Source organism: Rhizobium leucaenae USDA 9039, assembly GCF_000426285.1.
Taxonomy (GTDB): domain Bacteria; phylum Pseudomonadota; class Alphaproteobacteria; order Rhizobiales; family Rhizobiaceae; genus Rhizobium; species Rhizobium leucaenae.
The window spans coordinates 112,668-169,543 of sequence record NZ_AUFB01000005.1; the positions used below are offsets into that span (position 1 = coordinate 112,668).

The following is a 56,876-nucleotide window of genomic DNA, read 5'->3' on the forward strand; positions in this document are numbered from 1 at the left end:
AAGCCGCCTCCTTTCGGATGGCGGCTTTTTCAATTTCAGCCACGTCCGCGATAAGGCTGGACGCCCTGGTCCGGCAGCCACACGCCCTCCGGCGGCTTGCCCGTCTGCCAGAACACATCGATCGGAATACCGCCTCGGGGATACCAATAGGCACCGATGCGCAGCCATTTCGGCTCCAGCAGTTCGACCAGCCGCTTGGCGATGTAGATCGAGCAATCCTCGTGGAAAGCGCCGTGATTGCGGAAGGAATGCAGGAAAAGCTTCAGCGACTTCGATTCCACCAGCCATTCGTTCGGCACATAATCGATGACGATATGGGCAAAATCCGGCTGACCGGTCATCGGGCAGAGCGAGGTGAATTCCGGGGCGGTGAAGCGCACGACATAGTCCGTGCCGGCATGGCCGGACGGCACTTTTTCGAGGACAGCGGCTTCGGGGTTCGCAGCCGTTTCGGTCTGATTGCCGAGCATCGACAGACCGGAAACATCGGTTGTGGGCATCTTAGGTCTCCTTGATCACTTTGACGCGGATGCCATGGGCCTTCTCGCCCTCGGGCTCCACGTGAATGGTTATTTCCGCGCCCGCATGGATCGCCCGTATGGCGTCTTCAAGGCGGTCGCAGATGCGATGCGCCTCGCGGACCGGCATCGCCGCCGGCACGACGAGGTGGAAATCGACGAAAGTGACGGCGCCTGCCCGGCGCGTCTTGAGATCGTGCACGCCGAGAGAGCCGTTGGCATGCGTCGCGATCGCCTCCTTGATCACCACTTCCTCTTCCGGCAGGACAGCCTTGTCCATCAGCCCGTCGATGGAATTGGAGATGACTTTCCAGCCCTGATACAGAATGTTGACGGCTACGAGAATGGCTAGCACCGGGTCGAATATCGGGTAGCCGGTGCCAAGCGCCAGCAGCAGGCCGAGCAACACGCCGACCGAGGTATAGACATCGGACATGATGTGCTGCCCGTCCGCGGTCAGCGCCGGCGAGCGATGCTCGCGCCCGGCACGGATCAAGGTCAGCGCCCATAGCCCATTGACGATACCGGCGGCAAAGTTGATGGCAAGGCCAAGGACGGGCGCTTGCAACGGCTGCGGATTGCCCAAATGCCCCACCGCCTCCTGAACGATCATCAACGCAGCGACGATGATCATCGCCCCTTCAGTGACGGCCGAAAGATACTCCGCCTTGTGGTGACCGAAGGGATGATCGTGATCCGCCGGCTTCTGCGCATAGCGGATGACAAAGAAAGCGATGAAAGCAGCCACGACATTGACGAGGGATTCCAGGGCGTCCGACAACAGCGCCACGGAGCCCGTCACCCACCAGGCGAGCATCTTCAGCGCCAAGACGCCGAGCGACAGGGGAACGCCCCAGAGGGCCAGTTGCCGTATCGTCTGGTTGCCCTGTCCGTTCATGCGTTTCTCCAATGCGGATGCGCGCCCTGCATATGCGAACGAATTGCAAAAACCGCGCCATTCAAATGCAAAACCGCCCGCGCGAAATTCGCGCAGGCGGCTCATTGCCGTTCATATGATGCAGAACGCATCGTTTGTCAAAGGACGGCTTGGGTCGCGCGCATCACAATTTATCCCAAATAACCCGGTTAAACAAAGTCGGTGCGCAAAGCTGCCGCTGAAAGACGATGATGCGACAAAATGATGGCTGGCAGATCGTATGCTTGCCTGTGAAAATCATGATGGCACCTTCCCGTGCGCGCATGCACTAAGCTATAGGTCGACCAACAACGCTCCAGCGAACGGCATTCCGCCACGAAACGTCGCCGCTACCTCCAATCCACGGTGGAACATGCCCTGTCTTGATCCCTCTCATTCGCACAACGCAGCTTCCGTCGCCGATGTGCCGCCGAAAGAAGCGGATCATCTGATAGCGGCAGGCGCCTTTTCCGAAACGGAGCGCGCCGCCGTCTACCGCGCCATCGAAACCCGCCGCGACGTGCGCGATCAGTTCCGGTCCGATCCCCTGCCCGAAGATCTCGTCAGGCGGCTGCTCGAAGCGGCCCATCGCGCGCCGTCTGTCGGTTTCATGCAGCCGTGGAACTTCCTCCTGATCCGTCAGCAGGAGACGCGAGAACGCGTCTGGAAGGCATTTCACCAGGCCAATGAGGAAGCCTGCCAGATGTTCGAAGGCGATCGCCGCGCACAATATCAACGGCTGAAACTCGAAGGCATTCGCAAGGCGCCGCTTAGCATCTGCATCACCTGCGATACCAGGCGTGGCGGCCCTGTCGTGCTTGGGCGGACGCACAATCCCGCGACGGACGTCTATTCGACGGTCTGCGCCATTCAGAATCTCTGGCTCGCGGCCCGCGCCGAGGGTGTCGGCGTCGGTTGGGTGAGCATTTTTCACGAGGACGCGATCAAGAGCATCCTGAACATACCCGAGCACGTCAAAATCGTCGCATGGCTCTGTGTCGGCTACGTCGATGAACTCTATGACATGCCCGAGCTTGCGGTAAAGGGATGGCGCGACCGCCTGCCGCTCGACAAGCTGATTTTCGAGGAATGTTGGCGGGATGATCAGGAGGCTTTCTAAGCAGCCCTGATCCGCACTAATTTATCTGAGTGGATGCAAAACGATCGCGGTCGTTGTGCAGGCTGAGCGACAGCCGCAGCATCCATGGCAGCGCCGTCCATAAGCCTGAGGTCAATCCCGCCTGCCTCAACCCGGCGGCCGTCCAGGTATTGCATCCCATGAGCGCGTTGAAATATCCCCGTCCCTCGAAGAACGCATCATTCGGTCCGTAGTTGCTGCCGATCAATGGGCTCGGCTGGTTATTCGTTTGCTCGAAACTGCCGAGAATGAACCGCTTGAGCCGCTCCAACCCCTCGGTATCGATGCTGATCGCCATGACACCAGGCGCATTCGCGGGAATCTCACCCGCCAGCTCGGCATGGATGACAGCACGATCGAGAGTGAAGCTTTTCAGGACAGGGCCGGCCTTCAAATCGGCCCATGTCCGCGTCTCCGTATAGAAGCTCCGGCCGCCCCAGCCGAAAACGAGATAGCGCACATTCGTATTATCGAGATCAAGCCCGGCTGTCCGCAGGAATGCGAAACGGGAGATGAGATCGCCATCGACGGGTATGGCGATATCCGTGTGGATGGGATTGCTGAGCACGAGGACATGTTGCGACCGCTCGGCTCTTTCCGCTCGTCCGTCAGGCCAAAGCGGCCGCGGAGCGACAATGCCGAGAGCGGCGATCGCCACGATCGCAAGCACGGCGAAGAATACGCCCTTGAATATACTTGAGATCACCGACCGAAAGACCCCGCCAACAGCGGATGTCTTCAGTGGTTTGTTGGCTCTTTCAAGGCAAAAAACATCCCTATGCACTTTTCCGAGTGCATAGGGATGTTCGAACTGTACACCGAGCGGCTCTCGCGTCAGGCCGCCTTCGTCTTCGCCCGCCGCGCCAGATGCGCCACCACATTCTCGATCATCCGCATACCCGCGTCGCCACCGAGCGTCATGATCGATTCCGGGTGGAACTGCACGGCCGCAATCGGCTCCTTGACGTGCTCGATGCCCATAATCGTGCCGTCTTCGCTTTCGGCCGTGATCATGAAGTCACGCGGCAGGCTCGACGGATCAGCGAAAATCGAATGATAGCGACCGACCGTAACCTCGCGGCCAAGACCCGAGAAGACGAGACCCGGCTCCAGCACCCGGATGCGCGAGGGCTTGCCGTGCATCGGAACCGCCAGATGGCGCAACTCGCCGCCATAGGCTTCCGCAAGCGCCTGCAAGCCCAGGCAAACGCCAAAGATCGGAAGGCTGCGCGCTCTCGCCTTTTTGATGGTCGCCTTGCAATCGAAATCCTTAGGATTGCCGGGGCCGGGTGAAAGCACGACCAGATCCGGATCAAGCCGATCGAAGACCTCTTCGGGCACCGGCGTACGCACGGTCGAAACCGTGGCGCCCGTCTGGCGGAAATAATTGGCAAGCGTGTGCACGAAGCTGTCTTCGTGGTCGACGAGCAGTATCTTCACGCCCTTACCGACGGAAGCGACATCACGCTGCTGTTTGCCGGAGTTTGCAGTCTTGGCATCACGGATGGCGGAAAGCATGGCAGAGGCCTTCAGTTCGGTTTCGGCTTCTTCTTCCTCGGGAATCGAGTCGTTCAGCAGAGTTGCGCCCGCACGCACTTCGGCAATGCCGTCCTTGATACGGACGGTGCGCAGTGTCAGGCCGGTGTTCATGTCGCCATTGAAGCCGACCATGCCGATCGCCCCACCATACCATGCACGCGGGCTCTTCTCGTGACTCTCGATGAAGCGCATGGCCCACAGCTTAGGCGCGCCGGTGACGGTGACGGCCCAGGCGTGGCTGAGGAAGCCGTCGAAAGCATCCATATCATCGCGCAGGCGTCCCTCGATATGGTCGACCGTGTGGATCAAGCGCGAATACATCTCGATCTGACGGCGGCCGATGACCTTGACCGAGCCCGGCTCGCAAACGCGGCTCTTGTCGTTGCGGTCGACGTCGGAGCACATGGTCAGCTCGGACTCGTCCTTCTTGGAGTTCAGGAGCTTCAGGATCTGCTCGCTGTCGGCGATCGGATCGTCGCCGCGCTTGATCGTACCCGAAATCGGGCAGGTCTCGATGCGACGGCCGGACACACGCACGAACATCTCCGGCGAAGCGCCGACGAGATATTCCTGATTGCCGAGATTGATGAAGAAGGAATAGGGCGACGGATTGATCGCCTTCAGGCGCTTCGAAATATCGGACGGCTTGCTCTCGCAGCGCTCCATGAACTTCTGGCCGGGCACGACTTCGAAAAGATCGCCCTTGCGGAAGCTTTCCTTCGCCTTGACCACCAGCTCGGCATATTCGCCAAGGCGATGATCGCTCTTCGGCGGAATGGCATCGGTGTGGCGGAAGGGCTCGGGAGCGATCTCGCCGGACTTGCCTTCGGTAGTGACGCCGCCCTTGGCGAAATCGTAACGATCGATCCAGGCCTTGGCGGAATAATTGTCCACCACCAGAATTTCGTCGGGCAGATAGAGCACCATGTCGCGCTGGTCGTCAGGACGCTCGAGCTTGAGGCTGATCGCGTCGAACTGGAATGCGAGGTCGTAGCCGAAAGCACCATAGAAGCCGATGCTGGCATCGGCCTGCGAATAGAAGAGATCGGTGACGGCGCGCAACACCGTGAACACTGTCGGGGTCTTCGAGCGCTCTTCCTCGGTAAAGACGCGATCCGGCGTCTTCACCGTCAGGTCAAGCCGGCGCTCTGTCGAAGCGCCAAGCACCAGTTCGGAAACCGTCTTCAGCTTTTCGGCAATGAAACCGAGAATGACCTTGCCGCGCTCATTATAGGCGTCGATCCAGACATTGCGTCCATTGCAGGACAGACCGACCGGCGGATCGACGATGGCGGTATCCCAACGGGTGTAGCGGCCGGGATATTCATAGTTCGACGAGAAGACCGCGCCGCGGCGCTCGTCGAGCTTGTCGATGTAGGACGACACCGCATCCGCATAGGGAGTCGGCCGGCGCTGCCGGGTGACGGTGATGCCGCCCTTCGTCTCGTAGATTTCCGCACCATCATCCCGAAGGATCGTTACCATTGTTCCTCACTCCGTTGTCGGGCCCGGATGACAGGCGGCCTTTATAACAAAAAAGCCGCCTCGAAATCTCGGGCGGCTCACTCGTCGTCTTTGAACACGATTGGTCGAGGCCGCCTCAGCGTGCCCACCACCAAACTGCAATGTTGTTCAAGGACATGTTCATCGCGGGAATTGTTAGCGTGAGATGAGCTGATGCGCAAGCCGCAATCTCAGGGAATGGGCAGAAACGATTTTCGTCCCTGCCCTCCCCATTTTAGTTCCGCCGCCCTGCCTCCGCGAAAAATTCCTCCGGTCCATCCACTTCGACCAATCGCTTCTTCTCAATCAGCCAGAAGCGATTGCCGATGGCGCGGACGAAGCTGCGATCGTGAGAAACAAGCAGGCAACTTGCCTCCTGCGCCATCAACTCACCCTCCAGCGCCTCCTGCCCATCGATATCGAGATGGTTGGTCGGCTCGTCGAGCAGGTAAAAGTTCGGATTGGTGAGCCTGAGCACCAGCATGGACAATCGCGCCTTCTGACCGCCCGAAAGCCTGCCAATGGCACGCCCCTGCATGTCGATGCCCATGCCGGCACCCGCGAGCAGCGTGCGCGCCCGCTGTTCGCCGAGTTCGAACAACCGCGTGATCAGGCCCAGCGGGGTATCGTCATGACCGAGATGGGAGAGCGCCTGATCGCTGTAGCCCAGCGCCAGCGATGGCGTTGCCCGGATTGCTCCCGATACGCTTTGATCGGCAATGGCATGGCGGATCATCTCGACAAGCCGGGTCTTGCCCGCCCCATTATGGCCAAGCAGTACGATGCGATCGCCTTGGCATATCCAGCGTTTGCCGGTCTTGAACAGCAATGTACCATCCGGCGTCTCGACGCCGGCATCATCAAGCGTCACCAATATCTTCGCCTGAATGCCGCGATTGGCGAGCTTGATCGCGCCGGACGAACGCTCCTGGTGACCCGGCCGTGCCATATCCTCCAGGCGTTCGGCACGCGCCTTGAGCTGCTTCGTCTTCACCGTCAGCAGGTCGCTGCCGGAATTGATACCGAGGTTGTTGAGCTTGGCCGCCTGCTTTCGCAATTGTTGCGCCGTCTTCATGTCCTTCTGGTAGCGCCGCTCATCCGAAACGTCGGCCTCCTCCAGCGCTGCCCGTGCCCGGCCATAGGGCAAGGCGTAGGTCGTCGATTGCTCCTGACGCAGGAACAGGGTGCGGTGGGTGACGGCATCGAGAAAGGCGCGGTCGTGGCTCGCGATCAGCACCGGCACATCGCTCGGCAGAGCGTTCAACCAATCTTCGAGCAGCGATATCTTAGCGAGATCGAGATGGTTGGTCGGCTCGTCCAGCAGCAGGACGTCCGGCTCGGTCACCCAAATACGGGCGAGCATGGCAAGCCGCTGCCAACCGCCACTGAGATCAGCAAGTGCCCTCTCCCGCAACACCTGCGGCACGTCAAGCGAATCCAGCGTGACATCGACGCGCCAGCCCTCGCTCTCGGCTTGTTCGTCCGGCAGGGCACAGAGAACCGCGTGGTAGAAGGACATGGCAGCCAGATCGGCGGGCACATTCTGTTCGACATATCCCACCCGAAGGCCGCGTGAGCGGGTGATGTCGCCCACCGACGGCTCCAGCCGGCCGGCGATACAATTCAGTAGAGTGGATTTCCCTCTGCCATTTGCGGCAACGATACCGATCCGGTCACGGGCACTGACGGTGAAATTCAGATTGGAAATAAGCGGCACACCCAGGGTGATGCCGAAATTGCGGAGATTGATCAGAGTCATGGTTCTCTTCCGGTCTGACCCAAGCACAGCCGTGACGCTCCATCGGCGCGGTTATCGGCAGAAACTCGGTTGAATGTCATCACGCAGCCGCGCGAACACGAACGTTCGGCGCTGCGTTACCCACAGGGGCAGACCAGAAAGACGGTGAGTGAGAAGCGGTCTCTGATCAGCCCTGCAAACGCATTTGCAGGGCTTGGTTCGGGCCGAACTGGCGATTGCGCCAGACAAACGTCATCATCTTCGACCCTCCTTTCTCAATAGGTTGCGCAACCTTGATAGCATTGAACGTTGCGATAAACAATCGAGCGGGCCTTCACAGGCCGCCGACGCTCAGAGGCGAAGCCAGCTTGTCGATGCGCCCGGCTTCATCAAGGATTCTCAGGCCGCGAAATATTCGTCGCGATCAATATCCTGAATGAGACCGGGCTGCTCCGGGCGCCATCCCAGCAACTCCCGTGTCCGCTGGCTGGAGGCAGGGCAATCCAGTCCGGCAAAATGCGCGAACCAGCCGAAATGCTCTGCCGCCTCCTGCGGCGTCTTACTGACGATCGGCAGGTTCAGACGGCGGCCGATCAGGCCGGCGATATCGCGGAACGGCACGCCCTCTTCGGCAATGCCGTGATACCGGACCGCCCCGGACTTCGTCTCGATCGCGAGCCGGTAAAGACGAGCGGCGTCGAGCCGGTGCACGGCCGGCCAAAGGTTCTGCCCATCGCCGATATAGGCGGAAACGCCCTTCTCCCGTGCGATACGGATGAGGATCGGAACGAAACCATGATCGCCAATGCCATGGACGGATGGAGGAAGCCGCATCACCGATGCGCGCACGCCTTTCGCGGCAACCGACAACATCGCCTGTTCGGAAGCGACGCGGGGAAACGAAGCGGGACCGAAATCCGGAACCATATCTTCGGTCGCGAGACGGCCCGGCGAAAGAAGCCCAGTCCCGGAGGTAACGATCAACGGGCGGTCGGACCCTGTCAGCGCCGAACCGAGTGCCTCGATGACGCGCCTGTCCATCTCGCAATTTTCCGCGAATTTCGAGAAGTCGTGGTTGAATGCCGTATGGATCACACCATCCGATGCGGCCGCGCCGTTACGCAGGCTTTCCAGATCCTCAAGGTCGCCCCGATGCACCTCGGCACCTGCGGCAGCGAGAGATTTGGCACCCGCCTCCGAGCGAGCGAGACCGAGCACCTGATGGCCGGCGCCGATCAATTCAGCAACGACGGCGGACCCCACGAAACCGGTCGCACCGGTAACAAAAACACGCATAAGAAATTCTCCAGTTCAAGAGCTGGATCACTATCGGCGAGCCAATTATCAGGGTAAAGTAGTGAGCTTATAGGAGTATAATCACTAACAGGACGAACATGCCGGCGACGAACGACAAAGCGCTTGGAACCTACCTCCGGGATCGCCGCACCAAGCTCGATCCCGCGGCATTTGGCCTTCCGCCGGGACGCAGGCGAACGGCCGGACTACGGCGCGAGGAAGTGGCGCAGCGCGCCAATATCAGCGCGACCTGGTACACATGGCTCGAGCAGGGCCGCGGCGGCGCGCCCTCGGCCGATGTGCTCGACCGGATCACCCGCGCTCTGATGCTGACGGACGTCGAACGTGAGCACCTCTTCCTGCTTGCCTTGGGCCGGCCGCCCGAAGTCCGTTACCAGCCGGCCGAGGGTGTGACGCCACGGCTGCAACGGGTGCTCGATTCGCTGGAACTCAGCCCGGCGCTTGTGAAGAATTCGGCATGGGACATCATCGCCTGGAACTACGCCGCCTCGGTCGTGCTTGCCAACTATGGCGATATTCCGCCGGAAGAACGCAACATCCTGCGTCTCGTCTTTTCCAGTACCCGCGTGCGCAACGCCATGCCGGAATGGGAAGCCGATGCCCGCTTCGTGGTGGCGGCATTCCGCACCGAAGTGGCCCGGGCCGGAGCTGCCGAAAACGTCAAGGGATTGGTCGAAGATCTCAGCCGCCGAAGCCCGGAATTCGAGGCAATGTGGCGCAGCAACGACGTGCGCAGCTATGGCGAGGGCACCAAGCATCTGCAACACCCGATCGTTGGCCTGATCGCCCTCGAATATTCGAGCTTTTCCGTCGACGGCAGGCCCGATCTCGGCATGGTGGTCTACAATCCCGCAACATTGGCAGACATGGACAAGGTCAGATCGCTGCTTCAAGGTCAGGCCTGATCAGCCGACGCGCGAGAGGCCCGAGAATAGGAAAAGGACGATGCCGAAGCACCGCCCTCTCTCATCCATCACGATGAGATCGCTCAGAACTTCTGCGTCAGCGTCAGCTTGAAGGTCCGGCCAGGCTCCGAATAGAACTCGTGCGGTTGCGTCAGGCTGGTCGAGGCGACGTTGAGTGCGTCGTAATAGGTCTTGTTGAAGATATTGTAGACGCCTGCCCGTACCGTCAGCCCTTTCACCTGCTCCGGCTCCCACCATCCCGTCAGGTCGAAGATGCCGTAGCCTGGCGTGCGGAAGCTGTCGCCATCCTTCTTCGGCTCGCTTGTCGCGGTGATGAAGGTCAGGTCGGTTCCCCAGATCTCGGTGGCATAGCCGACGGTGAAGGCCGCTTTTGCCGGAGCGACGGAATCGAGCCATTCGCCGGAATCGGAGTCCTTGCCATTGGCATAGGCAAGCGCGCCTTTGATATGCATGCCATTGTCGAACTTCTTATGCGCATTGACCTCAACGCCGAAGATGCGGACGTTGTCGCGATTGAAGTATTCTGTGATCCCCAACGGGTAAGTACGCGTTGGATCGACGGAAGTCTCGCTGTCGATGAAGTTCTTATACTTGTTGTAGAAGCCGCCGATATGGCCGCCGAAATCGTCATCGCCGAGGTTCGCGCCGATTTCGACGCCATTGCTGGTTTCCGGCTTCAGATCGGGATTGCCGTAGCTGACATAGCCGCCGGGCACGCCGTAGTTCAGGTAAAGTTCGCTGACATTCGGCGCGCGGAAGCCCATTGCCCATTGAGCATAAAGCTCGACATTGTTCTGCGGTTGGTAGGCCGCGCGCAGCTTCGGCGAGAAGCGGGTGTCGGACTGTCCGGACGGCATGCCGGCATAGTTGGCGCTGTCGCTATAGGCGTCGGTATTCTTTGGCGAGTAGTCATACCAATCGAAGCGCAGGCCCGGCGTCAGCGAGAAGCCGCTGGGGCCGATCTCGATCTTGTCGTCGATGAAGGCGCCGGCGCGCTTGCCGTCGACATCGGGCATATCGGACTGGTTGGTGTGCAGGAATGCGCAAGACGCGGCCCAACGAGGAAGATTGCAGCTATCGCCGCCGGCCGAATATTGATGCGTCTTGGTGAAGGCGACGTCGAGGCCGAAGGTGACGTTGTGATGCAGGCTGCCGGTGTCGAAGGACTTCGAGGCATTGCCGTTGAAGCCGATGCTGCGATCCTCGACCTCGTTGCGGCGCCAATAATCGCCGATGACGGAGGTATAGCGATAACCCTCGGCGCCGTTCTCGCGCATCAGGTTCTGCCAGTAGAAGACCGAATTGGCGGTGTCGACCAACGAGTCGGCGCTGTCGGCCTCGTATTTATAGTCGAGCGAAACGCGGTTGCGCTCGATATTGTCGGTCGTATCGTAGTTGCCCGGCCGGAAGTTTCCGGTCGGGCTCTGCAGATGCATGGCATCGATATCTGTATCTTTATTGTAGTGTTCGGCCGTAATGCCAAAAGTTCCGACATCGGTGTATTGGCGGATCTTGAAGAGGCCATTGCGCTGGTTGTAGTTGGCCGGATCGGCCTTGGTGCGCTTGATGGAGTAGCCGCCGACGTCGCCGTTGTTTTCCAGCTCATGTCCGTGCGTATATCCGCCCTCGAAAAGAACAGCGGTATTGTCGATGCGCTTGGCAACTGCGGCCGAGCCGCCGACGCTGCGGTCATCGCCGTTGTAGCCGAGTTTGAAGACGCCGCCCCAGGTCGAACCAGGCGTGATCAGATCTTCCGGCTCCAGCGTGCGCAACACGAAAGCGCCGCCAAGAGCACCGGAACCAGCGCGGCTGGAATCTGCGCCGCGCACGACGTCGACCGTCGAAAGCGTGTTGAAATCGAAGCTGTTGACGCCGCCGTCCGCAGCGCGAGCGCCGTCGAGCAGGAACGGAACCTCGATACCGTCGATCGTCGTCAGCACGCGGTCGTCTTCGAGGCCGCGAATATTGACGCTGCCGCTGGTGCGGTCGAAGCCAACACCGACTTCGGTGCTGCGGCCAAGATCCTCGATACGGCTGATCTGATTGTCGTCGATCTCCTTGGCCGTCGTCTCGGTGGTCGTCGGCGAGTCGGCCAGCACGTCCTTCGACGCCTTCCCCTTGACCACGATTGGTTTCAGCTCCGTTGCGCGGCCGCTCTTCGCCGCCGCTCCGTCTGCGGTCGCATCATTCTGATTTGCCGTCTGCGCATAAGAGGCCGTGCCGAGCCCAAGGGCCAGAAACGCCGTGCACGCCAAGAGAACCGAGCGAGATCGCCGAACAACCATAACCATTCCTTTCGAATTGATTCACCGGGCTGGCTGGTTGGTGCCTTCTGACGCACGCAAGGGGCTGGCTGGGTTCTTTTCGTTGAACGAAGCGGAGCAATTTCCGCCTTCTTTCTGCCGCATAAAAAACATGACTACTATTGTCAATATATTGAGGCATGATAAATATGAATAGATTTATCATGTTTAAAAGCTGATCGATAAAGTTGCTGAATTGCAACGAAATCGCTGCATCGAGCGTTCTCCCGGCATTGCCACTAGAGATGGGTGAAATACTTGATGCTGCTCCGGATCATCTCCGTCACGACCGCCGTCGCCATGTTGACGGCAGCCTCCCTTCCCGAAACCGGCCCCATGCCGCAGCCCAAGCCGGACAGCGAACAAACCCAATCGCCCAATGAACTGCCGATACCGGCACAAAAGCCGGAGGAATCCGGGACCGGTCCGCTGCTACAGTCCAAGCCCGATAGCGGACAAACCGAAGAGCCTAGTGCGGCGCCGATACCCGCACAAAAACCCGAGACTTCCGAGACCGAACCGACCGAGAGGGAAATGCAGGGGCCGCCCAAACCGCCCCCGACGGTCGCGGCGGAGTCGGATGATGAGCATCAAGCCTGCCTCAAGGAATTGAGCGCCATAGGGGCGGTATTCAAAGACACTCCCCGCATTGATGACGGCAACGGCTGCGGCATCGACAAGCCGATTGCCCTCTCCGAACCATTGCCGGATATCAAGATGAAACCGGAAGGCACGATGCGCTGCGAGGCCGCCCTGGCGCTCGCCCACTGGATGAAGGAGAGCGTAATCCCCGCCGCCGCAGCCGCCCTCAAGGACAACGGCCGGATTACCACGATCAACCAGGCTTCGACCTATATCTGCCGCCTGCGCAACAACGCGACCACTGGCAAGATTTCGGAACATGCCCGCGGCAATGCCATCGACATCGCCAGCTTCACCTTCGAAAATGGCGAGACCGTCGGCATCGAGCCGCGCCAGGAAGATCCGACGTTAACCGGCGCATTCCAGCGCAGCGCCAGCGCCTCCGCCTGCCTCTATTTCACAACCGTCCTCGACCCGAACAGCGACGCCGCACACGAGACGCATTTCCATCTGGACGTGCTGAAGAGGAACGGCGAGTTCAGATATTGCCACTAAATCCAACTGCACCGGATTCAGAACTTAAAACAATCCCTCGATATATCCCTGATCATTGAGGAAAATCCGTTCTGCCGCCGGCGATTTCGGCAGGCCCGGCATAGTCATGATCTCGCCGGTAATGACGACGACGAAGCCGGCGCCGGCGGAGAGGCGCACTTCGCGGACAGGCACGATATGACCCTCCGGCGCGCCGCGAACGTTCGGGTCCGTCGAAAAGGAATATTGCGTCTTCGCCATGCAGACCGGCAAATGGCCGTAGCCTTGATCCTCCCAGGAGCGTAATTGATCGCGCACGGCCTTGTCGGCGGTCACCTCGCCGGCGTGGTAGATCTTCGAAGCGACGATTTCGATCTTTTCGAGCAGGGAGAGATTATCGGGATAAAGCGGCTGGAACCTCGCCTGACCGGATTCGGCAAGCTCGACCACCTTATAGGCAAGCTCTTCGATGCCCGCCGATCCCTCGGCCCAATGGCGGCAAAGGATCGCCTCGGCACCGAGCCGTGCCACGTAATTCTTCAGCGCCTCGACTTCCGCATCCGTATCCGAGATGAAGTGATTGATGGCAACGACGACCGGCACGCCGAATTTGCGGACATTGGCGACGTGCCGCCCGAGGTTGGCGCAGCCTTTCAGGAGAGCTCCGACATTCTCCTGGCCGAGATCTTCCCTCCTGACACCGCCATTCATCTTGAGGGCCCGCACCGTCGCGACGATAACGGCCGCATCGGGTGAAAGACCGGCCTTGCGGCACTTGATATCGAAGAATTTTTCCGCGCCAAGGTCGGCGCCGAAGCCCGCTTCGGTCACGACATAGTCGCCGAGCTTCAGCGCCGTGCGCGTGGCAATCACCGAATTGCAGCCATGCGCAATGTTGGCGAAGGGGCCGCCATGCACCAAAGCCGGATTGTTCTCCAGCGTCTGTACCAGGTTCGGCTGCATCGCGTCCTTGAGCAGCACCGCCATTGCCCCGTCCGCCTTAAGATCACGGGCATAGACCGGCATGCGGTCGCGGCGATAACCGATGATGATGTTGCCGAGCCGCTTTTCCAGATCCTTCAGATCGGCAGCCAAGCAGAGGATGGCCATGACCTCGGACGCGACGGTGATGTCGAAACCGCCCTCGCGTGGGAAACCGTTGGCCACGCCGCCGAGCGAGGTGACGATATCGCGCAGCGCCCGGTCGTTCATATCCATGGCGCGCCGCCATGTGATGCGGCGGACATCGATATTCTGCTCGTTGCCCCAATAGATATGATTGTCGATCAGCGCCGCCAGAAGATTGTGGGCCGAGGTGACAGCATGGAAATCCCCGGTGAAATGCAGGTTGATGTCTTCCATGGGGATGACCTGCGCATAACCGCCGCCCGCCGCACCGCCCTTCACGCCGAAGCAGGGTCCGAGCGAGGCCTCCCGCACGCAGACAATCGCCTTTTTGCCGATGCGGTTCAGCCCATCGCCAAGGCCGACGGTCGTCGTCGTCTTTCCCTCGCCTGCCGGCGTCGGATTGATGGCGGTGACGAGGATCAGCTTGCCGTCCTTGTTGCCCGCTTTCGAAGCGATGAACTTTGCCCCAATCTTCGCCTTGTCATTCCCGTAGGGCGCAAGGTCTTCCACAGGAATGCCGAGCTTGGCGCCGATCTCGGCGATCGGCAATTTCTTTGCGGCGCGCGCGATTTCTATATCGGATTTTACCGCTGTCATGGAACCCGTTCCCGCCCTGAACATGGAGGCATTCACCCTGCCGGGATAGCCCAATAAATATCCACTGTGAATAGCTGCACTTTGCGGTCCTTCCTGAAACCATGCTGCCTTGCAGCAAAGCGCGGACGACCCTATTTTCCCAGGCGGGCTGCAGGACGAACGGAAAAGGATAAGGCATGAAGTCCCTGGAACTACTGGTCGAGCGCATCATCCTCTCCAGCCGTTGGATTCTGGTGGTCTTCTATCTCGGCCTTGCGGCCGCGCTTGCGATCTATGCCGTCTCGTTCGGCTACAAATTCCTAAAGGTCGCCGCCGGCGTTTTTGAGTATGACGAGGCGGACATGATCCTCGCCATTCTCGGCCTTATCGATGCTGCACTGGTGGCCAGCCTCATCGTCATGGTGATGATTTCCGGCTACGAAAATTTCGTCAGCCGCTTCGACGAGGCCGATGACGAAGTCTCCTTCCTCGGCAAGCTCGATTCCGGCAGCCTCAAGATCAAGGTTGCTTCTTCCATCGTCGCCATTTCGTCGATCCACCTGCTGCAGATCTTCCTCAACGCCACTCAATACGAAAACGGCAAGCTGATGTGGCTGACCATCATGCACCTCGCCTTCGTCGTCTCGGCGCTTCTGCTCGGCTATCTGGAAAAGATCATGGCGAAGGCCAAAGCCAAGGACGCCTGAACCGAAAGCGTCGTTATTCGCCGACAGCCACCGGCGCAGCCGAGACGGGCGTCGGTGCAGCGCACTCCGCAATCGGTTGCTTGTCCTTGCAGCCCTTCGCGGCAACAAGCTGATCGGCGGCTGCAAGCTCAGTCGTCAATTTCAGCTTCAGCGCATCCATCTGCGCGATGAGATGGATCGACGTCGGCGCGGTGCCGAGCATCAGACCGACCAGCGATTTGTCGATGCCCATTTCTTTGAGGAAATCGACGAGCCTCGCCGTCTGCCGCTTGTCGAGCTTGGTCGTATCATGCTTGCCGACGAACTTGCGCCCCACCTCCTGTTTGGAGAGAATCTTACGCCTGCCATTCACCATTTCGTATTCGGTGCGGTATTGGACGCGCACTTCGCTATAGGTCGTGGTGATCTGATGAACGCCGAGGAGCGCGAAGGGGCTAGAGACGCGCTGGACGCCGCCGGCAAAAAACAGCGGGCAGGCCGAAAAACAGATGGCACCGAGGGAAAATGTCTCGCCTTTGATGGAACCATCCTTGGCGCGGGCAGCCGAACAGATCGGCTCGGAATAGGGGCAATCGCGCGAGCGCGTCCTTCCGACCGCGATCGCGAGTTTCTGCTTGCGGATGGCATAGGCCATCTCCATGGCCGCCCGTACGTCGCCGCCCGGCGAACTGACGACGATCGGCAGTTTCCTGCCACCGAGGCGTTTCAGCAGCCTTTGCAACTTCTTCGGCGAATCCGCCATGATCTGCCCTTCGGCGGAGATCCAGTCCGTGCAGTTGTTGTCGGCGCGGCACCAGGCCATGTCACCGTGCACCAAAATGAAGTCCATGGACTGACCGGCGGCAGAGCCCGCAGCCTCAGCGGAGGTGAAGGAAAGCAACAGAAGAAAAACTGTTGTCAGGAAACACAAGGCCCCTTGGCAACACCGAGCGAGACGCTGCGGGAACAAATGTAAGATCATGAAATAGAAGCCTGGAAGCGATTGCTATGAAAGACCGATAGCAATCGCTTTTGACCTTCGCAAGGCAAGCCTCGATAGTCTGCCCTCAACCCTCGCCAAGGCGATCGGTTGGCATTTCCGCCGGCCATCGCATGGTTTCGCGAGCCCCGCACAAGTGTCTTGATGGGGAAAACGAGGACGCATAATTTTTGCCCAAAAAAACCAGTTTTCGGAAAAGTAATACAAATCAGAACTTTACCATATTAAGACATATGAAAATGGGACTATTTCTGATTGGTGTCGCAAATTTGTCTCTAGCATTCGCCCGGAAATCCGGTATTTGATACCGATAACACGCTGTGGGCGCTTACATCCAAATGTCCTATTTCATAACCGCCGAGAGACAATTATTGCTTTCCGCCGAGTTGGCCGCAGCCCGGAGTCAGACAGCTTTTGCGCAGGCTTTGGAGCGGACGAGTTCCGCTTTCGGCTTCAGTCACGCAGCGCTCATGAACGCTCCTGTTTCCGAAGATTCCATGCTGACGCCGCTGGTCATCGAAGGCTCTATGCCGCCGCAGTTCCTGCGGGATTTCGATCGCCATCAGTTGCTTCGCCGCTGCTCCATGCTGATGCGTGTGCGGGAGTCGGTGATGCCGCGTCCGTGGCACCTGCTGGAAAAAAGCACCGCCCACGATTTGGACCTGCCGCGCGAGCTGCGCACGCTCTTCACCAACAACAATTGCACGATGGGCGTCGTCATTCCCATCAATTCCTCTGACGGACAGCGTCTTGTCTTCTGGTTCATGGGCAATCGCAACAGTCTCGGACAAAGCGAGCTCAACGAGCTCACAATGATCATGCTGCAGGGACTGGACACCTACAACTGCATCAGGCGCAACGACGGTTCCGTGCCGCATATGCTCTCCGCCCGCGAGCTGGAAGTGGTTCGCTGGACGGCGCAGGGCAAAACGTCCGTCGAAATCGGCCAGATTCTTTCGCTCTCCGATCACACGGTCAACGCCTATATGACCAACGCGATCCGGAAGCTCGATTGCGTCAATCGCACACAGTTGGTCGCCAAGGCCATCCGTTTGAAACTGATCAGTTAATCGTTTCAGCCTATTCCCTAAGAACCCCTTTGCCCTTTAACGGCCGCCGAGAACGGTGCGCATTTCGACCAGATTCGAGCGCACACGCAGGATGTAGAATCCCATCGTCGCGAGATGACTCGGCATGATCCAGCCGTCTTCGCGCCCGTTCGAAATGATAGCGGGCTGGATCCGCAAAGCGGCTTGCAACTGTTTCATCGTACCGGTCCAGAGCGTACCAAGATTACGCTCGGCGATGACCTGCTGGAAATCGGCGCCAACGGCGCTGAGGATGCCGTAGTAGCCATAGAGCTGACCATAGGCGAACCAGAAGCGGTCGTCGGCGCGCATGTCGAACCAGCCGTAATTGTGGTTTTCCGAGCGCTCCGCCAGGATATCAGACGTACTGCCGAGGTCGTTGGCGACACGATCGATGAATTGCAGGAGATTGTCGGCGCGGCTGTCGAAAACAGCGTTGCAAGTGCCGAGATCGGTATTGAATTTGCGCAGACTGCCGATTGCAGCACGATAATAGCTCGGCGTCGGCGTCTTCGGACCAAAGGGGCGCATGCCGAAATACCAGCTCGTTTCGTCGAATTGCAGATTGCCCCGGGCGCTCTGCAGATCGCTGTTGATACCGGATGTGCCGCGCACGCGGCCAAGCGTATCGACCAATTCCACCGACGTGCGCCGCACCGCCTGGTTCACACCGCGCTGAAAAGCCGCCTTATTGTCAAGGAAAGGCGTATCGTCCCAGTTTATGCCGAAGAACCCCAGCTTGTAGAGCAGCATCGAGGATATCCAGGCATTCTGGTTGACGTTGAAATCGGTGAGATCGGCGGTGACGTCGACGATCGCGGAGGTCTGGCAGCTCTTCGGCGCATTCGCGACGGCCTGCTGTCCATTCACTGCCGGAAGTTCCTGCCCTGCCCCGACCTTGCGGTCTGAAAACTTGTAGACATCGGGATAGTTGGCATCGAAGCCGCTCCAGGCCTGCGTCTGCCAGATAAAATAGATATAGAGCGTCCCGATCAGCGCCAGGAAAACGGCAATCGGCAGCTTGATCAGCAAATTGCGCTGCCGGTACCAGCCGTGAGCGGCAAGAAAGGGCCAGAGTAGCCAAACGACGAGAAGCCCCAGGCCGCGAGCAATGGCGCGGCCGATCCGCTTGAAGAACGCAGCGATCGAATCAAGCATGAACTTCTCCTTTGCTGCGCCGCGCGTCCCTTGGACGAGCAATGAACGCAGGACATCTCACGCCTGCGCATAAGCCGAAAAACACTGCGGATTTTCGCGCATACGGAGGCATATAGCTATTCTCGTTCAAGCAGATATGTGTTCCCGAAGAAGACAGCAACCGGCTGTTGTCGTTTTTCAATCAAAGATCAGGTCTCCGGCTCGGTTTCTGCCGACGGCTCGACGACCGCCGCCTGCGCTGCCAGCAGGTGCGGCTCCAGCCGCCGCGTAAAGACGTCATCGGCACGAGCCTTGCGAGCTGCGAGATCGTGCCCCGCAAGCACGTTCGCCTCGAAAGCCGCAATCAGAGCGGCAACTGCCGTTGGCCTTTCGGCGGCCGGAAGCGGTGGCACCGCTTCCGATATCACCGCCTTGAGCAAGGCAATCCGCTGCTCGATGTCGACGGCAAGCTTGCCCGCCATCGCATTGACGGCGGCAATTTGCACGTTCAGGACGTTCGCCAATTCCTCGTAGATATCGATCAGCCGCTGCAACGCCGCCCGCCCCGGCTGCAGTGCCCGTTCCTGCTCATGGAGATCATCTCGGTCGGCAACCAGCCTGCTATATTCCGCCTCCAATTCGGATCGCGAACCTGCATCGCGAGCAGAGGAAATGCTGCTGCGCCGGTCGAAAATTCCGGGAATTAACGCATCTGCCTTGCGCTGCACTTCCTCTATCTCGACCTCGATGTGTTGCCGCCGATCGATGACCCGCACCAGATGCGCCTCGCAATCGCGAAAGGTGCGAACAAGCACCTGCCGGACGGTCTTGAACTGCGCATCGAGCAAAGCCGAAGCTGCCAGCGCCGCCTCGATATCGGCCGCAATCGACGCCGGCTTGGCATGACCCTGCCCGATCCGACGCCCGAGCAGCCCCGACGTGTCGATCCCAGCCTTCTCATCGAACAGCCGTCGGTGCTGCAAGTCCGCAGTCGCCGTAAGAAGATCGAGTTGCTTCACCAGCGACAGCGCCAGGATTTTCCAGCGACCGAGCAGTTCGATCGTCTCGCGCACCAACGCCTCTTCCACCGGGAAATTGATGGCATCGAGACGGCCGTTGCTTTTGGCGTTACCGCCGAGTGCGGCATTCGCCGCATCCATGCCCTTGATCGCGTCGTCGAGCGTCGCACGAGCCTTGTCGATCTCGCCGTCGAGGGGATGGACCTTGACCATGAAAGCGTCTCTCAATTGCCGTTGCCTGCGAGACTAACCGCTTCAATGCGCAAAGAAAATGCCTTAGCGTCCAACTTGCCTCAATGTGCGGCAGCCGGGCTCTTCAGATAGGCGATCAGATTTTCCAAATCCTTGTCGCTCTTCAAACCGGGGAAAGTCATCTTCGTGCCTTTCACCAGGAATTGCGGACTGGGCAGGTATTTTCGCAGCAGCGCCTCGTCCCAGACCTTGCCGTCGGCACCGAACGCTTTCATTGCCGGCGAATAGTTGTAGTCCGGCACGGTGGCGACGGGACGACCGATCACGCCCATCAGCGACGGCCCCACATGATTCTCATGTTCGGTCGCTGTGTGACAGACGGCACACTTCTTGAAGACAGCCGCACCGGCAACGGCGTCTCCGTCGGCTAGCGCTGACGAAGCGGAAAAAAGAACGGCGGCTGAGGCCGTCAGACGGCGCAATTTCATGTTTCCTCCACCATCGAATGCCTGGCGAATGCCTGGACACGGTCCCGATCGCCACGACCATAGAGCAGTTCGCCGCTACCTGCCGGATGACGCAATGCCGCGGGCGCTTCATTCCCCGGCCATGGCCTCCTCCCAGTGACGGCGGCAGAGGGAAACATATTTGTCGCTGCCGCCGATCTCGATCTGCGCCCCCTCATGCACCACCCTGCCCTGTCCGTCCAGGCGCACCAGCATCGTCGCCTTGCGGCCGCAATGGCAGATTGTCCGCACCTCGCGCATCTCGTCGGCAATCGTCAGAAGTTCCTGCGAGCCTGGAAACAGCTTGCCCTGGAAATCGGTGCGCAGCCCATAGGCCATGACCGGCACGCCGAGCCGATCGACGATGTGGGCAAGCTGCCAGACCTGGTCGCGCGACAGAAACTGCGCCTCGTCGACGAAGACGCAGGCCAGCGCTTCCTCGGCGTGCAAATTGTCCACCATCGCGAAGAGATCGTCCGTTTCACCGAAGGGCGTAGCGGCCATCTCGAGACCGATGCGCGAGGCGATCTTGCCACGACCGGCGCGATCGTCGAGCGCGGCGATGAAGGCACCGTCCGCATGCCGCGCTCCTGGTAGTTGTAGGCCGCCTGCAGCAGCATGGTCGATTTGCCCGCATTCATCGTCGAATAGTGGAAGTAGAGCTTGGCCATGATATTCTCCTTGAGCGCTTCATGGGTTCTCCATTGCGGGAAGGAAAGACGCCTTCGGCAAAAACCACAGGAATTACGGAGCCCGGACGGAGCCAGATCGGCCCGGCAGCGCATGGGTGAAAAAACATCGCGGAGTCGCAATCAGCCCCTGCAAACCGACGCAAATACAATGAGGTCGCTTGAAAATGTCAGTTATTGGTGGTTGCTTGGGAACGTTACACTGGGAGTCACACAATGATAAAAATGACTTTTACCGCATTTGCCTTCGCCTCAGCTCTCTCCACCTTGATGCTGGGAGCAACCACCGCGTCGGCCGCTGAGCCGGCAAGCTGTGGCACCGTGCATTTCGCCGATGTCGGCTGGACCGACATCACCTCCACTACGGCCACGGCCTCCGTCCTCCTGAAGGCCCTTGGCTACGACACCGACGTCAAAGTGCTCGCCGTGCCGGTGACCTATCAGTCGTTGAAGAACAAGGACATCGACGTCTTCCTCGGCAACTGGATGCCCTCGATGGCCGAGAACATCAAACCGTTTGCCGCCGACAAGTCGGTCGAAACCGTTCGCCCCAATCTCGAAGGTGCGAAATACACGCTGGCGACAAATGAAAAGGGCGCGGCACTCGGTATCAAGGACTTCAAGGATATCGCCACGCACAAGGATGATCTCGACGGCAAGATCTACGGCATCGAGCCGGGCAATGACGGCAACCGCCTGGTCATTGACATGGTCGACAAGAACACCTTCGGCCTCAAGGGCTTCGAAGTGGTCGAGTCCTCCGAGCAGGGCATGCTGGCCCAGGTTTCGCGGGCCGACAAGGAAGGCAAGCCGATCGTCTTCCTCGGCTGGGCTCCCCATCCGATGAACACCACCTACAAAATGACCTATCTCACCGGCGGTGACGACATCTTCGGACCGAACTTCGGCGGCGCGACCGTCTATACCAACGTCCGCGCAGGCTACCTGCAGGAATGCCCCAATGTCGGCACCTTCGTCAAAAACCTCGTCTTTTCGCTGCCGATGGAAAACGAGATCATGGGTAAAATCCTGAACGACGGTAAGGAGCCGGAAGCGGCCGCCACAGAATGGCTGAAGGCGAATCCGACCGCCGTCACCCCCTGGCTCGCTGGTGTCACCACCAAGGACGGCGGCGACGGGCTTGCGGCAGTCAAGTCCAAACTCGGCCTGTAACATCCGGGGATAAGGGGCGGCTCAACCGCCCCTTTCTCTTCCGGTGAACGGAAGACTGTTTCCCTCCTATTGCGCCATATATCGGGCAGCGACCCGCGCGGCGCCATAGGCCGTTATTCTCCGGCGGCCGCATCCGGACCCACATGAGACATCCGGAATCGCCGCCCCAATGGTGGGCAAAGACGTGAACTGGTTAACCGATTATCGCATCCCCATCGGTCCATGGGCCAAGGCCGTCGTGGATTGGCTGACGAGCAACGTCACATGGTTCTTCGACGGACTTTCCTATGTCGTCGCCCATGTGATCAATGCGCTGCTGTTTGTCCTGCAGGCGCCGCATCCGCTGGTCGTCGTCGTCGTTTTCACGGCCATTGCCTACTGGCTGCGCCGGAGCATTCCGGTCACTGCCCTGACCTTGATCGGTCTGCTGATCACCATCAACCAGGGCTATTGGAAGGAAACGACGGAGACGCTGGCGCTGGTGCTGGCCTCGACCTTCGTCAGCATGCTCGTCGGTGTTCCGCTCGGCATCGCTGCCGCCCGCCGCCCCTGGCTCTATGCCTTCATGCGGCCGGTTCTCGACCTGATGCAGACCATCCCGACCTTTGTCTATCTGGTGCCGGCGATGATCCTGCTCGGCCTCGGCATGGTCCCTGGTCTCGTCGCAACCGTCGTCTTCGCGATTCCCGCGCCGATCCGCATGACCCGCCTCGGCATCATCTCGACGCCGCCGTCTCTCGTCGAAGCTGCCGAGTCCTTTGGCGCAACGCAGCGGCAGGTGCTGCGCAAGGTCGAGCTTCCCTTCGCGACACCGCAGATCATGGCCGGCTTGACCCAGACGATCATGCTCTCGCTCTCCATGGTGTCCATCGCCGCCCTCGTCGGTGCGCCTGGCCTCGGCGTGCCGGTGTTGCGTGCCCTGAATAGCGTCAATGTCGCCAAGAGCTTCGATTCCGGCGCCTGCATCGTCATCCTGGCGATCATTCTCGACCGCATGTTCCGTGTCCCCGGCGAAGGAGAACAGTCATGACCACCGCCGTCGGCTTCAAAAACGTCAGCATCATTTTCGGTGATCGTCCCGAGACAGCGCTCAAGCTTGCCGATGCTGGCAAAACGCGCGACGAGATCGGCAAGGCGACCGGCCTGGTGCTCGGCGTCGCCAACGCCACGCTCGAGATCGAAGAGGGCGAAATTCTTGTCCTTATGGGCCTGTCCGGCTCCGGCAAGTCGACGCTACTGCGTGCCGTCAATGGCCTGGCGCCGGTCGTGCGCGGCGATGTCGTCGTCAACAGCAAGAGCGGACCGGTCAACCCCTATAGCTGTAATCCCAAGGCGCTGCGCGACCTGCGCATGCATACCGTTTCCATGGTGTTCCAGCAGTTCGCGCTGCTGCCCTGGCGCACCGTCGCCGACAATGTCGGCTTCGGATTGGAGCTGGCCGGCGTGCCCGAGACCGAGCGCAAGAAACGTGTCGATGAACAGTTGCAGCTCGTCAACCTGACGCAGTGGGCAAACCGTAAGGTCAACGAACTTTCCGGCGGCATGCAACAGCGCGTCGGCCTCGCCCGCGCTTTTGCGACCGGCGCGCCGATCCTATTGATGGACGAGCCGTTCTCGGCCCTCGATCCGTTGATCCGCACACGCCTGCAGGACGAACTTTTGGAATTCCAGCGCCGCCTGAAGCGAACGATCCTCTTCGTCAGCCACGATCTCGACGAGGCTTTTCGCATCGGCAACCGCATCGCGATCATGGAGAGCGGGCGGATCATCCAGTGCGGCACGCCGCAGGAAATCGTCAAGAACCCCGCCGACCAATATGTTGCCGACTTCGTGCAGCACATGAACCCGATCAGCATGTTGACCGCCCGCGATGTCATGCAACAGGGGCTTGGCCACTCCGCGGCAGGCGGCTCGGTCACCGCGACGGCAACGGCAACGACCCCGCTCGTCGATATCCTCGACGCTCTGACACATCAGCCCGGCAGCATCGGCGTCGTTGACAACGGCGTGATTATCGGGACGATTTCCGCCCAGGATGTCGTGGCTGGCCTCACCAGCCACCGGCGGCGAGAGTAGTTTATCATAGGCTCTCTCCCGCCCTGCGGGAGAGAGCCTATGAACGATAAACCATCCGTGCTCCGGGAAACCGATGATGAGGCGCGCAAGCAGGCACGTATCCTGCTGCGCTCTGCCCGCTATGGGTCTCTAGCCGTCATCGATCCGCAAACAGGCTTCCCTTCCGTGAGCCGCGTGCTGACCGGCACGGATATCGACGGCGTGCCTGTCATTCTTGTCTCGGGCCTTTCAGCCCATACCAAGGCGCTGTCGAAAGATCAGCGCGCCTCTGTCCTCTTCGGCGAACCTGGCAAAGGCGACCCGCTTGCCTATCCGCGCCTCAGCGTCCAGTGCAGTGCTGAGCGCGTCGATCGCGAAAACCGTCTATATGGACGCATTCGCATGCGCTTTCTTGCCCGGCATCCCAAAGCAAAACTCTATGCCGACTTTGCCGATTTCTGCTTCTTCCGTCTCATACCGATTGCCGCCAGCCTGAATGGCGGCTTCGGAAAAGCATATACTCTGACGGGCAACGATCTGATGATTCTTTCGCCGGCCAATGAGATGCTTGCTGAACAGGCCGATGCGATAGTGCGAGAATTACTAGCCTGCTATCCTTGTATCATTACAATTATAGTGAGTAGCCTAAGAGGGTCGGCCGGTAAAAATTGGCGTATTTATGGCCTAGATATGGCAGGAATCGACCTAATTCGGGGAGATGAGGCGTTAAGATGGGAATTTGACCCACCCTTGGGGGAGTTGCAGGACACTCATACATACATATCTAAAATAGCATACTCGATACCTTAAATTTAGGTATATACAATCTTTGGCCTATATTGGTATTGTTACTTATCGGATTAATTCCCCGATTAAAAAATACCCCGCAATTTCTGATGTACGCTCCGCATTAGGAAGATTAAAAGATGAAGACAAGAAATTTGGCCGAACACTCCAACGTGGCGGCAGCATTATTATCTGCTATGGCGAACCCGAAGCGCCTTATGATTCTTTGCAGCCTGGTCAAGGGTGAAGTTCCGGTTGGTGTATTGGCCAATCAGGTGGGGCTCAGCCAATCTGCGCTCTCTCAGCATCTTTCGAAGCTCCGCGCCCAGAAGCTGGTGAAGACCCGTCGTGATGCTCAAACGATTTACTACTCCAGCACTTCAGACTCGGTGATCCGTGTTCTCGAAACGCTGGAAGACATTTATTGTGAACCGGAAAAAAGTAGATCGGCTGCTTAATAGCCAAAACTGGCTCTAAGTATGTCGGGGCGGGATCTACAAGGAAGCGATTGCTTCCAGCCTTAAGATCAGGCCTCTTTCATCACCACTTATATAAATGATTTGGCTGGCAAATTTCCAATTTGCCAGCCTTTTCGCGTCTTGTCCTTAGACAAGCACCTTGCAGGCCACGGCTGTCAGCCAAATCCAACGGCGCAATGGCCGAGACAGGCCTGACTAATGCATGTCGCGCAAAAGTGTGCGGCGGTTTTGCGGAAACGACATGCACAAACAAGGCGATAAAGCGGGGGGCGAATCTGAAAGATCGCGACGAGCTTTAGATCCGCACGCTGTCCCACAGCCACCTTTGTCTTGACGCCAAGGGGCCGACTGATAATTTGACCGGGCAGTAAATAATCACGCGGCCCATGGCCGCGATCGGGAAATGGCCCCCGAATGGCCATGGAGAACAGCATGTCCGACCGTCTGAATGCCACCCCCAACGATCTGCGCGCCTTTTGGATGCCGTTTACGGCCAATCGCCAGTTCAAGAAGGAACCACGTCTCTTCGTCGGCGCCAAGGATATGTACTATACCACCCATGATGGGCGACAAGTGCTGGACGGAACGGCCGGCCTTTGGTGCGTCAATGCCGGCCACTGCCGGCCGAAGATCACTGAGGCCATTCGCGAGCAGGCGGGCGAACTCGATTATGCGCCGGCCTTCCAGCTCGGCCATCCCAAGGCTTTCGAGCTGGCCAACCGGCTGGTGGACATCGCGCCACAGGGCATGAACCACGTTCTCTATACCAATTCGGGGTCTGAATCCGTCGAAACCGCGCTTAAGGTGGCGCTCGCCTACCATCGCGTGAAAGGCAACGGCTCGCGTTTCCGCCTCATAGGCCGCGAGCGCGGCTATCACGGCGTCAACTTCGGCGGTATCTCCGTCGGCGGTATCGTGTCCAACCGCAAGATGTTCGGTACGCTGCTGACCGGCGTCGACCATATGCCCCACACCCATCTTCCGGGCAAGAACGCCTTCACGCGCGGCGAGCCCGAGCATGGTGGCGACATCGCCACCGAACTTGAACGTATCGTCACTCTGCATGATGCCTCTACCATCGCTGCCGTCATCGTCGAGCCCGTCGCCGGCTCCACGGGCGTGCTGATTCCACCGAAGGGCTATCTGCAGAAGCTGCGCGAAATCTGCACCAAGCACGGCATCCTTTTGATCTTCGATGAAGTCATCACCGGCTTTGGCCGCCTCGGCACCCCCTTCGCCGCGCAATATTATGATGTCCTCCCGGACATGATCACCACCGCCAAGGGCCTGACCAACGGCGTCATTCCGATGGGCGCGGTATTCGTGACATCGGAAATTCACGACGCCTTCATGCAGGGACCCGAGCACATGATCGAGTTCTTCCACGGCTATACCTATTCCGGCAACCCGATTGCCTCTGCCGCGGCTCTCGCGACGCTCGATACCTACAAGGAAGAAGGCCTGCTCACACGCGCCGCCGAGCTTTCGGACTATTGGGCAGATGCACTACACTCCCTGAAGGATTGCCCGAACGTCATCGACATCAGAAACACCGGCCTGATCGGCGCCATCGAACTCGACCCCATCGCCGGCGAACCCACCAAACGCGCCTTCACCACCTTCCTGAAGGCCTATGAAAAAGGCCTGCTGATCCGCACCACCGGCGACATCATCGCACTCTCCCCGCCGCTGATCATCGAAAAGCACCATATCGACGAACTCTTCGGCAAGCTCAGGGACATCTTGCAGAATAATATCTGAGGCTTAGTCTCTTCAGAATCAGCCCCTCATACCCCCATTGCAATTGCAGAATGGTCGGGCATGAGGGGCAAACTTTATGCGAGGAAAAGCCATGTCAGCCGAACTTGAACGCTACATCGACCAGGGCGTCGGCCGCGAGCCTGCGGACATCGTTCTGAAAAATGGCCGCTTCTTCGATCTGGTGACAGGCGAACTCGTCGCCTCGGATATCGCCATCTGCGGCGATCGCATCGTCGGCACCTGCGGCACCTATCAGGGCCGCAAGGAAATCGACATCTGCGGCCGGATTGTCGTCCCCGGCTTCATCGATACGCATCTGCATATCGAATCCTCGCTGGTGACGCCGCATGAGTTCGACCGCTGCGTCCTGCCCTATGGCGTGACCACCGCCATCTGTGATCCGCACGAGATCGCCAATGTCCTCGGCGCGGAAGGCATCCAGTATTTTCTGGATTGTTCGCTGGAAACCATCATGGACATCCGCGTGCAGCTCTCCTCCTGTGTGCCGGCAACGCATCTTGAGACGTCAGGAGCCGATCTGCCGATCGAGCGGCTCCTGCCCTTCCGCCATCATCCGAAAGTCATCGGCCTTGCGGAATTCATGAATTTTCCGGGCGTCGTGCACAAGGACCCCGTCTGCATGGCCAAGCTCGACGCCTTTCAGGGCGGCCATATCGACGGCCATGCGCCGCTGCTGCGCGGGAAAGACCTCAATGGTTATCTCGCCGCCGGTATCCGCACCGAACATGAATCGACCACCGCCGAAGAAGCGCTCGAAAAGATCCGCAAGGGCATGCATATCCTGGTGCGCGAAGGCTCGGTCTCCAAGGACCTGCACGCCCTGATGCCGATCTTGACGGAGCGCCTGTCGCCTTATCTGGCGCTTTGCACCGACGACCGCAATCCGCTCGACATCGCCGAACAGGGCCATCTTGATTATATGATCCGTACCGCGATCGCCCACGGCGTCGAGCCACTGGCGATTTATCGCGCCGCCTCCATCTCGGCCGCCCGCGCCTTCGGCCTGCGCGACCGCGGCCTGGTGGCGCCCGGCTGGCGCGCCGATCTGGTCGTCATCGACAGTCTGGAGAACTGCAAGGCGGAGACCGTCTTCTCCGCGGGCCGGCGCGTCACTGCGGAGCTTTTCGCCACCCGCAAATCCGTCGCCCCGGTCGGTCTCGACAGCGTCAAAGCGCGCCCGATCAACGCCGCCGATTTCGGCGTGCCAGTGACCGAGGGCGAAAGCTCCGTGATCGGCGTCACCCCCGGCAAAATCATCACGCAGCATCGCCGTTACCGCCTGCCGGTCAAGGGCAACCAGACCGATATCGATCTCGGCAACGATGTGATCAAGGTGGCCGTCATCGAGCGGCACGGCAAGAATGGCAATCATGCTAATGGTTTCGTCCAGGGCTTCGGCTTGAAGAAGGGCGCGATCGCCTCGACGGTCGGTCACGACAGTCACAATATCTGCGTCGTCGGCGTCAATGAAGACGATATGGCTCAAGCCGCCAACCGCCTGAGCGAAATCAATGGCGGCTTCGTCGTCGTCGAAAATGGCGTGGTCACCGGCGAAATCGCTTTGCCCGTCGCCGGCCTGATGAGCCTCGAGCCCTATGAAACCGTGCGCGATACGCTGCACCACCTGCGTCAGGCGGCCTACGCCCTCGGCGCGACGCTGGAAGAGCCCTTCCTGCAGCTCGCCTTTCTGCCGCTGCCGGTCATTCCGCATCTGAAGATCTCGGACCGCGGTCTCGTCGATGTCGACAAGTTTATGCTGATTGGGTGATAACTCGACGAAATTTCCTTCCATCGCAGCCGTTTGAAGCCTACAGCGAAACATTTCACGCGCTGGGACTCCAATTGACCAGCACATATTGTTATCTTTTCATCGCAAGGCAAAATCACTCGGCAACGGAAAATACTCATGACGAAGCTTGAGCAGATTGAGAAAAACATCACCGACCTCGGACCAGACGACTTCAAGGCGTTCGCCGAATGGTTTGAAGCTTTGCGGGCAGCTCGTTGGGACAATCAGATCAAGGCCGATATCAACGCGGGTAAGTTGGACCAAATAGCAGACAAAGCCCTCGCCGATTTCCGGGCAGGAAAGACTAGGGCGTTGTGAAACATCATGCGACGCCGACATTCTGGCAAGCTTATGAAAAGCTGCCAAAACACGTCCAAGAACTTGCCGATCGCAACTTCGAACTTTTGAAATCGAATCCGAAGCACCCGTCGCTTCATTTCAAGCAAGTGGGACGCTTCTGGTCAGCCCGTGTGGGAATTTCGTGGCGTGCGCTTGCCGTAGCGGATGGGGAATATCTCATCTGGTTCTGGATCGGATCTCACACCGACTATGACAAGCTTTTGCGCTGATCATCCCGTCTGCCCGCAGAACACATCCAGTGCCGCAAGGCTCACCACCTCGCTGGCGCTGGCGGTCGCAAAGCCCGGCATCGGCACGGTCTTCGCCACCTTGATCCCCTTTGGCAAAGCGACCTTTACCGGCTCCCGAGACAGGTTGAAGACAAAGAGCAGCGTTTCGCCGTCCTTCCTGCGCGTAAAGGCGAGGACGTCCTCCTTGGTATCGAGAAAGGTCATGTCGCCGTCGACGAGCGCGGTATGCCGCTTTCGAAAGGCCAGCGTCTCGCGGTAGTGGTGAAGAACGGATTGCGCATCCGTCTCCTGCTTGTCGACGGCGAGTGACGCGTGCTGATAAGGCACCGGCAGCCATGATTTCTCGGCCGTGGAAAAGCCCGCATGCACCCGGCTTGCCTCCCAGGGCATCGGCGTGCGGCACCCGTCGCGGCCCTTGAAGGCTGGCCAGAAGCGAATGCCATAAGGGTCCCGAAGATCCTCAAAGGCAAGTTCCGCCTCGGGCAGGCCCAATTCTTCACCCTGATAAAGACAGATCGAACCGCGCAAGGTGGATAGCAAGGAAATCGCCAATTTGGCGACACGCGGCTGCTCGGCCTCCGTTTCGGCAAACCGGCTGACATGACGGTTTACGTCATGGTTCGAAAAGGCCCAGCAGACCCAACCGTCGGTGACGATCTCCTGAAAGTCGCCGACGCAGCGGCGGAAATGGTCCGGTGTAAAGTCCGGTCCGAGAAGATCGAACGTATAGCACATGTGCAGCTTGTCGCCGCCGCTGGTATAGGCGGCAACCGTCTGCAGCGAGCGAGCGCCATCGCCCACTTCGCCGACGGTCGTGCGTCCGTCATACTGATCAAGCAGCTTGCGGAAGCGCTTCAGGAAACCGATGTTTTCCGGCTGCGTCTTATCATGAAGATGGTTCTGCATGCCATAGGGGTTGCTCTCCGGGGCATCCAACCCGCCGATGGCGATTGCGGCCGGCGGATTGTCCCGCAGCTTCTTGTCGCAGAAATAATAGTTCACCGTATCCAGCCGGAAACCATCGACGCCTCGATCGAGCCAGAACTTGACCGCCGTAAGCACGGCATCCTGGACTTCGCTATTGTGGAAATTCAAGTCCGGCTGTGAGGTCAGAAAATTGTGCTGGTAATATTGCCGGCGCACGCCATCCCATTCCCAGCCCGGGCCGCCGAAGATCGACAGCCAATTGTTCGGCGCCGTGCCGTCCGGCTTCGGATCGGCCCAGACATACCAGTCCGCTTTGGGATTGTCGCGGCTTGCCCGGCTTTCGATAAACCAGGGATGGCGATCCGATGTATGCGAGATCACCTGATCGATGATGACCTTGAGGCCGAGCGCGTGTGCGGCCGTCATCATCTCATCGAAATCGGCGAGAGTACCGAAGATCGGATCGACGTCGCAATAGTCGGCAACGTCATAACCCATATCGGCCATCGGTGAGGTGAAGAACGGAGCCAGCCAAATGGCATCGACGCCGAGTGAGGCAATATGCGGCAGGCGGCGGGTGATGCCCTTGATATCGCCAAGCCCGTTGGCGTCGGTATCCTGAAACGACCGCGGATAGACTTGATAGATCACCGCGCCGCGCCACCAATCGGCTCCCGCCGCTTTGCCCGTTGATTTCATGAAACAATCCGCCTCGATTTCCTCTCGCCCTTCAGATTGCACACTAAGCCTTGGGCGGCAAGCCGCAAGCCAGGTGAAGGATGAACCGGCGATTGAATGTGAAAAAATTCGCGAGGTGATTTCGGAAAATTGCCGATGTAGATATTCACAGCCTCGAGCCGCCGCTCGCTTTAGGACTTGAAAGCGACGTTGCATCGGATAACTTGCGACATTGACCTGCACGTACAGGTCACCTGCGGGAATAAAAATAGCCTTAAAAACAAGGCCCATAGCTCCAGAAAGGTGGGGAAAGATATGACTCATTTCAGCAAGAAGTTTATCGTGTCGGCGTTCGTCGGCACGTTGTTAAGCGTCTCTGCACATGCTGCAACCCTCAATATCCACAACGGCGGCGACCCCACATCGCTCGACCCGCAAAAAATTTCCGGCGACTGGGAAAACCGCATTGACGGCGACATTTTCGAAGGCTTGGTAACGGAAGACCCTAAGGACAACCCGATCCCCGGCCAAGCGGCAAGCTGGACTGTTTCTCCAGACCAGAAAGTCTATACCTTCAAGCTGCGCGACGGCATCAAGTGGTCCGATGGCCAGCCAGTGACGGCTCAGGATTTCGTCTTTGCTTTCCAGCGCCTGATGGACCCGAAGACCGCCGCCCAATATGCCTATCTGCAATATACGATCTTGAACGCGGAAAAGATCAACAAGGGCCAGATCAAGGATCTCAGCCAGCTCGGTGTCAAGGCGATCGACGACAAGACGCTGGAAATCACGCTCGAAAATCCGACCCCTTACTTCCTGAACGCCTTGATGCACTACACGGCCTATCCGCTGCCGAAGCATGTGGTTGAAGCCAAGGGCGACGAATGGGTCAAGATCGGCAACATCGTCACCAACGGCCCCTATAAGCCGGTCGAATGGGTACCCGGCTCGCACGTCACCAACGTCAAGAACGATCAGTACTATGACGCAAAGGACATCAAGATCGATAAGGTGAACTTCTATACGCTGGAAGATCAAGCCGCCGCCCTGAAGCGCTATCGCGCCGGCGAGTTCGATATTCTGACGTCGTTCCCCGCCGACCAGTTCGAATGGATCCAGAAAAACCTTCCCGGCCAAGCGCATGTGGTTCCGTTCCTCGGCACCTATTACTACGTCCTGAACGCCACGAAGCCGCCCTTCAACGACAAGCGCGTCCGCCAGGCTCTCTCCATGGCCGTCAACCGCGAAGTCATCGGGCCGAAGATCCTCGGCACCGGCGAGCTGCCGATGTATTCCTGGGTGCCGCCGGGTACGGCGAACTACGGCGAGCCGGCTTACGTGAGCTGGAAGGATGAGCCTTATAAGCAGAAGGTCGAAGAGGCCAAGAAGCTGCTGAAGGATGCAGGCTTCGGCCCCGATCACCCGCTGAAGGCACAGCTTCGCTACAACACTAACGACAACCACAAGCGCATCGCCGTTGCGATCGCCGCCATGTGGAAGCCGCTCGGCGTCGATATCGAGCTCTACAACACCGAAACCAAGGTGCATTACGATGAAATGCAGCGCGGCCAGGTGGAAATCGGCCGCGCCGGCTGGCTTGCCGACTATAACGATCCGATCAACTTCCTGAACCTGCTGTCGACCGGCGTCGAGATGAACTACGGCCGCTGGAGCAATCCGGATTACGATGCGCTGATCAAGCAGGGCAACGAACAGACCGACCTGAAGAAGCGCGCCGAGATCTACAAGAAAGCCGAACAGTTGGCCCTCGACGATAGCGCGGCGATCCCGATCTACTACTACGTTTCCCAGAACATCGTTGCTCCGAAGGTCCAGGGCTTCGTCGATAATATTCAGGACATTCACCGCACTCGCTGGCTGTCCGTCAAAGAATAATAGGAAAAGGCCCCGCCTGCTTTTGCCGGGCGGGGCCCCAAAAAACCCATGTTTCGCTACGCTCTCCGTCGCCTGCTGTCGACAATCCCCGTCCTGTGGATTGCCGTAACAGTGTGTTTTTTCATCTTGCGCCTCGCTCCTGGCGGCCCCTTCGATGGCGAAAGGCCATTGCCGCCGGAAGTCAAAGCCAACCTCGCGGCTCACTATAACCTCGACAAGCCCCTGGTTGAGCAATACCTGATCTATGTCGGCGACGTCATGAAGGGCGATCTAGGCCCCTCCTTCGCCAATCAGGACTTCACCGTCACCCAACAGATCATGTCCGGCTTTCCCTATACGCTGACTATCGGCGGCGCCGCTTTCGTGCTCGCAACCATCGTCGGCGTGCTGATAGGCTGTCTTGGGGCGCTCTATCAGAACCGCTCGGCCGATTATTGGCTGGGCGGCGGTCTCCTCATCGGCTTGGTCATGCCGAGCTTCCTGATAGCTCCGATCCTTCAGCTCGTCTTCGGCAATACGCTCGGATGGCTGCCGGTCGGCGGCTGGGGCGATGGCTCGATCCGATTCCTGATCCTGCCTATCGTCGTCCTGACCCTACCGCATGCAGCACGCATCTCCCGCCTAATGCGCGGCTCGATGATCGAAGTGATGAGCCAGAACTTCATCCGCACCGCCAAGGCCAAGGGCATAGGCCCGCGCCTGACCGTGATGCGCCACGCACTGAAACCGGCGATGATGCCCGTAGTGTCCTATCTCGGACCGGCGGCAAGCTACCTGCTCACCGGTTCGCTGGTCGTCGAAAGCATTTTCGGTCTACCGGGTGTCGGCCGCTACTTCGTCGGTGCCGCGCTCAATCGCGACTATGGCATGGTGCTCGGCACGGTCATTTTCTACATGGTGCTGATCGTGGTCCTCAATCTCCTCGTCGACATCACCTATGCGTGGCTCGACCCGAAAGTGAGAATGCGATGATCCTCAATTCCGCAAAGAGAGAATTGCTGGAAGCGGAATTGCTTTCGGCAGAAGGGCTCGCACCCGAGGGGCGCTCTCTCACCGGCGACGCGATGCGTCGCCTGCTCCGCAACAAGGCCGCGGCACTTTCGCTGATCGTCCTCGCAGTCCTGGTTCTGGTCGCCATATTCGGCCCGTATTTCCTACCCTTCAACTACGAGGATCCGGATTGGACTTCTTTCCGAGGTCCTCCGGACTTTGCCGCCGGCCACTATTTCGGCACCGACGGCAACGGCCGCGACCTGCTGGCACGCACGCTCTACGGCACGCGCGTTTCGCTGACCGTTGCGCTCGTCGCCACCCTCGTCTCGGTCATCATCGGCGTGCTCTACGGCGCCGTCTCGGGTTATTTCGGTGGCCGTGTGGACGCAATCATGATGCGCTTCGTCGATATCATGTATGCGCTCCCCTATGTCCTCTTTGTCATCCTGCTGATGGTGATCTTCGGCCGTAACGTCTACCTGCTGTTTGCGGCAATCGGCGCGCTCGAATGGCTGACCATGGCGCGTATCGTCCGGGGTCAGACCCTGTCGATCAAGCAGCGGGAGTTTATCGAAGCGGCACGGGCCTCCGGCCAACGATCGTTCAAGATCATCCTCAAGCACGTCGTGCCGAACCTCGTCGGTCCGGTCGTCATCTATGCGACACTCACCATCCCGGAAATCATAGCAACCGAAAGCTTCCTCTCCTATCTCGGCTTCGGCGTTCAGGAGCCGCTGACATCGCTCGGCACGCTGATTGCGGAAGGCTCTGCCGGCATGGAGACCACGCCCTGGCTGCTGTTCTTCCCGGCCGGTTTTCTGGTCGCGCTGCTGATGAGCCTGCTCTTCATCGGCGACGGCCTGCGCGACGCTTTCGATCCGAAGGATCGCTGACATGACAGACACACTTCTCGAACTCAAAGACTACTCCATCACCTTCCGCACCCCGGAAGGCGAAGTCGCCGCCGTCTCGAAGATGAACCTCAAGATCGGCCGTGGCGAGCGCGTCGCCATCGTCGGCGAATCCGGTTCCGGCAAGAGCCAGACCTTCCTCGGCCTCATGGGCCTGCTCGCCAAGAACGGCCGCACCAGTGGCCAGGCGCTGCTGGACGGCAAGGATCTGCTGACGCTGAAACCGCGCGAACTCGACCATGTGCGCGGTAAGGACATGGCCATGGTCTTCCAGGACCCGATGACCGCACTCAACCCGTCGCTGCGCATATCGCGGCAGTTGACGGAGCAGCTCGAGGTTCATGGCGGGCTTTCGGCGCGCGCGGCCTCCGCCGCCGCACTCGACATGCTGAAGCGTGTCGGCATTCCCGACCCGACGCGCCGCTTTAACCTCTATCCGCATGAGCTTTCCGGCGGCATGCGCCAGCGCATCGTCATCGCCATGGCGCTGCTCACCAAGCCGAAGCTCCTGATTGCCGACGAGCCGACGACGGCGCTCGATGTTACGATCCAGGCTCAGATCCTCGATCTCTTCAACGAGCTGACGGCGGAAATGCACACGGCGCTCGTCATGATCACCCACGATCTCGGCGTCGTTGCCGGCCTCGCCGATCGCGTCGCCGTCATGTATGCCGGTCGCATCGTCGAGGAAGCGCCCGTCGAGGAGCTGTTCGAAAATCCGGCTCATCCTTACACGGCAGCACTCCACGCCTCTATTCCGCGACCGGATCAGGATGTCGACGATCTCGCCGTCATACCTGGCAGGCCGCCGAACCTGATGCATCTGCCGCGCGGCTGCTCCTTCTCGCCGCGCTGCGCCCATGTGCAGGACGATTGCCTGGACGCACCGCCGCAGCTCGACCCGCTCGCGCCGCAACGCTGCGCCGCCTGCTTCCATCCCCTCTCGGCCCACCGGGAACGGAGTCTCATCCATGGCTGAACACACGCTTCTGAAGGTCGAGCATCTGACCACCGAATTCGAGCTGCCATCGAAATCCTTCTTCAAACCGCCATTGGTCCTGACGGCGGTCAACGATGTCAGTTTTGAGCTGAAAACCGGACGCACCCTCGGCATCGTCGGCGAGTCCGGCTGCGGCAAGTCGACTCTCGGCCGATCTATCCTACGGCTGATCAAGGCGCAGAAGGGCCGCATCATGTGGCAAGGCGGCAATCTGCTGGATCTTTCCGAAGAGGAAATGCGCGCCGCCCGCCGCGACATGCAGATCATCTTCCAGGACCCGATCGCCTCTCTCGACCCGCGCATGACCGTCGGCGACATCATCGCCGAGCCGCTGACCGTATTCGAGCCGAAGCTGACGAAAGCGCAGCGCCAGGACCGCGTTCGCGAGATCATGGCGGCGGTCGGCCTCGTGCCGGAGATGATCAATCGCTACCCGCACGAGTTCTCCGGCGGTCAGGCGCAGCGCATCGGCATCGCCCGCGCCGTGGTGACGCGGCCGAAGCTGATCGTCTGCGATGAGCCGGTCTCGGCCCTCGACGTCTCGATCCAGGGCCAGGTCATCACGTTGTTGCGCAAGCTGCGCAAGGAGTTCGGCCTGACGCTGATCTTCATCAGCCACGATCTCTCCGTCGTGCGCCTGATCTCGGACGACGTGCTGGTGCTGTACCTCGGTAAGGTGGTGGAAGCAGGCGATGCCGCTACCGTCTTCGACCATCCGGCCCATCCCTATACACAGGCCTTGTTCTCCGCCGCCCTTATTCCCGACCCGAAACGGGCGCGCGGCCGCGAGCGCATTCGCCTGCAGGGCGATCCCCCCTCGCCGCTCAATCCACCTGCCGGCTGCGTCTTCTCGCCGCGCTGTTGGAAGGCGACGGATATCTGCAAGACGAAGATGCCGCCGACCGAGCAAGTTCGCCCCGGACAAACCGCGGCGTGCTATCATATGGACAGGCCATAGGGCTCAAAGGGTGGACGGTGCAGCCCGCCGTTCACCTTGCCCAAGCCGCCGCATCCGCGTATGCAGCAGCGAAGGGAAACGCAGGAGGACGTCTTGGGCGGGCATTTTCTATCGATCGGCGAATGCATGGTGGAGCTGTCGCAGGCCCGTGATGGGCATTTGCGCAAGGGCTTTGCCGGCGACACCTTCAACACGGCCTGGTATGCCCGCGCCTGCCTGCCGGCGGATTGGTCGGTCGATTATTTCACCGCTGTCGGTGATGACCCGATGTCGGACGAAATGCTGGGTTTCATGAAGGCGCATGACATCGGCACGTCGAACATTCGCCGTCTCCGCGGCAAGACGCCCGGCCTCTACATGATCAACCTGAAGGACGGCGAGCGCTCTTTCAGCTATTGGCGCGACAGTTCGGCTGCGCGTCAGCTTGCCGCCGACGGCGACCGGCTTCGCACCGCGATCGAAGAGTCGAACGTCCTCTATTTTTCCGGCATCACCCTGGCGATCCTGTCGCACGAAGACGCCGAGACGCTGCTCGCCGAACTCCGCCGCGCCAAGGCCGTCGGCAAGCTGGTGGTCTTCGACCCCAACCTGCGCCCGCGCCTCTGGTCGAGCTTTGATGCCATGCACACCATGATCGGCGAAGGCGCCCGCGCCTCGACGCTGGTGATGCCGAGCTTCGACGACGAGGTCTCGCATTTCGCCGACGATTCGATTGCCGGAACCATCCGCCGTTACCGGCTGCACGGCGCCAATATGGTGGTCGTCAAGAATGGCGCCGAGGGCGCGACCGTCGGAACCGATGCCGGGGAAACGCTCGTTCCTGCCGTCAAGGTCGCCAAGGTCGTCGACACCACCAGCGCCGGCGACAGCTTTAACGGCGCGTTCCTCGCCCATTATCTGGAACATGACGACGCCGTCGCCGCCGCCCATTTTGCCGCAGGGATCGCCGCAAAGGTCATCCAGGAACATGGCGCCTTGGTGCCGCCGGAAAAGCTGCAAACCGCCGGCTGAAAGCTGTAATATTTCCATCATAGACACCCCGCACAATAAGACAGGCGCGGGAATCATCTTTGCTGCACCGGAATTGTTGTACCGACACTATGAGGGTGCGGTGCGGATGGAACGTTTTTGGATATGTTGCAGCGCTTGTCGGACATTGATCATAGAGGATGGGCTGAAGCGACAACTCCGGTCGCAACGCCAGAGCGCCTGCTCATCGTCAGCGACGCCTGGCACCCACAGGTGAATGGCGTCGTCCGCTCCATCGAAAATACCAACCGCGAACTGGCACGCATCGGCGTCGATGTCGTGATGATCACGCCGGAAGGTTTCCGCAACATCCCCTGCCCGACCTACCCGGAAATCCGCCTGTCGATCGCAAGCTACCGCAAAGTCGCAGCGCGGATCGAAGCAGTTCGGCCGACCTATGTGCATATCGCGACCGAAGGCCCGCTCGGACTGACGGCACGGCGCTGGTGCGTGAAAAATGGCATGCCGTTTTCGACGAGCTATCATACGCGCTTCCCCGAATATGTCGCGGCCAGGCTCCCGATCCCGCAAAGCTGGCTTTACGCCTTCGTCAAATGGTTCCACAATGCCGGTTCGGGCTGCATGGTGGCGACACCGAGCCTTGCCAATGAGCTCAAGCAGAAGGGCATTCACAATCTGCTGCCCTGGAGCCGTGGTATCGACTCGACGCTTTTCCGCCCGCAACCGCTGGAAGACATCCCCTTCGGCCTGCCTCGCCCGATATTCATGACGGTCGGACGGGTGGCGCTCGAAAAGAACCTGCCGGCCTTCCTCGATCTGGACCTGCCCGGTTCGAAGGTCGTCGTTGGCGACGGACCGGCGCGCGCCGAGTTGCAGAAGCTTTACTCAAACGTGCTCTTCCTCGGCTCGAAGTTTGGCGAAGCGCTGGCGCATGCCTATTCGCAGGCCGATGTTTTTGTCTTCCCCTCGAAGACCGATACATTCGGCAATGCCATTTTGGAGGCGCTGGCAAGCGGCGTTCCCGTCGCCGCCTATCCCGTTGCCGGACCTGCCGATATCCTCGGTGGCAATGATGCGGCTGGTGTCGTCGATGAAGATTTGGCGAAAGCCTGCCTTGCTGCGCTCTCCTCTTCCCGCGAGGCAGCGCGCGCTCTGGCGCTCAACTATTCCTGGGAAGCCGCCACGACCCAATTCATAGGCAACGTCCGCGGCGCCAATCATCGCGGCCGCGTGTTGGCGCGAAACCGCTGAGCGAGCGACATCGAGGGCCGCTTTGCGTGCCGTACGGGGCATGCGTAAGTTCAATATTCTCTTCGATCCTTTTCCCCATAAGTAAAGAGAACCGTACTGCCACCGGCTCCGGCAAGTACAGCGGCGATGTTGTGTTGCGCGAGATGGCAAGTAGGAACAGTTAACCGGTTCACCGCGTTCACTGACACGCATAGTGATGTTCTGCCGTCAGTCCTGGGCACGTGGCCAACGGCAAACGTCGATATTAAATCTTTGGCATGTCCCGCCACAGACTTGGGAGCGGCACCGATGCTGGTGGACATTCCACGGACTAGCTCGGTTTGGCGTATCTGCGCCCCGAGTATCCGGCCGCGGAACCGGTTCTTTAAGGCAGCCTTGCATTGCGCACGACTCGCTATCGATGAAATCAAGAAAATGCATAGCTCTCATGCATTTTTATGTATACGATTATTTATCGCACGATTTAAGTAGAGTCGCTTACGGAGTGCTGAAAATGAAAGACGACCCGCTGAAACTGGATACCTTCATATGCTTCGCCCTCTATTCGGCGAACCATGCCATGAACCGACTCTACAAGCCCATGCTCGATGAGTTGAACCTCACCTATCCGCAATATCTCGTCATGGTGACGTTGTGGGAGGAGGATGGCCAGACCGTCGGCGGTATCGGCGAAAAGCTATTTCTGGAATCAAGTACGCTGACGCCGCTGCTGAAACGCCTGGAAGCCGCCGGCTTCATTCAGCGCATCCGCAGCAAGGAAGACGAGCGACAGGTGCTGATCCGCCTGACGAGCGAAGGCGTAGCGTTGAAGAAGAAAGCCGCGGGAATTCCCGCCTGCATCCTTGATGCATCGGATACCACGCCGAGCGAGCTGACGCGCTTGAAAGCGGAAGTCATCAAGCTGCGCGAAGCGCTGAGCAAGAACACCGCCTGATCCCTCACCTGATCCTTCAGCCCGTCATCGTTTCTTTTTGGTCTCGTAAGGGTTCTCTGACGAGCGGAAATGGATGCGGATCGGCACGCCCGGCATGGCGAAATCTTCTCGCAGGCCGTTGATCAGATAGCGCACGTAGGATTCCGGCAGTGCATCCGAGCGCGTGCAGGAGATCATGAAAGCCGGCGGACGCGCCTTCACCTGGGTCATGTATTTCAGCTTGATGCGCCGGCCGGAAACTGCCGGTGGCGGATGCTGAACCTGCTGAGTCTCCAGCCAGCGATTGAGCTTGGCGGTGGACACGCGCTTGTTCCAGACCTTGTCGGTATCGACGACAGCTTGCATCAGTCGGTCGAGCCCCTCGCCCGTCTGACCGGAAATCGGAACGGCGCGAATGCCGCGCGCCTGCGGCAGCAGCCGATCGGTTTTTTCGCGCAGGTCGGCAAGCACCGCCTGACGATCCTCGATCATGTCCCACTTGTTGAAGGCAAGCACGGCCGCACGGCCCTCGCGGACGACGAGATCGACGATCTGCAGATCCTGCTTCTCGAAGGGAATGGTGGCGTCGAAGACGATGACCACCGTTTCGGCGAAGCGAATGGCGCGCAACGCATCGGCGACCGAGAGCTTTTCCAGCTTTTCGATTACCTTGGCCTTGCGGCGCATGCCGGCCGTATCGAACATTTTCACGGTACGGCCGCGCCAGCTCCAATCGACCGAGATCGAGTCGCGGGTAATTCCGGCTTCCGGCCCGGTCAGCAGCCGGTCTTCCCCGAGGAAACGATTGATCAGCGTCGACTTGCCGGCATTCGGACGGCCGACGATGGCGACACGCAGCGGCCGCGTGTCGTCATAGGCTGGCTCCTCGTCGATCTCTTCACCGTCCTCGCCAACGGCAGGGCGCGGAATGCTGACATTCGTCTCCGCCTCATCATCCCTCGGCGGAAAGGCGCGCTCATGGCCGAGCGCCTCGACGATGGCATCGCGCAGATCCATCATGCCCTGGCCATGTTCGGCAGAGATCGGGCAAGGCTCGCCAAGGCCGAGCGTGAAAGCATCGTAAAAGCCGCTATCGGAGCCCCGTGCCTCCGACTTGTTGGCGACAAGAACCACGGGACGTCCGCGCTTGCGCAGCATTTCGGCCAGCGCCTTGTCGACATGAGTCAGGCCCATCTTCGCGTCGACGACGAACAGCGTCAAATCGGCTTCGTCGATCGCCGCCTCCGTCTGGGCGCGCATGCGGCCTTCCAGCGTCTCTTCGCCGGCTTCTTCGAGACCGGCGGTGTCGACAATGCGAAAACGAAGATCGATGAGGCGCGCGTCACCGGGACGGCGGTCGCGCGTCACACCCGGCGTATCGTCGACAAGCGCCAGCTTCTTGCCAACCAGGCGGTTGAAAAGTGTGGACTTACCGACATTCGGGCGACCGACGATCGCAACCGTGAAACTCATTTGGTGATTTACCCTTCAGCCTTTCGCGACCGGAGCCTTGCCGGATGCGGTGATGAGGTCGAGCAGCATCTGGGCGCGGTTGCCGACATTGCGCGGGCTCTGGGGATCATCGACGATCGCCTGGAACCATTGACGCGCCTTGGCGAAATCGCCGGCCTTGTAGGCGGCAAGACCCAGCGCGTCACGTGCGGAATGCCGGAAGGCGTTGGCAGGCACGGCCAGTTCCTGGGCCTCGGCGGCAACCTGGTCGTACGTGCCCGTATCGACCAGCAGATAAGCGGCGCGCAGGCGAGCCGCATCGCGAATAACGGCCGGAACGCCGGATTCCTTGCCGATGGCCGAGAAGGCAGCAATCGCGCCGGCCGTATCGCCCTTCTGCGCCTGCAGCGTGGCGGCACGCATGCGCGCCAGCAGCGGATAGGAACCGCTGCCGCTCTTTTCGATGGTAGCCAGCGCCGCCAGCGCATCGTCCGTCTTGTTCTGGTCGGCCAACGTCAGCGCGGCGATGAACTGATCGCCGCTGCTGCCGGCCTGACGACCCGACCAGTAGCGGTAGCCGCTGAAGGCGGCGGTGCCGAGAACGATGAGCACGGCAGCGCCGATGATTAGCCGGCCAAAACGGCGCCATACGAACCGCAACTGGTCCGAACGCAGTTCTTCGTTCACCTCGCGGATGAAGCTATCGTCGTTGAATGCCATTCTCGTCTCCGGCCCAGGCCAAAATATTGCAAAGAGCTTATGGGTAGTGGGGCCTTCTACTCCATTTTGCGGCCGTTGTAAGGGGGAATGGCAGAAATCGTCACATAACGAGCGGCGAAACCCCGATAATCCACTCGTGCAGCTTCCAAATGATCAGTCCCCAGACCACGATACCGATGATGATGGCATAAAGATCGTATTTCGCCGAAACGAAAGGCCGCAGAGAAATCTCGCCCGCGCGTTCGCGCCGCTTCAGCGATATCCGCACGATAACGCCCCAGGCCAGGAAAGCGGCAAACAACAGCATGGCGGCGCCGTCGCCATTGGAAAGCAGATGCGCAAAGGCCCAGATCTTCACCGACAGCACCATGGGATGCTTCGTCCTCACCGCGATATACCCTGCCGGCAGCAGCGAGGCGACGAGACAGATCAGCGCAAAAAGCATCAGCAGGATGGTGATGTGGCTCATCCAGAACGGCGGAGACCAGATCGGGGTCGAATCGCGCGCTTGCCCGAAGCCGTAAATCAACAGAATCAGCGTGAGAATACTGACGATCGAGTAACCGATCCTCCAGCCGGACTCACCGAGGCTCGCGATCATCGAGCGGCGGAAATCGGGTATCACGACGCGGATCAGATGAATGCCGAGAAAAAGAATGATGCCAAGGATAAGCAGTGACATGAGTGAAATCCCGTTCGTGTCTTATGAAGACACCAGTATCGACTATGGCGAAAAATTGCCAGCGGCACCGCAGCTTTGCCGCATTTGAAAGGCAGGGAGACGAGAAAGCCGGGCATGCCCCACTAACCGCAGGTGCGCGAAGCGAAAAGCGTGAAAGGGGTTACGGACGAGCCCACCTCTACAATTTTCACGGTGCCCATGTTTCGTTTTGTGTCTTTCGTCTCCCTTGCCCTTTCCCTTGCCCTGCCGGCGATCGCTGAGGCTCAGGATAAGCCGAAGCAATTGGTGATGATCTCTTTCGACGGCGCACATGACAATGCGCTGTGGACGAAGAGCCGCGAAATCGCCTCACGCAATGGCGCGCATTTCACCTATTTCCTGTCCTGCACCTTCCTGATGAACCATGATCAGGCCAGGGTCTATCAGGCGCCGGGACAGAAAGTTGGCAAATCCAACGTCGGCTTCGCCAAGAGCGACGACGACGTGCGCACGCGCATCGCCAATATCTGGGGCGCGCATCTGGAAGGCCATGACATTTCGAGCCATGCCTGCGGCCATTTCGACGGCAAGTCATGGACATCGACAGACTGGCAGCAGGAATTCATGAGCGCGCGCATGGCGCTCCGGGACGCATGGAAGAACGTCGGCGAAGCCGACAAGGAGCCTACAGGCTGGCAGGAATTTGCAACGAGAGACGTCAAAGGCTTCCGCGCGCCCTATCTTTCAACCAGCGACGGCCTGGTGCCGGCCGAAAAAGCCATGGGTTTCGAGTATGACGCCAGCCTGGTGACCAAGGGCCCGACATTACCGCAGCTGGTCGACGGCATCTATCGCTTCGGCCTGCCGCTGATCCCCGAGGGTCCCGACCACCATCCGGTGATCGGCATGGATTATAATTTGTATGTCCACCATTCCAAGGGCGTCGAAGACAAGGCCGATTCCAAGTCCTTCGAAGACCGCACCTTCGATGCGTTCGAAGCCGCCTTTGCCAAACAATATGACGGCGACCGCATCCCGCTGCAGCTCGGCTTCCATTTCGTCGAAATGAACGACGGCGCCTACTGGCGAGCGCTTGACCGCTTCGTCAGCGACGTCTGCCACAAGGACGGCGTCGCCTGCGTCAGCTACTCCCAGGCGATCCCATTGATCGCGGCACGGGGCAAGCAGCAACAGGGGTAAGGAGCGGCTGGGCGCAGCCCGAGCAATCAACCCAGTGGGTCGATTGCAGCGACGGATGCCTAAGCCAAAGCGAAGGGCCGGCGGTGCGGCGAACGGAGGCCTCGGTTAGCCCTCAAGCCCAACACCTCACTTCCCGGCCATTGTCATCATTGAAAAGGTCCCGTTTCCGGGGCCTTACTTTGTTTCATCAGCCGTCAGCATGGACGACGGAAGGATCTCGTTCCAGGTAATGCTGATCGATCTTCGGCAACGGCTCATCATCGATCGCCGCTTCGAAGGCTTTGAGGCGCTTGTGGATCGACAGGAGCTCGATGATCGTCGTCCAGGAATTAACGAGATATTGGAAGGAATTGCTGACCTGGCCGAAGGCGGTCGCGATCTGCTGATATATGCCGTAGGTGATCGCGCCGGCGACAAAGGTCGGAACCAGCATGAATAATACGAACATCGAGTCAGCCTGCAGATAGAAATAGCGGGCGACGTTGAAATAGACGTAGTGGAAGTAAATGCGGTAATAGTTCCGCCTCACATTCGCGAAGAGCTCTCTGACGGTTGCCGGCTGCGCACGCTCGCCATTATCTTCGCCGTAGACAAGCTCCTTGCGGTAAGCTGCTTCCACACGCTGATTCTTGAAATTCAGGCCGGGCAGCTTGATGCCGGCAACCGCCAGCAACACCGTGCCGAAAGCCGACCAGAACAGCGCCAGCCAAAAGAGCGAATGGGAAATCTTGCCGATGATCGGCAGTTCGGTGACATAGCTCGAAAGCGCAAGCAAAATCGGTAGAAACACGATCAGCGTCATCACCGAGTTGATCAGGCTGATACCCAAGCCTTCCAGGGTGCTGGAAAAGCGCATCGTATCTTCCTGCACACGCTGCGAAGCGCCTTCGATGTGACGCAGCTTTTCCCATTTCGACATGTAGAAGCTGTTCATCGCCGTACGCCAGCGGAAGATATAATGGCTGGTATAGAAGTCCGTCAGGATGGAGACGAACATGCTGAGGAAGGCGATCTGCGCGAAGATTATCATCAACGTGTAGAAACTCTCCACCGTCACACCAGGCTGTTTCGTGAGCGCAGCCTGCAGGAGGTCACCGAAAGGACGGCGGAAGTTGTTGACGACGACAGAGACTTGGACACCGAAATAGGTAACCAGAATGATCAGTGCCGAGCCCCAGATCGACCAGAGCTTCCAAGGATGATTCCAGGCTTTGATGTGCCACGCCCCACAGAAAATCGCGGTGCATAAAAAGAAAAACCCGTAGAACCAGAGATTCCCCCACAACACGAAATAGCTGAGGTCATAGGGCTCCTGCCCTTCCGCGGGCATGACGAAACCGAGATGTGTTCCCAAATCGGAGAGATACGCATACCACGCCGCTATGCAGATAATCGTCCAGACCACCATCGAGGTGAAGAACAGCTTTGGCTGGGGGAAGAAAGAGTGAAACACGGGAGGTAAGCTTTCTTGATTGGGTCAGCGACCGCAATGACGTTTATTCGCGGCGAACCTAAGGCAGTTCGCTGGAGGCGGCAACCGGCTAGGGCTTATTCTTACATAGATGTAATCGCTTATCCCATGATCGTGATGCGATTGTTCAGCCGCGGTTTCCCGCTTTAGGAAGGCCAAGCTGTCGCCGTTCCGAGATCCGGCAACCCCTTCACAGCAAAAATCCCGCGCCCTCTTGCAAAATTCTATCTTACGATATATATCTTACGACATGACGAACGATATAAACTCTCACCATCAAAAGGAGAATTATTATGAGAGGCTTTAGAGATCGCATGTGCGGCGATAGCTTTGACACCGTCGAGGAGTATATCCTACGACATCGCGAAAGCCGTGATTCACACGGGAGGCACAGGAGAGACTTCATGAGAGGCTTCAAAGGCGGCATGTTCGGCGGCGGTTTTCGCACCGGCCGGAAATTCGATGCCGCCGATCTGCAGCTCATCATTCTCGCCCTGCTTTCCGAGCAGCCGCGGCATGGCTATGAACTGATCAAGACCCTGGAAGAGCGCTCCGGCGGCTTTTATGTGCCGAGCCCGGGCGTCATCTACCCCGCCCTGACCTACCTCGAAGAAACGGGCCTGGCCGAAGTCGAGGCGAGCGGCACGAAGAAACTCTACCGCATCACTGAAAGCGGTCAGAAGCGCGTCGAGGAAAACCAGGCACTGGTCGAGGCGACGCTGGCCAAGCTTAGCGCGATCGGCGAGAAGATGGCGCATGTCAGGCGCGTCTTTGGCGGCGAAGACGCCGGCGACGATGAAGGCCGTGACAGCCCGTTCGGTCGCGATGCCGGCGATGTTCATCTCGCCCGCCAGCTTCTGCGCTCGGCGCTGCGCTCGAAATATCCATGGAGCAAGGCTGAAGGCGCACGCATTGCCGCAATTCTCGAACGCGCCGCTGCCGATATCATTCGCGGCGAGACGAAGGGGGAAGACTGAAGCAATTCTAGAAAAAGTGCGTAGCGGTTTTTCGTCCGGAATTGTGAAAGAACAAAAAGACAGAGTGGTTCTGCGAAAGCTGAACCGCTCTGAGTCGCTTAATTGTCCGCCAAGGTCAGGATCATCGGCCCGTTGCGGGTAGCGACGACGGTATGCTCGAACTGAACCGTGGGCGCGCGGGGATCGGCATAGAGCGTCCAGGCATCATCGCCGCCCTCTGCCCAGCTAGCGCCGAGCGACAGGAACGGCTCGACGGTGAAGACGAGACCGTCCTCCATGATGCGGGTCTCGTCGGGATCGGCCCAGGTGGACACTTCCGCCGGCTCTTCATGCAGCGAACGGCCGATGCCATGGCTCGCAAGATTGGCGATCAGCGTATAACGGTTCTTCTGGGCAAAGGCGCCGACGGCGTGGCCGATCTTCGAGAAAGGCGCGCCGCTGCGCACCTGGTTCAATCCGACCCAGAGCGCCCGCTTGCCGTCGCGGCAAAGACGCTCGATCTTTGGCTTGACGGGCGGCACGGCAAAGGACGAACCGGTATCGGAGAAGAAACCATCCTTTTCCGCAGAAACGTCGAGATTGACGAGATCGCCGGCCTGTATCACCCGCGGACCGGGAATGCCGTGCGCCACTTCCTCATTGACGCTGATGCAGGTGGCGCCGGGAAATTTGTAAACAAGTTCAGGCGCCGAACGGGCGCCGGCATCGTCCAGCACCTTGCGGCCAATATTGTCCAGTTCCAGCGTGGTGATGCCCGGCTCCAACGCCGCCGCCATCGCCTGTATGGCGTTGGCGCAGATGCGGCCGATCTCTTTCAGCTTGGTCAGTTCGTCGTCGTTCGAGATGATCATCCACGGCTTCCGGCTGGCGTGCGTCTGTTGAGGCGGGCACTCAAGCCGTCGCTTTCGCCCCTTCGCTTTCTCCAGTCAATGCCTTTCTGACAAGCGGCGCGACTTTCGTGCCGTAAAGCTCGATGCCGCGCATGATCTGCTCATGCGGCATCGTGCCGATTGCCATTTGCAGCAGGAATCGGTCGTTCTTGAACAGCTTGTGGTGAGCGACAATCTTCTCCGCCACCACTTCAGGATCACCGGCGAAGAGCGCACCGTGCGGCCCGCGCGATTGGTCGAAATGCGCCCGGCTCGTCGGTCCCCAGCCGCGCTCGCGGCCAATCCGGTTCATCACCTCGGCCTGCGGGCCATAGAACTCATCGGCGGCGGCCTCTGTCGTATCGGCAACGAAACCGTGAACATTGATGCTGGTCTTCAGCTTGGCTGCATCCTGTCCGGCGCGGCGCGCCGCCTCGCGGTAAAGATCAATAAGGGGGGCAAACCGGCGCGGCTCGCCGCCGATGATGGCGAGCGCCATCGGCAGGCCAAGAGCACCGGCACGCGCGACCGATTGCGGCGTGCCGCCGACTGCGACCCAGATCGGCAACGGGTCCTGCAGCGGTCGGGGATAGACTCCTCGCCCATGGATCGGCGCGCGAAGTTCGCCCGTCCAATTCACCTGCTCGCTCTCGCGGATCACCAATAGCAGGTCGAGCTTTTCCTCGAAAAGCTGGTCGTAATCTTCGAGATTGTAGCCGAAGAGCGGAAAGGACTCGATGAACGAGCCTCGCCCCGCCATGATCTCGGCGCGGCCATTGGAAATGAGGTCGAGGGTTGCGAACTGCTGGAATACGCGCACCGGATCGTCCGAGCTCAGCACGGTCACGGCACTGGTCAACCGGATATTATTCGTCTTTGCCGCAGCCGCCGCAAGGGCGACGGCCGGAGCCGATGCTGCATAATCCGGCCGGTGATGCTCTCCGAGCCCGAACACATCGAGACCGACCTGATCGGCCAGCTCGATCTCCTCAATCAAATTCTTCAGACGACGCGCCGCCTCCGCACCCTTGTTGAGAGCAGGATCGGGATCGACGTCGGCGAAGGTATAGAGACCAAGTTCCATGATAAAAATCCATCCGTTGTTGACGGACGAAATAGGAAGACGAGGCTGATACCGCAAATAGGAATTGTCGAACGGTTTGTTCGAGAATGTTGATACGCAAGAACTAGGAACCCTCAACCCACGGATTGATGAGATTGATATCTAGTCCCTGAAAATCGCGGACATTGCGAGTGAGGAGCGTAAAACGATGAACAGCAGCCGTCGATCCGATAAATGCGTCACGCCAAGGCCTGGGATTGGGGACGAATGTAGCCGCACAATGCATGGCTACGGCCTCGTCGACTGACAATATGCGCCCATGCAGAGCGGCTTTCATTTTATCGGACCAATCCCGTAGAATTTTGGCCTGTACGGGATTTCGCCGCTCAAGCAGCAATATACCGTTTTCAATTTCAAAAAGCGTGATGACGGACGTATAAAGAATGTCCAGCGCGATAGTGTCGAACCACCGCGCAAAAACCTTATCGGCTTTTCCATTGCCGAGCTTTCTCAGCTCCGAAATAACATTCGTGTCCAATAGATACATTATGAGAAATCAGCCGGCTTGAAACCGAAATCGCCGTCCAGGTTTGGGATTTCTAAATCGATCTCGTCTGCCCCAGGAGAATAAAAAGCCTCAGCGACCGTCGGTCCCTTTTTCGCCAATTTCAGATACTCATCCATGCTGAGCAGAACATGCGAAGGCTTGCCGCGATCCGTGATAAAAACCGGGCCTTCCGAAGCCGCACGTTTAGCGCCGCTCGTATCTTGATTGAACTCTCGACTGCTCATAACCGTCATTGCGCGAACTCCGCTTGTAGAGAAGTTACTACATAAACAAATATAAGCAATTCGAATCCCAATTCAACAGCTTGCCCGGCGCTTCGGAATCAAGCTCAGAAGCATTTGATGTCGAACATCAAAGACGCGGATCGTCCGACAGCAACGCCCAGCGTTCGTGATCGCACCAGACGCCGCCGATCCTCAGATATTTGGGTGAAAATCCTTCCTTGCGGAAGCCGAGCCTTTGCACCAAGGCGATGGAGGCATGGTTCGCAGGTTGGATATTGGCCTCGAGCCGATGCAGGCCAATATCGTCGAAACCGTGGGCGACTGCCAGACGCAATGCCTCGGTCATGAAACCGCGGCCGGCAAAGCCCACCATGCCGTGATAGCCGAGAAAGGCGCTGCGGAAACCGCCCCATACCATCTGGCTGATATTGACCACCCCGATAATCCCGCCCGAACCGGCATCGCGCGCGACGAAGCCGATATTGGATCCCGTCACGGTCTGCCCGAACCAGGCATCGAAGCCCTCCCGATCCAAAAAAGGGTAAGCCCATGGCGCATGATAAGCCCGGCTTGCGACGTTCGCCGCGATCAGTTCGTCAGCGTCGGATTGCCGGACTGATGCGATGGTGACTTCCGGCATGGCGCGCTCCACGAACAGATGTGGCAGCGAGGCATAGCAAATCGAATCCGAATTCAACAGCTTCAACGCAGGAACGGAATCATTTTGCGAACCTCTTCATAGCGAAGATAAAGTCCGCCCCAGGCGATGACGCCGAGATAGAAACCGAACAGCAGATGCGAGAACACTGGGCTGCCGGCCCGTAAATGCGTCGCCATTGCTCCACCGAGCAGGCCGGTGAGGAGGATCGCCCCTAGAACGGATGTCCGCGGAATAGCATAGAGAACAGCGCAAAGAAGGGTGATAGCGCCAAGCAGCCGCGCCAATGCCGGATCGGCGGAATAGCCGAGCGCCGCCATGGTTTCCGTGACCACAGGCAAAGGAATGAGCTTGATAACGCCGTCGAAAAGCAGAAAGGCCACGATCAGGCCGCTGAGGATCGTGCCGGCCACACGCTGCATTCGCGAACTTGATGGTGATTCCATTGCATAGAACATTGCTGTATCCCCCGGAATTAAATCAGGAATTCAGATCTTCGCTGCCAACGCTGCGAGTTGATCGGTGCACTGACCCCATCCCTCGTAAAAACCCATCTTCTCATGCGCCTCGCGATCTTCCGCCGTCCAGTGCAGGACCGTTGCGGTATAGCGCGTCTTGCCATTGCCGAGATCGTCGAGCTGAATGGTGCCCACCATGAAGGGTTTGGCCGATGGTACCCAGGCGCTGGTGAAAGCGTCCGTAAACACGATCCGCTCGTTCGGAACGACCTCGAGATAGACGCCGACATTCGGGTAATCCTCGCCCTCCGGACTGCGCATGGTGACGGAGCTCGTGCCGCCGGCGCGAACGTCCAGTTCGGCCGCCGAAATCGTCCAGGGCAGCGGCGCAAACCATCGCTTCACAAGCTCCGCTTGCGTCCAGCAGCGAAAAATCTTCTCGCGCGGCGCATCAATGATGCGGCTAAGCGAAAGCTCATGGCGTGCATTCTGTTCGGTCATGACGTGTTCCTTTCCTTCCTCTGAAAGGCCTCATCGGCCTATATCTCAAAGACGCTGACAGAAGCCTCTTCCCGACATGGAAGAGCGGGGTTTTCGATTATTTGGCGATTGCCGGAGCCGCCGCACTCAGCCGATCGAGCTGATGGCGGATGTGGGCGGCTTCGGCGGGCGAATGGGCAAGCGCAATTGCACGATCGAAGGCAACGTGCGCCTCACCCGGCCGGCCCAATTGCGCAAGCAGAGCGCCCTGAAGCCCGTGAAAATAGAAATAACCGTCCAGTTTATCCGTCAGCGGCTCGACCAAGGCCAGCGCCTCCTCCGCCCCCCTAAGCTTGGCAACCGCGACAGCGCGGTTCAGCGTGACGACGGGCGACGGATGCAGCCGCTCCAGCGTTTGATAGAGGAGATCGATCTCAGCCCAGTCGGTGTCCTCCGCTCGCTTGGCGCGCGAATGCAGCGCGGCAATGGCGGCCTGAAGCTGATAGGGGCCGGGTCGACGATGGCGGATGGCCTTGTCGAGCAAAGCCAGCGCCTCGTCGATCAATTTGCGGTTCCAGAGCGATCGGTCCTGATCCTCCAGCAGGATGATCTGGCCATCCGAATCGAAACGGGCCGCGTTCCGCGATTGCTGCAGCAGCATCAGCGCCAGCAGACCCATGATCTCGGGTTCTGCCGGAAAGATGCGCAGCAACAGTCGCCCCAATCGGATCGCCTCATCGGCAAAGGCGGCCGCTTCGCGGCCAGGTCCGTCGGCGGAATAACCCTCGTTGTAGATCAGATAGATCATGGCGCTGACGAGCGCCACGCGCTCGGCTCGCTCGACCGCACCCGGCGTCTCGAAAGGTACGCCGGCGGCTGCAACACGCGCCTTGGCGCGGGTGATGCGCTGCTCCATCGCGCTTTCGCTGACGAGGAAGGCACGAGCGATTTGCACCACCGACAGGCCGGAGACGACGCGCAGCGCCAGCGCGATCTGCTGCGTCGCCGGCAGGTCGGGATGACAGCAGATGAACAGCAGCCGCAGAATATCGTCGCGATAGTTGGAGCCGTCGAGCCGCTCGGCAAGATCGCTTTCGGCGTCGCTGGTATCGGAGATCACCTCCTCGTCCGGCAAGGCTTGCGTCTTCGATTGTTTTCGTACCGCATCGATGCCGCTGTTGCGGCCAACGAAGATCAGCCAGGCAACGGGATCGCGCGGCGGCCCCTTATCCGGCCATGTCTTCAATGCTCTGAGACAAGCCTCCTGAAACGCCTCCTCGGCAATATCGAGATTACGGAAATATCGCAGCAGCGCGCCGAGCACCTGCGGCCTGGCATTGGTGAACGCGATATCGATCCAGGCGAGGTCCGTCATGTTGCGATCGTCCCCGGCCTAAAGGCATAAAGCGGGCGGATTTCATAGGAACCGGCACCGGGATTGGCGATGGCTAATTTTTTTGAAAATTCAATTACTTCATCTAGCGTCTCAAAGTCGATGACGTAGAAACCGAGCAATTGCTCCTTCGTTTCCGCGAAGGGTCCATCAATGACGAGCGGCTCGTTCTTGCCCTTGCGCAACGTCGTTGCCGCCGTTGTCGGCATTAGTCTGGCGACCGGGCCGAGCTTGCCAGCTTCGTGGAGCGGCGCCTGCACCGCTAACAGCCGGTCCATCGTCGCTTGCTCCTCCTCTTTGGACCAGGCAAACACGGTATCTTCGTCGTTGTAGCATAGGATCGCGTAGAGCATGAGGACCTCCTTCTCATGTAAGACGAGCGAGTATCGCCCGCGCCGACAAGCCGCGTCAAAAAATTATCGCAGCAGAAAGCTATGCGTTACCACGCCGGACCATCAGCGTCCCCGCTTTGCGGGCGAAACAAAACGGATTTTATCGCCCGGCCGGAGCGGCGGCGGCGTCAGAATGCGATCCATTTCAGTGCGATCAGGTGATTCCATGCCAGGATTTTGACATGGAACGAAGCCGGGCGTTAGCCTTGGCTGGCACGTTTAGATAGCCGCCTCGATTGCGACCGGAATTCCCCTCTTCAGCGAATTGCTGACCATGCACCGCGCCTTGGCTTCATCGATCACTGGCTGCGGATCGGAACCGTCAAGCGTTTCACAGGACACTGTCATGACCGCGGCTTTGGTAAAGGACAGATCGCTCTCGAGTTCCACCCGCACGGAGATCGTGATCCTGCTCAAACCGACGCCCATCTCGGTCGCGACGTAATGCAGGTCGTTGCAGAAACATCCGCCGATCGCCAATCCCAGCAATTGGGCGCCGTTGAAGCCGAGCCCCTGCCCGCCGGCACGGCCTGGCGGGCGGTCGACGACAAGGGTGTGGCCGCCGGCCCAGCCCAACGCCGCCTGCGTATCCTCCACATTGCGCAATTCAACAGTCACGGACACCATGGTTGATCTCCTCATTCGCCGGAACGACGAATGATTGCGCGATCAACGCAGCGATGGAGTCAAGTGAGTAGCTCCTTTGGCGGCCGGCCGCGCAGCATTCGCGGGGGCCTGTGCCTCCCGCCGGGCCGACGCCTTGCCCTGCCACAAAGGCAAGCCGATGGATTCCGATACGGTTGGATCCGCCGTAAAGACGGGATAACCCTTCTCCATCAGCCGCAGCAGAATTTCCCTGTCCTTTTGGATATGCAGCCGCGCCAGATTTTCCTGGTTGTAGATGTGACCGCCGGAAGCCGGATTGATGCCGGTAATGATCACAGCCGTCGCGCCGTTATAGAGCGCAAAAAGCACAGCGTTGATGCCGTTCGAACATTTGTCGTCTGCACCCAATTCGCTACATTTTACGCCGCCGATCTGGTCGAGCAACGCCATGCGCTTATAGCGATCGACGAGCTCAAGATCGTCATATTGGTAGTTGAAGGCGGTCAGCCCATTCTCCAGCCGCTCGCGGCCTTTTCGCCAGAGCAGAATGTAAAGCTTCTTCGTCCGTTCGCCATTGAGGACGCGGCGCACTTCGACAGCGTTCGTGTTCGTCCCCTCGATCTGGTTGAATTGGACGAAGGTGACATCCGGTACCTTGATGCCCCATGCCTTTGTGACGACCTGAGAGCCGTTGATGGTGATGACCTTGAAGGTTTCGTCGAAATCCGCAGGCTTGTGCGACACGGGCGCTGATCCAACCACGAGAACGGGTCCGGAAAATGGCTCGGCGAGCGTCGGAGGCTTCGGCCGGCAAAGCCAATATTTGACGCTGCGATAAACGTGTCTCTTCAATTCCGTAAGATTAGCAGCCATGCCCCGCCTTGATATCCCCGAAAGGCGTTCATCGGAAAACAGTCGAATCCAGCCTCATTCGCGGGGCGCACTATCGCTGTTTCAAGCTACATTAGGAAAATAAAAATATCTTACAGAATCAAACCTTAGGTGATCCAACGCCCGCTTCCCCCACGTTCAGCCCGCACTCAATGTGCGCGCCACCGCATTCTTCCATCCCTTGAGCTTCGCGCTTCGCGTCTTCTCGTCCATATCGGGCTCGAAGCGCCGGTCGCAAGCCCAAGCCTTGGCAAAGCTCTTGCGGTCCGGCCAGACACCAGCGCGGCTGCCGGCAAGCCAGGCGGCACCAAGTGCGGTGGTTTCTAGGATCATTGGACGGTCGACAGGGGCATCGAGCAGGTCGGCGAGGCGCTGCATCGTCCAGTCGGAAGCGACCATGCCGCCGTCGACGCGCAGCACCGTTTCCCGGCCGCTGCCGTTACGCCAATCCTTGTGCATGGCATCCAGAAGGTCGCGCGACTGATAGCAGACCGCCTCCAGCGCAGCGCGGACGATTTCTTCCGGGCCGGTATTGCGCGTCAGCCCGAAGATCGCACCGCGCGCATCCGGATCCCAATGCGGCGCACCGAGACCGGTGAAGGCTGGCACCAGATAAACCTCCTGCATCGGATCGGCCTTTTCCGCCAACCCGTCGGAATCGGAGGCGCGCTTGATCGCCTTCAGTCCGTCGCGCAGCCACTGCACGGCCGCACCGGCAATGAAGATCGAGCCTTCCAGCGCATAGGTCGTCTCGCCATTCAGCCGATAGGCGATGGTGGTCAGCAGGCGGTTTTTCGAACGCACCATGTCCCTGCCGGTGTTGAGCAATGCGAAGCAACCGGTGCCGTAGGTGGATTTCATCATGCCGCGCTCGAAACAAGCTTGTCCGATGGTCGCCGCCTGCTGGTCGCCGGCAACGCCGAGGATAGGGATCGCCGCCCCGAAGATCGACGGATCGGTGATCCCGAAATCGGCCGCGCAGTCCTTCACCTCCGGCAGCATCGCAGCAGGTACGCGCAGGATCTCCAGCAGATCCTCGTCCCATTCATTGCTGCCGATATTGTACATCAGCGTCCGCGAGGCGTTGGTCGCATCGGTGACAAAACTCTTGCCGCCGGTCAGCCGCCAGATGAGGAAAGTGTCGATGGTGCCGAAGCAAAGCTCGCCCTTGGCGGCACGCGTTCGGGCGCCCTTCACATTGGCGAGCATCCACGAAAGCTTGGTGCCAGAAAAATAAGGGTCGAGCAGCAGACCGGTGTGGCGGGTGAAGAGCTTTTCCAGATCCTGCCGCTTCAGCTTCTCGCAATAGCTTGCGGTACGGCGGTCTTGCCAGACGATGGCATTGTGGATCGGTTTGCCGGTCGCGCGGTCCCACACCACGACCGTTTCGCGCTGGTTGGTTATGCCGAGAGCGGCTATGTCCTTTGCAGTGATGCCCGCGGCCTCGATCGCCTTTTTGACGGTCGAAACGACGGAAGCCCAGATTTCCTCCGGATCATGCTCGACCCAACCGGGTTGCGGATAGTGCTGCGTAAACTCCTTCTGGTCGACGCCGGCAATCTTCATGTCGCCGTCGAAAACGATAGCCCGCGTCGACGTCGTTCCCTGGTCGATCGCCAAGACATAACCGCTCATGCACTCCTCCCGGATTATTCTGTCCCAAAACAACAGATACGGCAGCAAAACGAATGTGAAAAGAAAGCAAAACGAAATTTTTGTCGAAAACTCTTATTCCTGCTCGCGAATATATGAGGCGAACTATCGCAAAAGAGTCTCGCCGCGATGCGATTGCCATATCCGCCGGTTTGAGACTAACCTCAGAGCCGCTATTGCGTTGCAACAACAGCCGCGCCGTCCAGGGAGAAAATCATGGCAAGAACAGTCGTTGTCACCGGTTCTACGAGCGGTATCGGCCTCGCCATCGCGACCGCCTTTGCCGCGAAGGGTGAAAACATCGTCCTCAACGGCTTCGGCAAGCCCGAAGAAATCGATGCCATCAGAAATACGCTCGAAGCCTCCGGCGGCGGCAAGGTGATCTATCATCCAGCAGACATGACCAAGCCCGCAGAAATCGCCGACCTGATCGCCACCGCCAATTCGACCTTCGGCGGCGTCGACGTCCTCGTCAACAATGCCGGCATCCAGCACGTCGAGAAGATCGAGGACTTTCCGATCGAGAAGTGGGACCAGATCATTGCCATCAACCTGTCGAGCTCGTTCCATACGATGCGCGCTGCCATTCCGCTGATGAAGGCGAAGAAATATGGCCGCATCATCAATATCGCCTCGGCCCACGCCCTCGTCGCTTCACCCTTTAAATCCGCCTATGTGGCGGCAAAACATGGTATTCTAGGCTTGACCAAGACTGCGGCACTGGAGCTCGCCGAATTCGGCGTCACCGTCAACGCCATTTGCCCCGGCTATGTCCTGACCCCGCTTGTCGAGAAGCAGATCCCGGATACGGCCAAGGCGCGCGGCATGACCGAAGAGCAGGTCAAGAACGAGGTCATCCTCAAGGCGCAGCCGACGCATGAATTCGTCAAGGCCGAAGAAATTGCGGCATTGTCGATCTATCTTGCCAGCGACG

The 56,876-nt window shown here is 59.3% G+C and carries 54 protein-coding genes and 1 pseudogene (1 of these 55 only partly in view); 25 read left to right on the forward strand and 30 right to left on the reverse strand.

What is annotated here, in order from left to right:
• Positions 1–35: 35 nt before the first annotated feature.
• The gene (queF, locus tag K290_RS0109575) at positions 36–500 is read right to left on the reverse strand and encodes a preQ(1) synthase (RefSeq protein ID WP_028751711.1); all 465 of its coding nucleotides are present in this window, start codon (positions 498–500) and stop codon (positions 36–38) included.
• A gap of 1 nt (position 501) precedes the next feature.
• A complete protein-coding gene (locus K290_RS0109580; RefSeq protein ID WP_028751712.1) occupies positions 502–1,416 on the reverse strand; it encodes a cation diffusion facilitator family transporter in 915 nt (304 codons plus the stop codon).
• Positions 1,417–1,807: 391 nt separating this feature from the next.
• On the opposite strand from K290_RS0109580, the gene bluB reads away from it, so the two are divergent.
• The gene (gene bluB / locus K290_RS0109585; RefSeq protein WP_245276509.1) at positions 1,808–2,554 is read left to right on the forward strand and encodes a 5,6-dimethylbenzimidazole synthase; all 747 of its coding nucleotides are present in this window, start codon (positions 1,808–1,810) and stop codon (positions 2,552–2,554) included.
• A 16-nt stretch (positions 2,555–2,570) separates the two neighbouring features.
• Here bluB and K290_RS0109590 read toward each other — a convergent pair whose 3' ends face one another.
• From K290_RS0109590 to K290_RS0109605, 4 genes are all read right to left on the reverse strand, one after another.
• Entirely contained in the window at positions 2,571–3,278 is a 708-nt protein-coding gene (locus tag K290_RS0109590; protein WP_065091565.1) for a TIGR02117 family protein, read from the reverse strand.
• A gap of 128 nt (positions 3,279–3,406) precedes the next feature.
• Complete coding sequence (locus K290_RS0109595; protein WP_028751715.1) at positions 3,407–5,596, reverse strand: anthranilate synthase; 2,190 nt, start codon at positions 5,594–5,596, stop codon at positions 3,407–3,409.
• Between the two features lie 253 nt (positions 5,597–5,849).
• On the reverse strand, positions 5,850–7,373 hold the full coding sequence (locus K290_RS0109600) for an ABC-F family ATP-binding cassette domain-containing protein (RefSeq protein ID WP_028751716.1): 1,524 nt from the start codon (positions 7,371–7,373) through the stop codon (positions 5,850–5,852).
• A gap of 378 nt (positions 7,374–7,751) precedes the next feature.
• A complete protein-coding gene (locus K290_RS0109605) occupies positions 7,752–8,648 on the reverse strand; it encodes an SDR family oxidoreductase (RefSeq protein ID WP_028751717.1) in 897 nt (298 codons plus the stop codon).
• 98 nt (positions 8,649–8,746) lie between these two features.
• On the opposite strand from K290_RS0109605, the gene K290_RS0109610 reads away from it, so the two are divergent.
• On the forward strand, positions 8,747–9,574 hold the full coding sequence (locus K290_RS0109610) for a helix-turn-helix transcriptional regulator (RefSeq protein ID WP_028751718.1): 828 nt from the start codon (positions 8,747–8,749) through the stop codon (positions 9,572–9,574).
• An 83-nt stretch (positions 9,575–9,657) separates the two neighbouring features.
• Here K290_RS0109610 and K290_RS0109615 read toward each other — a convergent pair whose 3' ends face one another.
• On the reverse strand, positions 9,658–11,880 hold the full coding sequence (locus tag K290_RS0109615) for a TonB-dependent hemoglobin/transferrin/lactoferrin family receptor (protein ID WP_028751719.1): 2,223 nt from the start codon (positions 11,878–11,880) through the stop codon (positions 9,658–9,660).
• A gap of 279 nt (positions 11,881–12,159) precedes the next feature.
• Here K290_RS0109615 and K290_RS0109620 point away from each other — a divergent pair, with 279 nt between their 5' ends.
• Complete coding sequence (locus tag K290_RS0109620) at positions 12,160–13,035, forward strand: extensin-like domain-containing protein (protein ID WP_037135183.1); 876 nt, start codon at positions 12,160–12,162, stop codon at positions 13,033–13,035.
• A 24-nt stretch (positions 13,036–13,059) separates the two neighbouring features.
• Here K290_RS0109620 and K290_RS0109625 read toward each other — a convergent pair whose 3' ends face one another.
• Positions 13,060–14,739 carry a formate--tetrahydrofolate ligase gene (locus K290_RS0109625; protein WP_028751721.1) on the reverse strand — a complete coding sequence of 560 codons (1,680 nt, stop codon included), beginning with the start codon at positions 14,737–14,739 and terminating at the stop codon, positions 13,060–13,062.
• A 176-nt stretch (positions 14,740–14,915) separates the two neighbouring features.
• Here K290_RS0109625 and K290_RS0109630 point away from each other — a divergent pair, with 176 nt between their 5' ends.
• Positions 14,916–15,425: a TIGR00645 family protein gene (locus tag K290_RS0109630; RefSeq protein WP_081670254.1), complete on the forward strand. Its 510-nt coding sequence runs from the start codon at positions 14,916–14,918 to the stop codon at positions 15,423–15,425.
• Between the two features lie 13 nt (positions 15,426–15,438).
• Here the strand turns inward: K290_RS0109630 and K290_RS0109635 are convergent, their stop codons facing one another.
• Entirely contained in the window at positions 15,439–16,254 is an 816-nt protein-coding gene (locus tag K290_RS0109635) for a COG3904 family protein (RefSeq protein WP_245276510.1), read from the reverse strand.
• A gap of 488 nt (positions 16,255–16,742) precedes the next feature.
• On the opposite strand from K290_RS0109635, the gene K290_RS0109640 reads away from it, so the two are divergent.
• Positions 16,743–17,474 (forward strand): response regulator transcription factor, encoded by a 732-nt coding sequence (locus K290_RS0109640; RefSeq protein WP_028751724.1) that lies wholly within the window; start codon positions 16,743–16,745, stop codon positions 17,472–17,474.
• A gap of 36 nt (positions 17,475–17,510) precedes the next feature.
• On the opposite strand, the gene K290_RS0109645 is transcribed toward K290_RS0109640, so the two are convergent.
• From K290_RS0109645 to K290_RS33950, 4 genes and pseudogenes are all read right to left on the reverse strand, one after another.
• Positions 17,511–18,650 (reverse strand): DUF2333 family protein, encoded by a 1,140-nt coding sequence (locus tag K290_RS0109645; protein WP_028751725.1) that lies wholly within the window; start codon positions 18,648–18,650, stop codon positions 17,511–17,513.
• Positions 18,651–18,838: 188 nt separating this feature from the next.
• Positions 18,839–19,861, reverse strand: a complete 1,023-nt coding sequence (locus K290_RS0109650; RefSeq protein ID WP_028751726.1) for a hypothetical protein — start codon at positions 19,859–19,861, stop codon at positions 18,839–18,841.
• A gap of 80 nt (positions 19,862–19,941) precedes the next feature.
• On the reverse strand, positions 19,942–20,328 hold the full coding sequence (locus tag K290_RS0109655) for a c-type cytochrome (protein ID WP_028751727.1): 387 nt from the start codon (positions 20,326–20,328) through the stop codon (positions 19,942–19,944).
• 108 nt (positions 20,329–20,436) lie between these two features.
• Positions 20,437–21,017: pseudogene (locus tag K290_RS33950) on the reverse strand (thymidine kinase).
• A gap of 243 nt (positions 21,018–21,260) precedes the next feature.
• Here K290_RS33950 and K290_RS0109665 point away from each other — a divergent pair.
• The 9 genes from K290_RS0109665 to K290_RS0109705 all read left to right on the forward strand — a co-directional run bounded on the left by K290_RS0109665 (position 21,261) and on the right by K290_RS0109705 (position 29,668).
• Positions 21,261–22,208, forward strand: a complete 948-nt coding sequence (locus K290_RS0109665) for a choline ABC transporter substrate-binding protein (RefSeq protein ID WP_425337585.1) — start codon at positions 21,261–21,263, stop codon at positions 22,206–22,208.
• Between the two features lie 172 nt (positions 22,209–22,380).
• Positions 22,381–23,238: a choline ABC transporter permease subunit gene (gene choW / locus K290_RS0109670; RefSeq protein WP_028751729.1), complete on the forward strand. Its 858-nt coding sequence runs from the start codon at positions 22,381–22,383 to the stop codon at positions 23,236–23,238.
• Positions 23,235–24,284 (forward strand): choline ABC transporter ATP-binding protein, encoded by a 1,050-nt coding sequence (gene choV, locus K290_RS0109675; RefSeq protein ID WP_028751730.1) that lies wholly within the window; start codon positions 23,235–23,237, stop codon positions 24,282–24,284. Before choW ends, choV begins: the two co-directional genes overlap by 4 nt.
• 39 nt (positions 24,285–24,323) lie before the next feature.
• Positions 24,324–25,073, forward strand: coding sequence for a HugZ family pyridoxamine 5'-phosphate oxidase (locus tag K290_RS0109680; protein WP_028751731.1), 750 nt, complete (start codon positions 24,324–24,326; stop codon positions 25,071–25,073).
• Between the two features lie 116 nt (positions 25,074–25,189).
• Positions 25,190–25,507 carry an ArsR/SmtB family transcription factor gene (locus K290_RS0109685; RefSeq protein ID WP_028751732.1) on the forward strand — a complete coding sequence of 106 codons (318 nt, stop codon included), beginning with the start codon at positions 25,190–25,192 and terminating at the stop codon, positions 25,505–25,507.
• A gap of 453 nt (positions 25,508–25,960) precedes the next feature.
• A complete protein-coding gene (aptA, locus tag K290_RS0109690; RefSeq protein WP_028751733.1) occupies positions 25,961–27,289 on the forward strand; it encodes an omega-aminotransferase AptA in 1,329 nt (442 codons plus the stop codon).
• Between the two features lie 91 nt (positions 27,290–27,380).
• Positions 27,381–29,078: an adenine deaminase gene (gene ade, locus K290_RS0109695; RefSeq protein WP_028751734.1), complete on the forward strand. Its 1,698-nt coding sequence runs from the start codon at positions 27,381–27,383 to the stop codon at positions 29,076–29,078.
• Positions 29,079–29,216: 138 nt separating this feature from the next.
• A complete protein-coding gene (locus K290_RS0109700; protein WP_028751735.1) occupies positions 29,217–29,417 on the forward strand; it encodes a hypothetical protein in 201 nt (66 codons plus the stop codon).
• Positions 29,414–29,668 carry a type II toxin-antitoxin system RelE family toxin gene (locus K290_RS0109705; protein ID WP_028751736.1) on the forward strand — a complete coding sequence of 85 codons (255 nt, stop codon included), beginning with the start codon at positions 29,414–29,416 and terminating at the stop codon, positions 29,666–29,668. Before K290_RS0109700 ends, K290_RS0109705 begins: the two co-directional genes overlap by 4 nt.
• On the opposite strand, the gene bglA is transcribed toward K290_RS0109705, so the two are convergent.
• Positions 29,669–31,315 (reverse strand): beta-galactosidase BglA, encoded by a 1,647-nt coding sequence (gene bglA, locus K290_RS0109710; protein WP_028751737.1) that lies wholly within the window; start codon positions 31,313–31,315, stop codon positions 29,669–29,671.
• A 294-nt stretch (positions 31,316–31,609) separates the two neighbouring features.
• On the opposite strand from bglA, the gene K290_RS0109715 reads away from it, so the two are divergent.
• The 8 genes from K290_RS0109715 to K290_RS0109750 all read left to right on the forward strand — a co-directional run bounded on the left by K290_RS0109715 (position 31,610) and on the right by K290_RS0109750 (position 40,227).
• Positions 31,610–33,190, forward strand: a complete 1,581-nt coding sequence (locus K290_RS0109715) for a peptide ABC transporter substrate-binding protein (protein ID WP_028751738.1) — start codon at positions 31,610–31,612, stop codon at positions 33,188–33,190.
• A gap of 48 nt (positions 33,191–33,238) precedes the next feature.
• Positions 33,239–34,162, forward strand: coding sequence for an ABC transporter permease subunit (locus tag K290_RS0109720; protein ID WP_028751739.1), 924 nt, complete (start codon positions 33,239–33,241; stop codon positions 34,160–34,162).
• Positions 34,159–35,076: an ABC transporter permease subunit gene (locus K290_RS0109725; RefSeq protein ID WP_028751740.1), complete on the forward strand. Its 918-nt coding sequence runs from the start codon at positions 34,159–34,161 to the stop codon at positions 35,074–35,076. Before K290_RS0109720 ends, K290_RS0109725 begins: the two co-directional genes overlap by 4 nt.
• 1 nt (position 35,077) lies before the next feature.
• Complete coding sequence (locus K290_RS0109730) at positions 35,078–36,073, forward strand: ABC transporter ATP-binding protein (RefSeq protein WP_028751741.1); 996 nt, start codon at positions 35,078–35,080, stop codon at positions 36,071–36,073.
• Complete coding sequence (locus tag K290_RS0109735) at positions 36,066–37,052, forward strand: ABC transporter ATP-binding protein (protein ID WP_028751742.1); 987 nt, start codon at positions 36,066–36,068, stop codon at positions 37,050–37,052. The genes K290_RS0109730 and K290_RS0109735 overlap by 8 nt, the downstream gene beginning before the upstream one ends.
• Positions 37,053–37,145: 93 nt before the next feature.
• Positions 37,146–38,063, forward strand: a complete 918-nt coding sequence (locus tag K290_RS0109740; protein ID WP_028751743.1) for a sugar kinase — start codon at positions 37,146–37,148, stop codon at positions 38,061–38,063.
• Between the two features lie 123 nt (positions 38,064–38,186).
• Positions 38,187–39,293: a glycosyltransferase family 4 protein gene (locus K290_RS0109745; RefSeq protein ID WP_028751744.1), complete on the forward strand. Its 1,107-nt coding sequence runs from the start codon at positions 38,187–38,189 to the stop codon at positions 39,291–39,293.
• A 493-nt stretch (positions 39,294–39,786) separates the two neighbouring features.
• Complete coding sequence (locus K290_RS0109750) at positions 39,787–40,227, forward strand: MarR family winged helix-turn-helix transcriptional regulator (protein WP_028751745.1); 441 nt, start codon at positions 39,787–39,789, stop codon at positions 40,225–40,227.
• Between the two features lie 24 nt (positions 40,228–40,251).
• On the opposite strand, the gene der is transcribed toward K290_RS0109750, so the two are convergent.
• From der to K290_RS0109765, 3 genes are all read right to left on the reverse strand, one after another.
• Positions 40,252–41,679 (reverse strand): ribosome biogenesis GTPase Der, encoded by a 1,428-nt coding sequence (gene der / locus K290_RS0109755; RefSeq protein WP_028751746.1) that lies wholly within the window; start codon positions 41,677–41,679, stop codon positions 40,252–40,254.
• A 15-nt stretch (positions 41,680–41,694) separates the two neighbouring features.
• Positions 41,695–42,378 carry a tetratricopeptide repeat protein gene (locus K290_RS0109760; RefSeq protein ID WP_028751747.1) on the reverse strand — a complete coding sequence of 228 codons (684 nt, stop codon included), beginning with the start codon at positions 42,376–42,378 and terminating at the stop codon, positions 41,695–41,697.
• Positions 42,379–42,478: 100 nt separating this feature from the next.
• Positions 42,479–43,060, reverse strand: a complete 582-nt coding sequence (locus K290_RS0109765) for an NnrU family protein (protein ID WP_028751748.1) — start codon at positions 43,058–43,060, stop codon at positions 42,479–42,481.
• A 198-nt stretch (positions 43,061–43,258) separates the two neighbouring features.
• On the opposite strand from K290_RS0109765, the gene K290_RS0109770 reads away from it, so the two are divergent.
• Positions 43,259–44,239, forward strand: coding sequence for a polysaccharide deacetylase family protein (locus tag K290_RS0109770; protein ID WP_028751749.1), 981 nt, complete (start codon positions 43,259–43,261; stop codon positions 44,237–44,239).
• A gap of 187 nt (positions 44,240–44,426) precedes the next feature.
• Here K290_RS0109770 and sbmA read toward each other — a convergent pair whose 3' ends face one another.
• Positions 44,427–45,692, reverse strand: a complete 1,266-nt coding sequence (gene sbmA / locus K290_RS0109775; RefSeq protein ID WP_028751750.1) for a peptide antibiotic transporter SbmA — start codon at positions 45,690–45,692, stop codon at positions 44,427–44,429.
• A gap of 422 nt (positions 45,693–46,114) precedes the next feature.
• On the opposite strand from sbmA, the gene K290_RS0109780 reads away from it, so the two are divergent.
• Entirely contained in the window at positions 46,115–46,687 is a 573-nt protein-coding gene (locus K290_RS0109780) for a PadR family transcriptional regulator (protein ID WP_028751751.1), read from the forward strand.
• Between the two features lie 98 nt (positions 46,688–46,785).
• On the opposite strand, the gene map is transcribed toward K290_RS0109780, so the two are convergent.
• From map to glpK, 12 genes are all read right to left on the reverse strand, one after another.
• On the reverse strand, positions 46,786–47,538 hold the full coding sequence (gene map / locus K290_RS0109785) for a type I methionyl aminopeptidase (RefSeq protein WP_028751752.1): 753 nt from the start codon (positions 47,536–47,538) through the stop codon (positions 46,786–46,788).
• Between the two features lie 40 nt (positions 47,539–47,578).
• The gene (locus K290_RS0109790; protein ID WP_028751753.1) at positions 47,579–48,640 is read right to left on the reverse strand and encodes an LLM class flavin-dependent oxidoreductase; all 1,062 of its coding nucleotides are present in this window, start codon (positions 48,638–48,640) and stop codon (positions 47,579–47,581) included.
• 103 nt (positions 48,641–48,743) lie between these two features.
• Positions 48,744–49,166, reverse strand: a complete 423-nt coding sequence (locus K290_RS0109795; RefSeq protein WP_028751754.1) for a type II toxin-antitoxin system VapC family toxin — start codon at positions 49,164–49,166, stop codon at positions 48,744–48,746.
• A complete protein-coding gene (locus K290_RS0109800; protein WP_028751755.1) occupies positions 49,166–49,420 on the reverse strand; it encodes a type II toxin-antitoxin system prevent-host-death family antitoxin in 255 nt (84 codons plus the stop codon). The genes K290_RS0109795 and K290_RS0109800 overlap by 1 nt, the downstream gene beginning before the upstream one ends.
• 118 nt (positions 49,421–49,538) lie before the next feature.
• Positions 49,539–50,051 carry a GNAT family N-acetyltransferase gene (locus tag K290_RS0109805; protein WP_028751756.1) on the reverse strand — a complete coding sequence of 171 codons (513 nt, stop codon included), beginning with the start codon at positions 50,049–50,051 and terminating at the stop codon, positions 49,539–49,541.
• Between the two features lie 62 nt (positions 50,052–50,113).
• Positions 50,114–50,527: a DoxX family protein gene (locus tag K290_RS0109810; RefSeq protein WP_028751757.1), complete on the reverse strand. Its 414-nt coding sequence runs from the start codon at positions 50,525–50,527 to the stop codon at positions 50,114–50,116.
• 30 nt (positions 50,528–50,557) lie between these two features.
• Complete coding sequence (locus tag K290_RS0109815; RefSeq protein WP_028751758.1) at positions 50,558–51,028, reverse strand: SRPBCC family protein; 471 nt, start codon at positions 51,026–51,028, stop codon at positions 50,558–50,560.
• 97 nt (positions 51,029–51,125) lie between these two features.
• A complete protein-coding gene (locus tag K290_RS0109820; RefSeq protein ID WP_028751759.1) occupies positions 51,126–52,382 on the reverse strand; it encodes an RNA polymerase sigma factor in 1,257 nt (418 codons plus the stop codon).
• On the reverse strand, positions 52,379–52,753 hold the full coding sequence (locus K290_RS0109825; protein WP_028751760.1) for a YciI family protein: 375 nt from the start codon (positions 52,751–52,753) through the stop codon (positions 52,379–52,381). The genes K290_RS0109820 and K290_RS0109825 overlap by 4 nt, the downstream gene beginning before the upstream one ends.
• A gap of 258 nt (positions 52,754–53,011) precedes the next feature.
• Positions 53,012–53,419: an OsmC family protein gene (locus K290_RS0109830; protein ID WP_028751761.1), complete on the reverse strand. Its 408-nt coding sequence runs from the start codon at positions 53,417–53,419 to the stop codon at positions 53,012–53,014.
• A gap of 42 nt (positions 53,420–53,461) precedes the next feature.
• Positions 53,462–54,271: a hypothetical protein gene (locus K290_RS0109835; protein ID WP_028751762.1), complete on the reverse strand. Its 810-nt coding sequence runs from the start codon at positions 54,269–54,271 to the stop codon at positions 53,462–53,464.
• 156 nt (positions 54,272–54,427) lie between these two features.
• Complete coding sequence (glpK, locus tag K290_RS0109840; protein WP_028751763.1) at positions 54,428–55,924, reverse strand: glycerol kinase GlpK; 1,497 nt, start codon at positions 55,922–55,924, stop codon at positions 54,428–54,430.
• A gap of 234 nt (positions 55,925–56,158) precedes the next feature.
• Here glpK and K290_RS0109845 point away from each other — a divergent pair, with 234 nt between their 5' ends.
• Positions 56,159–56,876: the 5' portion of a 3-hydroxybutyrate dehydrogenase gene (locus K290_RS0109845; RefSeq protein WP_028751764.1), read on the forward strand. It continues 59 nt past the right edge of the window; 718 of the gene's 777 nt are visible here — the first part of the coding sequence; its start codon is at positions 56,159–56,161; the stop codon falls past the right edge of the window.

What these genes read in the sequence shown, in the direction of transcription:
- queF (WP_028751711.1), bottom strand. Translation starts at nt 500, where the DNA reads ATGCCCACAACCGATGTTTCCGGTCTGTCGATGCTCGGCAATCAGACC.
- K290_RS0109580 (WP_028751712.1), bottom strand. Translation starts at nt 1,416, where the DNA reads ATGAACGGACAGGGCAACCAGACGATACGGCAACTGGCCCTCTGGGGC.
- bluB (WP_245276509.1), top strand. Translation starts at nt 1,808, where the DNA reads ATGCCCTGTCTTGATCCCTCTCATTCGCACAACGCAGCTTCCGTCGCC.
- K290_RS0109595 (WP_028751715.1), bottom strand. Translation starts at nt 5,596, where the DNA reads ATGGTAACGATCCTTCGGGATGATGGTGCGGAAATCTACGAGACGAAG.
- K290_RS0109600 (WP_028751716.1), bottom strand. Translation starts at nt 7,373, where the DNA reads ATGACTCTGATCAATCTCCGCAATTTCGGCATCACCCTGGGTGTGCCG.
- K290_RS0109605 (WP_028751717.1), bottom strand. Translation starts at nt 8,648, where the DNA reads ATGCGTGTTTTTGTTACCGGTGCGACCGGTTTCGTGGGGTCCGCCGTC.
- K290_RS0109610 (WP_028751718.1), top strand. Translation starts at nt 8,747, where the DNA reads ATGCCGGCGACGAACGACAAAGCGCTTGGAACCTACCTCCGGGATCGC.
- K290_RS0109615 (WP_028751719.1), bottom strand. Translation starts at nt 11,880, where the DNA reads ATGGTTGTTCGGCGATCTCGCTCGGTTCTCTTGGCGTGCACGGCGTTT.
- K290_RS0109620 (WP_037135183.1), top strand. Translation starts at nt 12,160, where the DNA reads ATGCTGCTCCGGATCATCTCCGTCACGACCGCCGTCGCCATGTTGACG.
- K290_RS0109625 (WP_028751721.1), bottom strand. Translation starts at nt 14,739, where the DNA reads ATGACAGCGGTAAAATCCGATATAGAAATCGCGCGCGCCGCAAAGAAA.
- K290_RS0109630 (WP_081670254.1), top strand. Translation starts at nt 14,916, where the DNA reads ATGAAGTCCCTGGAACTACTGGTCGAGCGCATCATCCTCTCCAGCCGT.
- K290_RS0109635 (WP_245276510.1), bottom strand. Translation starts at nt 16,254, where the DNA reads ATGGACTTCATTTTGGTGCACGGTGACATGGCCTGGTGCCGCGCCGAC.
- K290_RS0109640 (WP_028751724.1), top strand. Translation starts at nt 16,743, where the DNA reads ATGTCCTATTTCATAACCGCCGAGAGACAATTATTGCTTTCCGCCGAG.
- K290_RS0109645 (WP_028751725.1), bottom strand. Translation starts at nt 18,650, where the DNA reads ATGCTTGATTCGATCGCTGCGTTCTTCAAGCGGATCGGCCGCGCCATT.
- K290_RS0109650 (WP_028751726.1), bottom strand. Translation starts at nt 19,861, where the DNA reads ATGGTCAAGGTCCATCCCCTCGACGGCGAGATCGACAAGGCTCGTGCG.
- K290_RS0109655 (WP_028751727.1), bottom strand. Translation starts at nt 20,328, where the DNA reads ATGAAATTGCGCCGTCTGACGGCCTCAGCCGCCGTTCTTTTTTCCGCT.
- K290_RS0109665 (WP_425337585.1), top strand. Translation starts at nt 21,261, where the DNA reads ATGACTTTTACCGCATTTGCCTTCGCCTCAGCTCTCTCCACCTTGATG.
- choV (WP_028751730.1), top strand. Translation starts at nt 23,235, where the DNA reads ATGACCACCGCCGTCGGCTTCAAAAACGTCAGCATCATTTTCGGTGAT.
- K290_RS0109680 (WP_028751731.1), top strand. Translation starts at nt 24,324, where the DNA reads ATGAACGATAAACCATCCGTGCTCCGGGAAACCGATGATGAGGCGCGC.
- K290_RS0109685 (WP_028751732.1), top strand. Translation starts at nt 25,190, where the DNA reads ATGAAGACAAGAAATTTGGCCGAACACTCCAACGTGGCGGCAGCATTA.
- aptA (WP_028751733.1), top strand. Translation starts at nt 25,961, where the DNA reads ATGTCCGACCGTCTGAATGCCACCCCCAACGATCTGCGCGCCTTTTGG.
- ade (WP_028751734.1), top strand. Translation starts at nt 27,381, where the DNA reads ATGTCAGCCGAACTTGAACGCTACATCGACCAGGGCGTCGGCCGCGAG.
- K290_RS0109700 (WP_028751735.1), top strand. Translation starts at nt 29,217, where the DNA reads ATGACGAAGCTTGAGCAGATTGAGAAAAACATCACCGACCTCGGACCA.
- bglA (WP_028751737.1), bottom strand. Translation starts at nt 31,315, where the DNA reads ATGAAATCAACGGGCAAAGCGGCGGGAGCCGATTGGTGGCGCGGCGCG.
- K290_RS0109715 (WP_028751738.1), top strand. Translation starts at nt 31,610, where the DNA reads ATGACTCATTTCAGCAAGAAGTTTATCGTGTCGGCGTTCGTCGGCACG.
- K290_RS0109720 (WP_028751739.1), top strand. Translation starts at nt 33,239, where the DNA reads ATGTTTCGCTACGCTCTCCGTCGCCTGCTGTCGACAATCCCCGTCCTG.
- K290_RS0109725 (WP_028751740.1), top strand. Translation starts at nt 34,159, where the DNA reads ATGATCCTCAATTCCGCAAAGAGAGAATTGCTGGAAGCGGAATTGCTT.
- K290_RS0109730 (WP_028751741.1), top strand. Translation starts at nt 35,078, where the DNA reads ATGACAGACACACTTCTCGAACTCAAAGACTACTCCATCACCTTCCGC.
- K290_RS0109735 (WP_028751742.1), top strand. Translation starts at nt 36,066, where the DNA reads ATGGCTGAACACACGCTTCTGAAGGTCGAGCATCTGACCACCGAATTC.
- K290_RS0109745 (WP_028751744.1), top strand. Translation starts at nt 38,187, where the DNA reads ATGTTGCAGCGCTTGTCGGACATTGATCATAGAGGATGGGCTGAAGCG.
- K290_RS0109750 (WP_028751745.1), top strand. Translation starts at nt 39,787, where the DNA reads ATGAAAGACGACCCGCTGAAACTGGATACCTTCATATGCTTCGCCCTC.
- der (WP_028751746.1), bottom strand. Translation starts at nt 41,679, where the DNA reads ATGAGTTTCACGGTTGCGATCGTCGGTCGCCCGAATGTCGGTAAGTCC.
- K290_RS0109760 (WP_028751747.1), bottom strand. Translation starts at nt 42,378, where the DNA reads ATGGCATTCAACGACGATAGCTTCATCCGCGAGGTGAACGAAGAACTG.
- K290_RS0109765 (WP_028751748.1), bottom strand. Translation starts at nt 43,060, where the DNA reads ATGTCACTGCTTATCCTTGGCATCATTCTTTTTCTCGGCATTCATCTG.
- K290_RS0109770 (WP_028751749.1), top strand. Translation starts at nt 43,259, where the DNA reads ATGTTTCGTTTTGTGTCTTTCGTCTCCCTTGCCCTTTCCCTTGCCCTG.
- K290_RS0109780 (WP_028751751.1), top strand. Translation starts at nt 46,115, where the DNA reads ATGAGAGGCTTCAAAGGCGGCATGTTCGGCGGCGGTTTTCGCACCGGC.
- map (WP_028751752.1), bottom strand. Translation starts at nt 47,538, where the DNA reads ATGATCATCTCGAACGACGACGAACTGACCAAGCTGAAAGAGATCGGC.
- K290_RS0109790 (WP_028751753.1), bottom strand. Translation starts at nt 48,640, where the DNA reads ATGGAACTTGGTCTCTATACCTTCGCCGACGTCGATCCCGATCCTGCT.
- K290_RS0109795 (WP_028751754.1), bottom strand. Translation starts at nt 49,166, where the DNA reads ATGTATCTATTGGACACGAATGTTATTTCGGAGCTGAGAAAGCTCGGC.
- K290_RS0109800 (WP_028751755.1), bottom strand. Translation starts at nt 49,420, where the DNA reads ATGACGGTTATGAGCAGTCGAGAGTTCAATCAAGATACGAGCGGCGCT.
- K290_RS0109805 (WP_028751756.1), bottom strand. Translation starts at nt 50,051, where the DNA reads ATGCCGGAAGTCACCATCGCATCAGTCCGGCAATCCGACGCTGACGAA.
- K290_RS0109810 (WP_028751757.1), bottom strand. Translation starts at nt 50,527, where the DNA reads ATGTTCTATGCAATGGAATCACCATCAAGTTCGCGAATGCAGCGTGTG.
- K290_RS0109815 (WP_028751758.1), bottom strand. Translation starts at nt 51,028, where the DNA reads ATGACCGAACAGAATGCACGCCATGAGCTTTCGCTTAGCCGCATCATT.
- K290_RS0109820 (WP_028751759.1), bottom strand. Translation starts at nt 52,382, where the DNA reads ATGACGGACCTCGCCTGGATCGATATCGCGTTCACCAATGCCAGGCCG.
- K290_RS0109825 (WP_028751760.1), bottom strand. Translation starts at nt 52,753, where the DNA reads ATGCTCTACGCGATCCTATGCTACAACGACGAAGATACCGTGTTTGCC.
- K290_RS0109830 (WP_028751761.1), bottom strand. Translation starts at nt 53,419, where the DNA reads ATGGTGTCCGTGACTGTTGAATTGCGCAATGTGGAGGATACGCAGGCG.
- K290_RS0109835 (WP_028751762.1), bottom strand. Translation starts at nt 54,271, where the DNA reads ATGGCTGCTAATCTTACGGAATTGAAGAGACACGTTTATCGCAGCGTC.
- glpK (WP_028751763.1), bottom strand. Translation starts at nt 55,924, where the DNA reads ATGAGCGGTTATGTCTTGGCGATCGACCAGGGAACGACGTCGACGCGG.